A 55,930-nucleotide genomic window follows, 5' to 3' on the forward strand; every position below is an offset into this window, starting at 1 on the left:
TCCATCGGGCGGAGCTTCTCGGGCTCCACGCGGTTGGGGTTCCACGGGAAGGAGTTCGGGACGATGACCTCGAGCGCCTGCGGCTGCACCGAGACCTCGAAGCGCCGGCCGGTCATCTTCTCGCCGTCGATCTGCACCGGCGGCTCCTCGTCGAAGGTCACATTGAGGTGCTTGAAGGTCTCGATTTTGACCGTCGGGGAGCTGCAGTGGAGGCCGAGGCGCGTCCGCGCGAACAGCGCGAGCGCGGCCGGCTTGCTCGGCATCCTGGTGTTGTAGCAGAGGTCGAGCTTCCCATCCACCGGGCTCGCCTCCGGACAGATCTTGAACCCGCCGCCGTAGGTGGGGCCCACCTGGCACGCGAAGGCGATCTCCTCGCCCGAGAAGCGCTTGCCGCCGTCGAGGGACGCCGTGTACTTCCAGCCGTGGGTGTAGGAGCGGAAGATGTCGTAGCCGCTCTCCGCGAAGAGGCGCGTGCCGTGGGCGCCTGTGCGCTTGCGGCGCTCCATCGTGTCGAGGGCGATCGCCGCGTCGAGGCCGAAGGAGAGCGTCTCGCAGAAGTAGACGCCGTTGCAGAGTCCCAGGTCGAGCATCATGCGCGTGCCGTTGAGCACTTGGCCGAGGCTCGCGGTGGGGTCGTTGAGCGCTAGGTGGAGCGTGCGCGCGTAGTCGTTGCCGCTGCCGATGGGGATGACGCCGAACGCCGGGCGGCTCCCGGCTTTGATCTTCATAAGGCCGTTGACCGTCTCGTGGATGATGCCGTCGCCGCCGATGGCGATCACCGTGTCGTAGCCCTGCGCCTTCGCCGCGATGCCCGTGGCGTCACCGGGGCCTGAGGTCATCACCATCTTGTAGGCGGTGGTGGCGTTGCTGAAGCTCTGGAGGAAGCGGTCGACGAACTCGGCGGCCTCCCTGCCCTTGCCGCTCTGGGACACGGGGTTGGCGATCACGAGCGTGCGCCCGAGCTTGGTCTTCTCGGCCATGGAGGCTCCTTCGGTATGGGGAACCCCTTCAAAGTAGGCGAACGCCGCGGTTGCTCGCTGTCCCCTCGGACGAAAAACAGCCGCAGTCCACGGAGGATGCGCGAGAGCCGTTTTCCCGCATCTGATCGGCCGGCGTTGCGGGGATGCGTTTCCGCGCATCCGAGGGTCCTGCGTTGTGGGGAACCGTTTCTCCGCAAGCCGCCAGTCCCGGCGTTTACGCCGTGCGGGGGAGCGGGGGCGCCGTTTCCCCGCAAGCGGTTGCGAAAGTTTGCGGGCAACCGTTTCCCCGCAAGCTGCGGTCGCAGTAGCCGCAGGGTGCGGCTGACTCGCCGCAAGAAAAAGGCAGCCCGCAGGCTGCCGAGAAGGATCTGGAGCGGGTGACGGGAATCGAACCCGCGTCTCCAGCTTGGAAGGCTGGGGCCCTAACCGTTGGACTACACCCGCGACTGGTCGGGGCGACTGGATTCGAACCAGCGACCCTCTGCTCCCAAAGCAGATGCGCTACCAAGCTGCGCCACGCCCCGTTCGCAGGGAGCCAGTATACCCCAAGCGCTCGCGGGCGGGACACATGCGTGCGGCACCTCTGTCCCGCCTCTGTCGCACCCGTGACGTGGTTGTTTCCCGACGCCGCCGAGAGGGCGCCCACCGGTTGCCTCGCATTAGACTGGCATCCCAGTTGCCTGTTCCCATCGAGAGGAGCCGCATGACCTATACAGAGCGAGTGGCCGCCGACCTCAAGGCGCGCTACGCCGACCAGCCGGAGTTCGTCCAGGCCGCCACCGAGGTGCTCGATTCCATCCAGCCCGCGCTCGACGCGCATCCCGAGTACGAGCAGGTCGCCCTGCTCGAGCGCCTCGTCGAGCCGGAGCGCGTGATCCAGTTCCGCGTGCCCTGGGTCGACGACAGCGGCACCGTGCAGGTCAACCGCGGCTACCGCGTGGAGTACAACAGCGCGATCGGCCCCTACAAGGGCGGCCTGCGCTTCCACCCGTCCGTGAACCTCGGCATCCTCAAGTTCCTCGGCTTCGAGCAGATCTTCAAGAACTCGCTCACCACGCTGCCCATCGGCGGCGGCAAGGGTGGCGCGGACTTCGACCCCAAGGGCAAGAGCGACCGTGAGGTCATGGCCTTCTGCCAGTCGTTCATGACCGAGCTGCAGCGCCACATCGGCGCCGACACCGACGTGCCCGCGGGCGACATCGGCGTGGGCGCGCGCGAGATCGGCTTCATGTACGGCCAGTACAAGCGCATCCGCGACGAGTTCACCGGCGTGCTCACCGGCAAGGGCCTCTCGTACGGCGGCTCCCTCTGCCGCACCCAGGCCACCGGCTACGGCCTCGTGTACTTTGTCGAGACCCTCCTCAACGACCGCTCCGACTCCTTCGACGGCAAGACCGTCGTCGTGTCGGGCGCCGGCAATGTGGCCATCTACGCCATCGAGAAGGCGCAGTTCCTCGGCGCTAAGGTCGTGACCTGCTCCGACTCGACCGGCTGGGTTTACGACCCCGACGGCATCGACGTCGCGCTGCTCAAGGACGTCAAGGAGGTGCGCCGCGAGCGCCTGACCGCCTACGCCGAGGCGCGTCCGTCCGCCGAGTACCACGAGGGGACCGGCGTCTGGTCCGTGCCCTGTGACATCGCGCTGCCCTGCGCGACCCAGAACGAGCTGGACCTCGACGACGCCAAGGCGCTCGTCGCGAACGGGTGCACGGTGGTCGGCGAGGGCGCCAACATGCCCACGACCCGCTCCGCCACCGCCTACCTGCAGGAGAACGGCGTCGCGTTCTGCCCGGGCAAGGCGTCCAACGCCGGAGGCGTCGCGGTGTCCGCGCTCGAGATGAGCCAGGACTCCGAGCGCCTGTCCTGGACCTTCGAGGAGGTCGACGACCGCCTCAAGAAGATCATGGCGGGCATCTACGCCAACGCCTCCAAGGCGGCCCTCGACGCCGGCAAGCCCGGCGACCTCGTGGTGGGCGCCAACATCGCCGGCTTCCTCAAGGTGGCCGATGCGATGTACGCCCAGGGCATCGTCTAGGCGCACGGATCAGTGTGAAACGAGGGGTCTCTCCGGCGACGGGGAGGCCCCTCGTTCTTTGTGGAGGCAATGTCAGGCATGAGTGGGTGCCGCTGCTCCCTTGACAGAGAAGAACGTGTGTTCTATACCAAGAGGCAGAGAAACGAGGGAGAGCAGCCCTTTGCTACACTGGCCGGACGCGGACATGGCGGAACTGGCAGACGCGCTGGATTTAGGTTCCAGTGGGGAGACCCGTGGAGGTTCGAGTCCTCTTGTCCGCACCAGAGCGAATGTGCAGGGGCCGTCGGCGTGGTGGGCGGCCCCGCTCGCGTTTTGACCAGCTGTGCCAAGTGGCGCACAATAGGCCGTTGGTACAGGTAAGGTGGGCGAGCAGTCGCCCTATCGGCCGCGAGGAGCGGCCCGTTTTCAGGAGGAACGTTGGACATCACCGTCACCGCGGAGGAGCCGAAGGACTCGAAGCTCGTCGCCACCCTGACCGTCCCGGCAGCCGACGTGGATCGCGCGATCAAGGCAGCCTACAAGGAGGTCGCGAACAAGTACAACTTCCAGGGCTTCCGCAAGGGCAAGGCCCCGCGCCCCGTCATTGACTCCATGGTGGGCAAGCAGAACATCCTGGCGGACGCCACGAACGACGTCCTGGCCCAGGCCGAGCCGCTGCTGCTCGACCAGCTCGATATCGTGCCCGTGGGCGATGTGGACTACGGCGAGAACCTCGAGCCGGTGGCCGAGCACAACGACTACGTGGTGACGGTGACCATCGACCTCATCCCCGAGGCCGAGCTCATCTCCTATGACCCGGTCTCCATCAACATGCCCCCTGCGGAGGTCACCGACGCCGAGATCGACCAGCAGCTCGAGGTGCTCATGGGCTACCAGGCGCACTACGACGAGGCCGAGGAGGGCGCCGAGGTGGCGACCGGCGACATCGTGAAGGTCACCGTCAAGGACATCGAGAACGGCGAGCGCTTCGCCGGCGACGACCGCATGCTGATGACCGGCTCCGGGATGCTGCCCGAGGCCCTCGAGGAGGCGCTCGTGGGCATGAAGGTCGGCGACTCTAAGGAGGTCGCCTTCGAGATGCCGGGCGCTCCCACCGAGGACGACCAGGAGCCGGAGCCCGTGCACGTCGTGATCGACGTGACGCTGAATGAGATTCAGGTCAAGCACGTGCCGGAGCTCACGGACGAGTTCGTCGACAGCGCCTTCGGGTTCGAGAACGTTCAGGCTCTCCGCGACGCCGTGGCGGCCGAGATCAAGGCCGACAAGGACCAGCACCTGCCCTCCCTCAAGGAGGAGCGCGTGATCGTCGAGCTCACCAAGCGCTCCGAGCTCGAGGAGGTGCCCGAGGACTACGTCAAGCAGGTGCACGACGAGATCGCCCGCCAGTTCCTGCAGGACCTTCAGGCTCAGGGGCAGACGGTGGACTCCTTCCTCCAGATGCGCCACATCACGATGGCCCAGCTGATGGCCGACATGCAGGAGCAGGCCGCCGAGCACGCGAGCCAGTCCATCGCGCTTGACGCCCTGGCCCGTCACCTGGACCTCCAGCTGACCGAGGACGAGGTCAAGACCGAGTTCGCCGACGTCTACGGCGTCAAGGACGTCGACAAGGTCATGGCCGACTTCAAGAAGAACGGGCAGATGCCCGCCGTCCGTCAGACCATCCGCCGCTCTCGCGCTGTCAAGTGGCTGCTCGACACCGCGGAGGTCACCGAGGTGGACGAGGTGGCGGAGAAGCGGGCCGCCGACAACCAGTAACCCCGCACCTCTACCGGGGCGCGTCTGCGCCCCGGGTCTTGTGGGAGAAAGGATGCGCAGTGGTCAACCCAGCCAAGAACATCCCGAACATTCCCTACGTTATCGAGCAAACGCCGCGCGGCGAGCGCTCCTATGACATTTACTCGCGCCTGCTCAACGACCGCATCGTCTTCCTCGGCGAGCAGGTGGACTCCAACTCCGCGAATCTGGTGATCGCGCAGCTGCTGCACCTGGAGAGCCAGGACCCGGACAAGGACATCTCGCTCTACATCAACTCGCCCGGCGGCGACATCTATTCCGGCATGGGCATCATCGACACGATGAACTACATCAAGCCGGACGTCTCGACCATCTGCGTCGGCATGGCCGCGTCGATGGGCGCCGTCATCCTCGCTGCGGGCACCGAGGGCAAGCGGTACTGCCTGCCCAACTCCATGGTCCTGATCCACCAGCCGTCGAGCGGCGTGCAGGGCCAGCAGACGGACATCAACATCGTCGCCCAGGAGACCTCCTACCTGCGCGACCACCTCAATCACATGCTGTCCGACTACACCGGCCAACCTGTCGAGCGGATTCAGCAGGACACCGAGCGCGACAACTATATGCGCGCCCAGGAGGCCATGGAGTACGGGCTCGTGGACAAGGTGATCGCCTCCCGCGTCGACCCGAATGAGGGGTAGCGATGTCGGATTTTGACCACGACCACGACCACGACGACAAGCAGCTCCACTGCTCGTTCTGCGGCCGCACTCGCGACCAGGTGCAGAAGCTCGTGCAGGGGCCTGCCGGCGTGTTCATCTGCGACGAGTGCATCAGCACCTGCAGCGAGATGATCAACGCCGACCTCCCGCCCGAGGAGGCCGCCACAGGGATGCTCATCGAGCACCTGCCCACGCCGCACGAGATCTACGACGAGCTGAGCGAGTACGTGATGGGTCAGGAGGCGGCCAAGCGCGCGATGAGCGTGGCCGTCTACAACCATTACCGCCGCATCATGAACGGGCCGTCCGGCGCCGCGCAGCCCGCAGCCTTCGATGAGGACCACGAGGAGGTCGAGCTCGCGAAGAGCAACATCCTGCTGCTCGGCCCCACCGGCACCGGCAAGACGCTTCTGGCCCAGACGCTCGCGCGCTTCCTCGAGGTGCCGTTCGCCATCGCGGACGCCACCACCCTCACCGAGGCGGGGTACGTGGGCGAGGACGTCGAGAACATCCTGCTCAAGCTCATCAACGCCGCCGACGGCGACGTCGAGCGCGCGCAGGTGGGCATCGTCTACGTGGACGAGATCGACAAGATCGCCCACAAGGCGGAGAACTTCTCGATCACGCGCGACGTGTCCGGCGAGGGCGTGCAGCAGGCCCTGCTCAAGATCCTCGAGGGCACGATGGCGAGCGTCCCGCCCCAGGGCGGTCGCAAGCACCCGCAGCAGGAGCTCATCTCGATCGACACCACCAACATCCTGTTCATCTGTGGCGGCGCGTTCGTCGGGCTCGACAAGATCGTGGCGGACCGCATCGGCAAGAAGGGCATCGGCTTCGGCACCGACCTTGGCGCCCGCGTGGAGGAGGCTGAGGACGAGCTGATGAGCCAGGTGGCGCCGGAGGACCTTCACAAGTTCGGCCTCATCCCCGAGTTCATCGGGCGTATCCCGGTGGTGACCAACACGCAGCAGCTCACCGAGGACGACCTCATGGACATCCTCACGACGCCCAAGAACGCGCTCGTCAAGCAGTACAAGCGCATGTTCGAGATCGAGGGCGTGGACCTCGAGTTCGAGGACGACGCGCTGCGCGAGATCGTCGCCAAGGCCATCGAGCGCAACACCGGCGCCCGCGGTCTCCGCGCCATCTGCGAGGAGGTGCTCCAGGACACGATGTTCGACATCCCGTCCGAGTTGGACGTGGTGCGCGTGGTCGTGACCAAGGAGTCCGTGGACGGCTTGGAGCAGCCACGGCGCATCACCGCCGAGGTCGCCCGGGAGCTTGCGTCCTAGGGGCGCCGCTTGTGACAGAGAGAACAGGAAACGGCGTCCCTCAGGGGCGCCGTTTCTCGTGGGGTTGTGTTTCTCGTTTTGGCGTGGACATGGTCCACGATCTCCCGGCGAGCGGTATAACCAGTCCGTTGGCGCAGGCGGCGCGGGAGCGCCCGAGACGACGGAGGGTCCATGGAGCGAGAGAACGCCTGGAAGCGCTTGTCCGAGGAGCAGCTGGCGGAGCTCGAGGAGCTGAACGACAACTACCGCACCTTCATCAGCGAGAACAAGACCGAGCGCGAGTGCGTCCAGGCCGCCGTCCGACTGGCGGAGGCCGCCGGCTACGTCCCGCTCGACGACCTGGTCCGTGCCGGCACTCCTGTGACGCCCGGTACGAAGGTCTACGTGAACACCCGCGGCAAGGCCCTGACGCTCTTCAACGTGGGCACCGAGCCGCTCGAGGGCGGCCTCAACATCCTCGGCGCGCACGTCGACAGCCCGCGCCTCGACATCAAGCAGAACCCGCTCTACGAGAAGTACGACCTGGCGCTGGCCGACACCCACTACTACGGGGGCCTCAAGCCCACGCTCTGGGTCGCCACCCCGCTCGCGATCCATGGCGTCATCGTCAAGAAGGACGGCACGACGATCCCGGTGCGCGTGGGCGAGGACCCGAACGACCCGGTGTTCTGCATCTCCGACCTGTTGATCCACCTGGCCTCCGAGCAGATGAAGAAGCCGCTCGCCGAAGCAGTGGACGCCGAGAACCTCGATGTGATCCTCGGGAGCCGCCCGCTCGTCGTCGAGGGCGACGAGCTGGAGCAGAAGAACCCGGTCAAGGGCCTCTTGCTCGACATCCTCGCCAAGCGGCTGGGCATCGAGGAGGAGGACCTGCTCTCCGCCGAGCTCGAGGTGGTGCCGGCGGGCCCGGCCCGCGACATGGGCCTCGACCGCTCGATGATCCTCGGCTACGGCCACGACGACCGCGTGTGCGCCGCCACGTCCCTCTACGCCCAGTTGGCCGAGGAGAACGTCGCGCGCACGAGCTGCTGCATCCTGGTGGACAAGGAGGAGATCGGCTCCGTCGGCGCCACCGGCATGCAGGCCCACTACTTCGAGAACGCCCTCGCCGAGCTCATGGAACTCGCGGGCGAGGGCGGCGGCCTCAAGCTGCGCCGCGCCCTGGCCAACTCGCGCATGCTGTCGAGCGACGTGTCGGCAGCCATCGACCCGGCCTACGCCGACCGCTTCGAGGAGAAGAACGCCGCCGTGCTCGGCCACGGCCTCTGCTTCAACAAGTTCACCGGGTCTCGCGGCAAGGGCGGCTCCAACGACGCCGACGCCGAGTACATGGCCTTCATCCGCTCGGTGATGGACGGCGCCGACGTCGCGTTCCAGACCTGCGAGCTCGGGCGCGTCAACGCCGGCGGCGGTGGCACGATCGCGTACATCATGGCGCTCTACGGCATGGAGGTCATCGACTCGGGCGTGGCCGTGCTGTCGATGCACTCGCTGTGGGAGGTCGTCTCGAAGGTCGACGTTTACGAGGCCTATCGCGGGTACCGCGCCTTCCTCCAGGCCTAAGTCTGGACGCTTCGGTCAAAGCTCAATGTCCACGCTCCAGGGGACTAAAGCGTGGACAAATGGCTCTGACCGAAGCGTCCAACCGTGGACAAATGGCTTTGACCGAAGCGTCCGCGGACCGTGGGTGCCGTTTGACCGTGAATGCCGTTCACATTGGGGCACGAACCATACTTCTCGGTGAAGCGTGAGACGGGCGCAGGGGAAGGCGGGGCTCCATGGACGGCACGGGTCTGCAGGCGTTCTATCGTGGCGACGAGTTCGACGCGTACGAGTACCTCGGCTGCCATTACGAGCCACAGGCCACGACGTTCCGGGTCTTCGCGCCGGCCGCTGCGGGCGTCGACCTGATCGGCGACTTCAACCAGTGGCAGCCCGTGGCCATGAGCCAGGTCTACGACGGCAACTTCTACGAGCTCGCCGTCCCTGGCGTGGAGCTCGGGCAGTTCTACAAGTACCGCGTCCATCAGCAGGACGGCCGCGTCGTGGATCACATGGACCCCTACGGCTACGGCATGGAGCTGCGCCCCAACACGGCGTCGGTCGTGCGGACGCTCGACTGCCACGAGTTCCACGACAAGGCCTGGATGGATTGCCGAAGCCGCTGCTACGACCGACCGCTCAACATCTACGAGGTCCACGCGGGCTCGTGGCGCACCCGCGAGGGGGCAGAGACCGTCGAGGAGGGCTGGCTCACCTACGACGAGCTCGCACAGCGGCTGCCTGCCTACGCCAAGCAGCATGGCTTCACGCACATCGAGCTCATGCCCCTCTGCGAGTATCCCTCCGACGAGTCCTGGGGCTATCAGGGCTACGGCTTCTTCGCGCCCACCGCGCGGTACGGGGACGTGGCCGGGCTCAAGGCGCTCGTCGATGCCTGTCACCAGGAGGGCGTCGGCGTGCTGCTCGACTTTGCGGCCGTGCACTTCGCGGTGAACGACTACGGCCTCGGCACTTTCGACGGCACGGCGCTCTACGAGTTCCCCTCGGCGGACGTGGGCTACAACGAGTGGGGGAGCAAGAACTTCAACCACTCGCACCCCATCGTTCGGAGCTTCCTGCAGTCCTCCGTGCACTACTGGCTCGCCGAGTACCACATGGACGGCGTGCGCGTGGACGCGGTCAGCAACCTCATCTACTGGCAGGGCGACCCCGGGCGCGGCGTCAACGCCGGCGCGGTGCAGTTCCTGCAGAACCTGAACGACGGCATCCACCGCCTGGAGCCCACGGCCATCATGGCCGCGGAGGACTCCACCAACTATCCCGGCGTCACGCATCCCACGCACAAGGGCGGCCTCGGTTTCGACTACAAGTGGGACATGGGCTGGATGAACGACACGCTCGACTACTTCCGGCTGCCGCCCATCGCACGCCAGGGCGCCTACCACAAGCTCACGTTCTCGATGATGTACTTCTACGACGAGCGCTACCTGCTGCCGTTCTCCCACGACGAGACCGTGCGCGGCAAGGCGACCATCGTGCAGAAGATGAACGGCCAGTACGAGGGCAAGTTCTCGCAGGCCAGGGCGCTCTATGCCTACATGTACGCGCACCCGGGCAAGAAGCTCGACTTCATGGGCAACGAGCTCGGCCAGATGCGCGAGTGGGACGAGAAACGCGAACAGGACTGGATGCTCCTGAGCTACCCGGTGCACGACGCGTTCCGCACGTTCCGGGACGAGCTGTCGAGGCTGTACGACGACGCGCCGGCGCTGAGCCAGCAGGACTACCAGCCGCACGGCTTCGAGTGGGTGGACTGCAGCGCCGAGACGCCCTGCTGCTACGCGTTCGAGCGACGCGCACAGGGCCAGCGAATCCTCTGCGCGTTCAACTTCGGCGACCTGCCCCGCGCCTACGAGCTCGCGCCCGAGGGCGTCGGGACGCTCGAGGAGCTGCTCGACACCGACTGGCAGAGGTTCGGCGGCGCGACGGCGTGCGCGCCGGTCGCGCTCGAGCCCGAAAAGGACCGCGTGACGCTCGAGCTGGCGCCCTTCTCGGCGCAGTTCTGGCTCGTGAACGAGAAGGCTCCCGAGGAGTAGCGGCCCCGCGCTACCCGCAGCAGACCGTCTCCACGAAGTCGGCTACATCGTCGAAGACCAGCCGGCGGTCCCTCTCATTGAGGATCTCATGGCGCATGCCCTCATAGAGCTTGCCGGTCACGTTCGCGTAGCCACGGTCGCGCAGGAACTGCTGCGACTCCCGCCACTTCTCGGCGCCGCCGATTACGGGGTCGTCCGCCCCGGCGATGAAGAGGATCGGTAGGTCGGGGTTCTCCCGGGTCCAGCCCTCCGCGTCGAACGCGTGCGTGATGAGGAGCATCAGGTTCTTGTAGCCGTTGAGCGTGAAGCCGAAGCCGTCGAGGGGGTTCGCGACGTAGGCGAGGACGTTCTCCTCGTTCGCAGAGAGCCACCGGAGCTCGTGGTCGCCAGGGAGCCCCTTGTTGTAGGGGCCGAACACCAGGCCCCGCACGAGGCCGGACTTGGCGCGGTCCCCCTTCACGGCCGTCACGGTCGCGACCGCGGCCAGCCCCAGGCCCGTGGCGGCGTTGTTGAACGGCGCGCCGCACAGCACGAGGCCCTGGATGTCCCTGTCGTGCTCCTTGAGGAACACGCGCGCCACGAGCGAGCCCATCGAGTGGCCGAAGAGCACGAGCGGCTCGTCGGGCCAGCGGCGCCTCAGCACGGCTTGCACGGCCACGACGTCGTCGACGATGGCCTGGGCGGAGTCGTCGTAGAAGTAGCCGAGGTCGTCGGGGCTCCGAACGCTCTGGCCGTGGCCGCGGTGGTCGTGGATCACGCTCGCGAAGCCGCGCTCGGCGAGGAACTCCATCAGCGGGAGGTAGCGCTCCTTGTGCTCCTCCATGCCGTGCGAGAACTGCACGAGCCCGCGCACGGGGCCCCGTGGCTCGACGACGATGCAGCTCAGCTCCAGCCCATCGAAGGGGGAGACGACGGAGAACTCCTCGGTGCGCATGGGGCTCCTCTCGGGTTCGTATCGGAATCGCTGAATACATCCTAGACAAAACGAGCCGGCGCCATGGGGACGCCGGCTCGAACAATCTATGACGTGCACCCTACAGCACGAAGTACATGGCCACGACCACCGCGCACACCAGGAGCAGCACGCCCCAAACGGCGTTGGCCATGCGGATCCCGTCCAACGATGACATCTTGTCGGCGACCTTCTTGACCGGGGGCGCCGGGTCGACGATCAGGGCCGGCATCGAGAACGCGATCTCGCCGGAGGCCGGCTCCTCAATGGGCAGCTCCCCGCCACACGTGGGGCAATAGCCGGTGTCGTTCGAGACTTCGCGGTGGCAATTTGGGCAGCGCATCGGGTCTCCTTCCGCTCGTCACTCTCGGGGCATCAGGTTGCTTATAGCTACCATACACGATGTCTTCACAATTGTGCGACGGATTGGGAAAAGGAGGGCGTCCTCTCGCGAACCCGTCTCTCACAATGGCCAAGGTGTTCCATGCACAACGCTGGGCTGTCGAGGGTTCTTCGCTGCATCGCGGTTGTGTGTCTTATACAGAGCTTTGCCCAGCAACGGCCGAACGATGCGGGGGGATCCGTGAGCGGTAGAACCGATCTGTCGATGAGAGAGCAACTGGGGCGGCTGGCCCGGTCCGCCGGGTTCTGCAAGGTCCTGCTCGTGTGTTGCGCGCTCATCTGGGGCTCCTCGTTCTTCCTGATGAAGGACGTGATGGACCTCGTGCCGCCGTTCTGGCTGCTCGCCATCCGCTTCACGATGGCCGTGGCCCTCATGCTCGTCGTGTTCTGGAAGCAGTTCAGCTCTCACCTGGACCGGCGGACCATCTCGGTGGGCCTCGTGATCGGGTTCCTCGAATGGGCGGGCTACGCGGTGCAGACGCTCGGGCTCACGCTGACCACTCCGGGCAAGAACGCGTTTCTCACCGGCACCTACTGCGTGATGGTGCCGTTCTGCGCGTGGCTCCTCGGGATGGGGCGCCCGAAGCGCTACGACGTCGTGGCGGCGTTCGTGTGTTTGGCCGGGCTTGGGCTCGTCGCGCTCGACAACGGGTTCCCGCTCAACGCCGGGGACCTGCTCACGTTGCTCGGCGCGGTGTTCTATGCGCTGCAGCTGGTGGTGGTGGCCAAGGAGGGCCAGGAGCTCGACGTCTGGGCGATAACCGCCTGGCAGTTCATCGTGATGGCGCTCGCGTCTTTGGTCTGCGGACTGGTCTGGGAGCAGCCGCCGGCGATCTCGACGCTCCTGGAGCCGAACGTGTTCTGGCCGTTCGTGTACTTCGGCGTGGTCTGCTCGTTCTTCTGCCTCACGGTGCTCAATTACGCGTTCACCAAGGTGGACCCCACCGAGGGCGGCATCCTCTCGTCCCTCGAGTCGCCGAGCGGCGTGCTCTTCAGCGTGCTGGCCGGCCGTGAGGTCCTGACCGGGCGTCTGGTGTCCGGGTTCGCGCTGATCTTCCTGGCGGTGCTCATCTCGAACGCCTACCCAGCGTGGCAGGAACGGTGGCAGGCGAGAAAGGCGCGAAGATGACGATGGCGAACCTGGCTGCCGCGCTGTTCGATTTCGACGGCGTGGTGGCGGACACCGAGCCCCTGGTCTCTGCTCAGGACCTCGAGGCGTTCCGAACCTTTGGCATCGAGCCCACCTGGGACGAGCTCTACTCGTTCGTGGGCACGGACGGCTACGGGCCGGCGCGCGCCGTGTTCGAGAGGTACGGCGTGGACGCGACGTTCGACGACCTGCGGAGCCCGGAGCGCCACGCGGACCGCATCGAGGTGTACCTGGACCCGTCGCTCGACGCAATGCCGGGGATCCGCGAGTTCATCGCCGGCCTACGGGAGCGCGGGCTGAAGACGGCGCTCGTGTCGACGTCGCCGGCGCGGCACCTGCTCGCCGGGCTCAACCGGCTGGGGATGACGAGCTGCTTCGACGCGATCGTCTCGGGCGACCTCACCGAGCGGCACAAGCCGGACCCGGAGCCGTACGCGCGGGCGTGCGAGCTGCTCGGCGTGGTGCCGGGGGAGTGCGTGGCCTTCGACGACTCGCCGTCGGGCATCGCGAGCGCCAAGGCGGCCGGCTGCTACGTGGTGGGGTTCACCGGGTCGGTGGTGCGCCAGGACACCTCCGAGGCCGACGAGACGCTCGCGTCCTTTGAGGGCCTCGTGCTGTAGCGCGCCGCTCGCCGGACCTGTGCCGCCGATCCCGGCCTCGAGTGCAGGATTCTGGTTCGACGGGTTATAAGGCATCGTGTTGCATATCTGTGCTCAGGAGGCGATGTCTTATGGCGAAGAAGATCATCCTGGACTGCGACCCCGGCCACGACGACGCCGTGGCGATGTTGCTCGCCCACGCGAACCCCGAGATCGAGCTGCTCGGCGTCACGACCATCGGCGGCAACCAGACCCTCGACAAGGTGACGCACAACGCGCAGTGCCTGGCCACGGAGTACGGCATGGAGGGCGTGCCCATTCACGCGGGCTGCGACCGACCGCTGCTGCGCCCGGTGAACCCTGCGGCGAAGGAGCACGGCGAGAGCGGCCTGGACGGCGTGGTGCTGCCCGAGCCGGCCCCGCTCTCGGAGGGCCACGCGGTGGACTTCATCATCGACACCATCATGGAGAACGAGCCGGGCACCGTCACGCTCGTGCCGACCGGGCCCCTCACCAACATCGCGATGGCCGTGCGCAAGGAGCCGCGCATCGTGGACCGGGTGAAGGAGGTCGTGCTCATGGGCGGCGGCGTGCACGTGGGCAACCGCGGCCCGGTGGCCGAGTTCAACATCTGGACGGACCCAGAGGCGGCGAAGATCGTCTTCAACGAGCCGTGGCCGATCACGATGGTGGGGCTCGACCTGACGCACCAGGCGCTCGCGACCGATGAGGTGGCGAAGAAGATCGCCGATCTGGGCGGCCCTGTGGCCGACTTCGTGCTCGGGCTCTTCACGTTCTTCCGCAAGGCGTACCAGGACTCGCAGGGCTTCGAGTTCCCGCCGGTGCATGACCCGTGCACGGTGGCGTACCTGATCGACCCCGACATCGTGAAGTGCGTGAAAGTGCCCATCGACGTCGAGACGGCGCCCGGCATCACGAACGGCATGACGGTGGCGGACTTCAACGCGCCCATCGACGAGACGGTGCACACGCAGGCCGCGATGGAGCTGGACTTCGACGGCTTCTGGAGCCTCGTGGTCGACGCTATCGACCGCGTGCAGAAGAGCGGCAAGGGCGCGCCGGCGCCGCAGCGCTAGGGCACGCGGTCAGTGGGGCCGTTTCCCCGCAAGGTTATGCGGGGAAACGGCCCCTTGCAGATGGGTGTCACGACAAAACCCCATGTCATCGTCCTGCCGACCCCCGGGGCGTCGTCGTTTCCGCGCAAAGAGGCCACCAATCTTGCGGGGAAACGGCTCCCCACAGGAGCGATGGCCCCGCTGGGCCCACGTTCAACACCCGTCGCGCCTGAGCGTGCGCGCCAGGGCGAGCAGCTCGCCGACGGACTCCGGGGTCGTCGCCCAGCTGCACACGAAACGGATCACGCGCCGTCCGTCCGGCATCTGTAGGAACGTCTCGCAGCCGCAGGCCTCCGCGAAGGCGTCGCCCACGGCGTCGGGCACGACGAAGAACTGCTGGTTGGACGGGCTCGCGAGGTATGGCTCGTAGCCCAGCTCCAACATGCCGTCGCGCAGGCGCAGCGCCTGCTCGTCCGCGTGACGCGCGAGCCGCCAATAGAGCCCGTCCTCGAAGGCGGCCGAGAACTGCACGCCGAGCAGGCGCCCTTTGGCCATCAGGCCGCCGCGCTCCTTTTGCAGGTACGGGAAGTCGCGGCGCAGCTCCGGGTCGCGGACCACAACGGCGTCGCCAAAGAGCATCCCGTTCTTGGTGCCCCCAATGGTGAAGGCGTCCGCGCGGCCGGCAAGGTGCTCGAGCGTCAGGTCGTTGGCCGGTGACTCGAGCGCCGCGCCGAGCCGCGCGCCGTCCACGTAGACCTTGCAGTCGTGCTCCGCTGCCCAGTCGCAGATGGCATCGAACCTCTCGGCGGTCCAGACGCCGCCGAACTCCGTCGAGTCCGTGATGTAGAGCAGCCGGGGGCGCGTCATGTGGCGACCGGTCCCCGTCTGGAACCGCCACACGCGCTCGCACTCCTCGGGCGACAGGAACCCGTCGGCGTCCCGCGTCGCCAGCGTCGTGCGCCCGCAGGCGCCGATGGCGCCCGTCTCGTGCGTGGCGATGTGCGCGTCCGGCGTGCAGATCACGCCCTCGTAGTCGCGCAGCATGCCCGCCACGCAGATGAGGTTCGCGCTCGTGCCGCCGATGCAGAACTCCACCATCGCGTCGGGCTGTCCGCACGCCTCGCGGATCAACTGTCGGGCGCGCTCGCAGTGAGGGTCGCCCTCGGTGTAGCCCACGGTCTGCTCGTCGTTGGTGGCGACGAGCGCGGCGAGGATCTCGGGCGCCGCGCCCTCGGAGTAGTCGTTCTGGAAGCTGCGCATCGAATGCCCTTCTCGAACCCGTGGGAGACAGTGCCTTCCTTTTTCTCACGCCGTCTTTTCGGGTTCGTGTCACAGGACACCCCGGAAACCGCAGCGATCCATTGCCGTCCTACAATCGCCGCCAACCTTGAAGACCGTCGAGGAGGCATTTATGGCGCAGGAGAAGAAGGACATCGACTGGGGCAGCCTGACGTTCGCGTACCAGCCCACGGACTACAGCTACGTCTGCAACTGGAAGGACGGCGAGTGGGACGAGGGCGGCCTCACCGCCGACCACACCGTCACGCTGTCCGAGTGCGCCGGCATCCTGCATTACTGCCAGGAGTGCTTCGAGGGCCTCAAGGCCTACACCACCGATGACGGCAGCATCGTGTGCTTCCGCCCAGACCTCAACGCCAAGCGCATGCACGATTCCGCCGAGCGCCTCGTGATGCCGCCGTTCCCCGAGGACAAGTTCGTGGACGCGGTCAAGCAGGTCGTGGCCGCCAATGCCGCGTGGGTGCCGCCGTACGGCTCCGGCGCCACGCTCTACGTGCGCCCGATGATGTTCGCGACGGGAGAGGTCATTGGCGTCGCGCCAGCTTCGGCCTATCAGTTCCGCATCCTCGTGACGCCGGTGGGCCCGTACTTCAAGGGCGGCGTGAAGCCGATCACGATCCGCGTCTCGCCGTACGACCGCGCCGCTCCCCATGGCACGGGCAACATCAAGGCCGGCCTCAACTACGCGATGAGCCTGTTCGCCGGCGAGGAGGCCCACGCGCTGGGGTATGCCGAGAACCTCTACTTGGACAGCCAGTCCCGCACCTACGTGGAGGAGACCGGCGGCGCGAACGTGCTCTTCGTCGACGAGAACGGGACCCTCGTGGTCCCGCAGAGCGCCACGGACTCGATCCTGCCCTCCATCACGCGCCGCTCGCTCGTGCAGGTGGCCGAGGGCCTTGGCATGACGGTGGAGGAGCGACCGGTCATGTGGGCCGAGGTGCTCGAGGGCCGCTTCACCGAGTGCGGCCTCTGCGGCACGGCGGCCGTGATCAGCCCGGTGGGCAAGATCGTGGACGGCGACGACACGGTGACGTTCCCGGCCGGCGAGACGGAGATCGGCCCTGTGATGTCCAAGCTCCGCAACACCCTCACCGACATGCAGGCGGGCACGATTCCCGCGCCCGAGGGCTGGGTCGTGACGGTGGTGCCGGCGGAGTAACGGGCGAGGCCGGACCGTTCCCACCACCCAACCCGGCTTCCGAGCGGCGCAAATGGTCGGCTCAGAGAGGGTTGAGGGGTGAGCTTTGGGAGCACCTCCACCCAACCCTCGATTCAGAGCCCTCAACGGGGGCTCCCAGGCAGGGTTGGGTGGAGGTGCTTTCGTCTTTCACCACCCAAACCCCGCCTTGGGTCGCTAAAACGGCTCCCGGGAGGCGGTTTGGGTGGCGGTGCTCGGGCTTCTCGGCGGCGCGGCTATACTGAAGCGACTGAAGCTCACGCAAGGAGGCGCCATGCAGGCCAAGAAACCCGAGGGAACCGAGGACCTTTTCGGCGCGCGGATGCGCGCGTGGCAGGCGATGCAGGCCACGGCCGCCGACGTCTTCGGGCGCTACGGGTTCTCGGCCATCGAGACGCCGGCAATGGAGCAGGTCGACGTCTTTGTGCACGGTATCGGCCAGTCCACCGACGTGGTGCGCAAGGAGATGTTCCGAGTGTTCTCGGGGCAGAACTTCGCCAACGTGCTCGAGGCCGGCACGGACGCCAAGCTCAAGCCGGGCAAGCGTCTGGCGCTGCGCCCGGAGGGCACGGCCGGCTTCGTGCGCGCCGCCGTGGAGAACACCTTCGTGCCGCAGGGCGGGGCGCCGGTGAAGATGTGGTACGCAGGCCCGATGTTCCGTGGCGAGCGAGTGCAGAAGGGGCGGCTGCGCCAGTTCCATCAGGTGGGCGCGGAGGTGCTCGGCGCGCCGGATCCGGCACTCGACGCCGAGGTCATCATCATGCTGATGGACTTCTACGAGGAGCTGGGTCTCGACCGCTCCAAGATGCGCCTGCTCATCAACTCGATGGGCGACCCGGCGTGCCGCCCGGCCTACCGCGATGCCGTTGCGACCTTTATCCGGGAGCACGCCGACGAGATGTGCGAGGAGTGCCTCGTGCGCGCGGACACCAACCCGCTGCGCGCCTTCGACTGCAAGAACGACGCCTGCCGCGCCGTGATGGCCGACGCGCCGCTCATCACCGACGCGCTCTGCGACGAGTGCGCCGAACACTACGCCAAGGTCAAGCAGTACCTGGACGAGGCGGGCATCGCCTACGAGGAGGACCCGACGCTCGTGCGCGGGCTCGACTACTACACGCGCACGGTGTTCGAGGTGCAGGTCACCGAGGGCATGGGTGCGCAGAGCGCCATCGGCGGCGGCGGCCGCTACGACGGCCTGATGGAGCTGGAGGGCGGCAAGCCCACGCCGGGCATCGGATTTGCGGTGGGCTTCGAGCGCATCATGCTGGCCCTCGAGGCGCAGGGCGTGAACCTGGCGGGGCCGGAGCCCACCTGTGTGTACGTGGTGTCGGCGGCGCCGGAGTGCCGCGACGCTGTGTTCCGGGCGTGCCTGGGCCTGCGCCGCGCGGGCGTGACGGCCGAGGCGGACTACCAGGGCCGCTCGATGAAGAGCCAGATGAAGCAGGCCGACAAGCACCACGCGCGCCTCTGCGTGATCATCGGGCCGGACGAGCTGGCGGCCGGGGAGGCCACGGTGCGCGACATGCGCACCCACGAGCAGCGCTCGGTGCCGCTGGAGAACCTGGCCTGTGACGTGCGCGACCTCGTGAACGACGACGCCTTCGCGCAAGCCGACTTCCCGGCCTGACCTGCAAAAGGGGACGGAGCACTTTCGCAGGTGGTTTGATAATCGATTTCCATAGAGCCGTCGGGTTCGCATCACGCATCGTATGACCTGCAAATAACGCTCTGTCCCCATTTTCACAATGACGGAGGGCGAGCCATGAGGTTCCACGCGGTGGGCAAGGACGGCGGCGCGCCGGTCGCGGGCGCCCCTTACGTCATGCTGCTGTCGCCCGAGCTCTGCGGCTGGTGGGCCATGGCGGCCTTCTCGGCACAGCTGGGCGCCCAGGGCTACAACACGGTGGTCTGCACCTGGGACGGCTTTGGCGAGGCGGCCGACGAGCCGTTCCCGGGCATCGGCGAGGAGGCCAAGCGGGTCTGCGAATGGGTCGAGAAGAATGTGCCAGATGGCCTGCGCGCGCTGGTCGGCTGCGGTATGGGCGGTCAGGTGGCCGTCGAGGCCCTCTGTGAGGACTCGCGCTGCGCGAGGGCGCTGATGGTCGGCGACGTCCTCTGCGAGAAGGTGCCGGGCACGGCCGGCTCGGCCAAGCTCACGGCGCTGGCGTTCATGATGATGGGGGCACCGGCGGCCATGGTCATCACCGCCGCCATGAACTATGACCAGATTCAAAACGTGATGCGCGAACGGCTGCCCAGGGTGAAGAAGCGCCGCCGCTACCTGGCATCGCAGATGGACGGCCTCGGCATCCCGCGCGCCCTCGCCCAGCAGTTCGCCGAGTCGGTCGCCGTGACCCCGCGCAAGACCGCCTCGGCCATGACGGACGCGGTGCAGGAGTGGCGCATCCCTCGGGACATCTCGGCCATCCGGTGCCCGGTGTTGGTGACCGCGAGCGGCCTCGAGACGCGTCCGTACCGCGATAGCGCCAAGGCCCTGCATGCCGCCATCAAGCAAAGCAAACTTCAGGTGGCGCGGGACCTTGGCCGCAACGAGCTGTACCTGCGGTACCCACAGCGCGGCGCCGAGGAGTTCCTGACGTTCCTCGGGGGCGCCGGGCTCCGCTAGCTAGAGCTGGACGCTTCAGAGAGAGCCATTTGTCCACGGTTGGACGCTTCGGTCAGAGGCATGTGTCCTTGCCACGAGAGCTGCCAGTCGCCCCACGGGAACGCATGGAGCCTTGGGGTTCGGAAATCGTGGGAAACCTGATGTGTGTCGGAGGGGGGACCGCAGATACCATTAGTGAGATCGAGCGGTCCGGGTTTGGAGGCGATGTCGGTGACGAACGTCTTTGCGCGTGCCTGGGCCTCCGGCCTGCGGAAGGTGCTCACGTGGGGCTGGGGGGTTGAGATGGCACTCCTTGTGCTGGCGCTGCTCAACTCTCTGGAGCCGTCCGAGTGGGTCGCCTACGGGTCCGATCCCTGGTGGGTGCTCTACTTCGTGCTTGTGGTGGTGACGATCTTTATTGCAACGGTGCCCGGGCTCGTGATTGTCCTTTGGTGTGTGGCCCGCTCGGTCAAGAGGCGCAGCGATTGGCACTCGTTGCGGGCTTGGACGTCTGTGGTCGGATGCGTCGCTCTGTGCGTTCTGACGTTGCTCGCATGCGCGCAGGTGGCGAAGTGTGGGGGAGCGTTGGCCGGCATAGACGGCGACAGCCTGGGCGCGTGGTTCAGATTTCTCGGCCCAGGGCTCGACATGGCGGTTCCTGACAAGACCGTGTTCTACGTCGTCCCGCTTACGGCGGCCTCTGTCCTCGTCACCGAGGGCGTGGGCTACGGGGGCGCCCTCTTGACGGCGTGCGCGGGCGGCGGTCGCCCGTAGCGTGAGTCGGCCTCCAAACCAGAGGGCCGCCCGTCCCCGTGGACCGGCGGCCCTCGCTGACACCCCTCTGAGGCGTCCGGTTTCAACGGTGCGCTACAGACCCTTGATGGCGTCCTTGAGGTTCAGCTTGTCGAGGGCGGCCACATCGGCATCCTCGATCGCAAAGCCCAGCTCCAGGTTCTGCTGCAGGTGCGCGGGCACCACGGTCTTGGGGATCACGGCGAAGCCCTTCTGCAGCAGGTAGCGCAGACACAGTTGCGCGGTGCTCACCTGGTACTTCGTGGCCATGGCCGCAAGGTCGTCGTTCTTGAGCACGTTGCCGTGCCCGAGCGGGCAGAACGCCTGCAGCTGGATGCCCTTGTCGGAGCAGTACTCCATCAGGTCCCAGGGCATGTTGCCGATGTAGGCGCAGGTCTGCAGCACCGCCGGAACGGTGGCGCCGTCGGCGAGCAGGTGCTCCATGTCGTCGACGCTGAACTGCGAGAGGCCGATGGACCGCGTCCAGCCGGTCTTCACGGCGTCCTCGAGAGCCAGCCACACGGCGCGGTTCTCGTCGTAGAAGTGGCCGCACGTGTCGGGGTCCTCGTCCATGTACTTCCAGGGGCGCGGCGCGTGGATCAGCACGAGGTCCGCGTAGGGCATCTGGAGCTTGTCGAGGGACAGGTGGATCGAGTTGTACGCCAGCACCTGCTGCTTGAAGTCCGCGTCCACCTTGGTGGTCACGAAGACGTCGCCGCGCTCCAGGCGCAGCTGGTCCAGCGCATGGCGCACGCCGTTGCCCACGCCGGCCTCGTTCTCGTAGACCTGCGCGGTGTCGAAGAGCCGGTAGCCGTCCTTGGCCGCCTGCTCCACGAGGGCCGGGCAATCGCCGTCGGGGGTGAGCCAGGTGCCGTAGCCGATGGCCGGCATCTCACGGCCGGAGTTGAGCGTGAAGGTCAGGCTGGACAGGTTGTCCGTCTGGGTGACGGGCTCGTTGCACTTCATGGATGCCTCCCGGAAGTTGGGGTCACAGAGCGGGACGCCGCTCGTGGCTCTTATATCCATGCTCGTTGCCGGGACTCGCGGAATGGTCGGCGCCCGGGTTGGCTACACTCTCGGCACACGGCGAGGAGGCGCAGATGGCGAGAAAACCGTACCGAGTGCTCGAGGCGGACGACGTGCACGTGGAGGTCGCAGTGCGGCCGCCGCAGACGGCCGGGCGCCTGTTGGCCGAGATGGGGCTCTCGCGGCCGGGGCGCGCTGCAGTGTTCGCCGGCCGACGGCTGAGCCGCGAAGGGCGCCCGCTGGCCCATGGCGACCGTCTGGCGAGCGGGGACGTGGTGACGCTTGAGCTGGAGGCCGCGGACGCCCCGTTCCCGGACTGCGAGGCCGCGACCGTGCTGTGGGAGGACCCGCTCGGGCTCGCGCTCGTGGCCGAGAAGCCGCAAGGGCTGCTCGTGCACGGCGACGGCTCGGGCGCCGAGACGCTCACGGACCGCGTGCAGGCGCACCTGGCCGACGAGGGCCGCGTGCGCGTGGCGCAGGCGGTTCAGCGGCTCGACGTGGGGACGAGCGGGTGCGTGCTGTTCTCGCTGGCGCCGGAGTTCCAGCCGTTGTGGGACGAGGCGGTGGCCGGCGCCGATGTCGAGAAGCGCTACCTGGCCGTGCTGGCCGGGACGCTGCCCGGTGACGTGACCGTGACGGAGCCCATCGGCCGCGACCGGCACGATGCCCACCGCATGCGGGTGTCCGCGACGGGCAAGCCGGCGGAGACCCGCTTCGCGGTGGTCGAGACGCGCACGGTGCCGGGGATCGGCCCGGTGACACTTGTCGAGGCCCAGATTCTCAGCGGGCGCCGGCATCAGATCCGCGTGCACGCGGCGCATCTGGGCACGCCGGTAGTGGGGGACGAGTGGTACGACGGGTCGATGTGGGACGACGGGCTCCTGCTCCATGCCTGGCGCGAGACGTTCGCGCACCCGCTGACGGGCGAGCGCGTCACGGTGGAGTCGCCGGTTCCGCCGCGCATCGCCGCTCTGTTCCCGGACGCTTGCGTCAAAGCCAATTGTCCACGCTCCAGTCCGCGATAGCGTGGGCAAACGGCTCTCTTCCAAGCGTCCAACCGTGGACAAACGGCTCTGACCGAAGCGTCCAACCGTGGACAAACGGCTCTGACCGAAGCGTCCAACCGTGGACAAATGGCTCTCTCCGAAGCGTCCACGGCGGGTTGGTGCCGGCTTGTCAGCGGCCGCTCGCCATCGTGCATGTCTAATTGCGCCGGCGTCTGCGGGACCGGTCCCTTCTTCGGCGCTGTCGCGGTGTCCGCTAGACTCTCCATGAACCAACGCGACCACGTCCTCAAGGAGCCCTCATGCCCAACACCATGCGCGGCGTGTACACCAACCTCACCGAGATCCGCCGCAAGGTCTTCCGCGAGGTGGCCCGCGTGGCCTACACGCACCAGGAGGACCTCGACACCAGCTGGGTTGAGGAGCTGCCGTACCAAATCATCCCGGGCGAGTCCGCCACGTACCGCGAGTCGATCTTCCTCGAGCGCGCCATCGTCGCCGCGCGCATCCGCCTCGCCATGGGCCTCAACCTGCTGCCGGTGGACCAGCCCAGCAGCGTGTCCGAGGGCATCCGGGAGGCCGAGCACCCCGAGCGCTACTACGAGCCGCCCCTGATCAACGTGATCAAGTTCGCCTGCCACGCGTGCCCCGAGGACTCCTACATCGTTACCGACCAGTGCCAGGGCTGCCTTGCGCACCCGTGCCGCGAGATCTGCCCCAAGGGCGCCATCACGTTCGTCAACCATCGGGCCCACATCGACCAGGACAAGTGCATCAAGTGCGGTCGCTGCAAGGACGTGTGCCCCTATACCGCGATCCTCCATCGCGCCCGTCCCTGCGCGGCGGCCTGTGGCATGCACTGCATCGGCTCGGACGAGTACGGCCACGCGGACATCGACTACAGCCGCTGCGTCTCCTGCGGCCAGTGCCTCGTGAACTGCCCCTTCGGCGCCATCGCCGACAAGAGCCAGATCTTCCAGGTGATCAAGGCCATCCAGAGCGGCGCCGAGGTCATCGCTGCCGTGGCTCCGGCGTTCGTCGGCCAGTACGGCGGCCGCGGCGACGTGGGCAAGCTGCGCGAGGCGTTCACGATGCTCGGCTTCGCGGGCGTCGAGGAGGTCGCCATCGGCGCGGACCTGTGCACGGTGCAGGAGTCCGAGGACTTCCTGGAGGAGGTGCCCGACAAGCTCCCGTTCATGGCCACGTCCTGCTGCCCCGCCTGGGCCATGATGGCCAAGAAGGACTTCCCGGACCACGCGAAGTGCATCAGCATGGCCCTCACGCCGATGACGCTCACGGCCCGCTACCTGCGGCAGCTGCACCCGGAGGCGAAGATCGTCTTCGTGGGGCCCTGCTCGGCCAAGAAGCTCGAGGCCATGCGCGAGTCCGTGCGCTCGGAGGTGGACTTCGTGCTCACCTTCGAGGAGGTCTACGCGATGATGGAGGCGCTCGAGATCGACTACACCAAGTTGCCGAAGCCCGCGGACAACGACTTCTCGCGCGCGAGCGCCGACGGGCGCGGGTTCGCCGTGGCGGGCGGCGTCGCGAACGCCGTGGTCAACGCCATCCACAAGACGCACCCGGACCGTGAGGTGAACGTCGCGAGCGCCGAGGGGCTCGACAACTGCCGCGCGCTGCTCCGCGACGCGACCAAGGGAAAGTACCCCGGCTACCTGCTCGAGGGCATGGCGTGCCCCGGCGGTTGCGTTGCCGGCCCGGGCACGCTCAAGGGCATCAAGCAGAGCCAGGCGCAGGTCAAGGCCTACATGAAGCGCTCGCCGCTCAAGAACGCCACGGAGGACGGCCTCTGTGCGATCATCCCCGAGCTGATGGCCATGGGCGACGACGAGCCGGGCCAGTCCGCGCAGGAGAGGATGCCGGCGCCGAAGCGCGCAGCGGCGCCGGAGGTGCTGACCGAGACGGACTCGATCGACGTCGTGGACGAGCCGGCCGAGTGACGGCGCACGGCGATGGAACTCCAAGACCCGCTCCGGGCCACGCAGTGTTGCGGCCCGGAGCGGGTTCTGTCATGCACGGCCGAGAAAGGGCCGCTTATGCCGTAGTCGGCGGAGGCCTCGACGAGGGTTTGTCGTGTGCGCGTGTAGACCGTGATGGATTGCGGTCTTGAGAGGCTGCAGCCCATCACTCGAGAGTGCCGAGTGGCGTGCCGGCCACTAGCCAAAGTGGATGGGGAAGAAACCGACGAGATTATCCTCTGCGTCGTAAACGGGGAGCTGCTTAGTGGTGGGGTTGTCGATGACTTCGAGAACCTCGTCATAGATGAAGAACGCTAGCAACGCTGCGGCCACGACGCGGTGCATTATCGTAAAGTGTTTCATGATTCGCTCCAATTCCAGCTGTGACGGTTCTGGATGACACCCACTTGGGTGTGGCCGTCGGATAGGAAAACCGGAATCTCCTCAAGGTCGCAGAACATGGCGTACTTGTAGAAGTAGCCGTCCTGACCGTCGATGTTTTGGCACCAGACCAGGTCGGGAATTGCTGCGTTGGCTTCCTCTGCGGACATTTGAACCCCCGCCAGCTCCTCGTTATTCAGGTGTCCGTAGGTCAGCCCCATTGCGTTGCGTGGATACTGGGCGAGGGGGTCGTCGAGCCTCTGTGGAATGACGGCCCACGTGACGGCGACGGCGAGTGACGCGCTCGCGAACGCGGTTCCCAAAACCGCAAGTAAGGTCTTCTTCATAAGCACCTCCCTTCTTCACGACTGATGGTAAACTGAAGTCCAAGAATTAAACCGTTCAAGTTACGCACAATGCAGCCGCTGCTGGGAGCCCCATATTCCGTGCGAGTATTGGACGGTTTGCACGGGAGTCCATGGTTGGCCTTGGCATACTCTGAAAGCACGTGTCGGTCGAGCCGCATCGACCAAGGGCATTCTTGGCAGGGACGTAAACGATGGCGTTGGCCTATTTCGCTGATGACGAGCTGTACACGCGCACCCTTTTGCAGCGGGTCCTCGTGCGCGCCGGTTACGATGTGCGAGGCTTTGCTTCGGGCGAGGCGCTGTTGTCTGCCATGACGGAATCGTCCTGTCAAATCGTGCTACTGGACGTCCTCATGCCGGGGCTGGACGGGTTGGCAACCCTTGAGCGCATTCGAGCGATATCGGACGTGCCGGTCATCCTGCTCACAGCTTGCAACGGCGACGACGCCTATTGTGAGGCGCTGGCGCAGGGCGCCGACGACTACGTGACCAAGCCCTTCAAACCGGCGCTGTTGCTGGCCAAGATGAGCGCTTTGCTGCGCCGGCCAGCCATGGACTCGCGGGGGTGCGGCGTTGACGCGCTCATTCTGGCCAATCTGTCCTATGACCCCAAGGTGCGTGAGCTGCGAGTCGACGGTCGCGTGGTGCCCCTTTCACCCCTAGAGCAGAATCTGATGGGCTTTTACGTGTCCCGCCCTTGGCAGGCCGTCTCCAAAGAGGAGCTGATGGCCAGCATTTGGGGCGCCCCGGGTATCCAGGACATGCGCGCTGTCGAAGAGGCCAACCGACGCCTGCGCCGGAAACTGGCTGCCGCTGGTTCTCGGGCTCTCAATGAGACGGTCTGGGGCTATGGGTACCGCTTCCGGGCTCAAGAGGGGTGAGCCGTGTTGCGCAGCAAGCGTCCTTTTGGGCAGAGGTCAGTGTGTGCCGCGCTCTTGATGGCAGGCACCACCTTTGTGCTGCTTCTTGTGGCTCAAGCTCTGTCGGCCGTACAGGCCAGAGGTCTCATTAGTCGAGCCGACGAGGCTATCTCGGAGCACCTCCAGCTTGATGGCTCGCAGGCCGGTGTGGACGACCGTGTTGGGGAGCTCCTGGTACGTGCGGACCCCGTGGAGGCCCTGTGGGTCGCTCCCGCCTCTCTCTCGGTTGCAGAGCGGGCGCTGCTCGGTTTTTGCGAGCGAGAGGGAGCGCCTCCCGTGGATTCGGGAGCTACGGTGATTTCAGAGGGCGGCGTCTCTCTTCTCGTGAGAGCTGTGAACGAGGGGGCTCTGTGCCGGGACGTGCCCGGCGATGCGACGGTCCTGGTCTTCGTGGACGTGACGCTCCCCCTCACAGCGAACGAGGCAGCCCGCCACCAACTGCTCACCGCCCTCTGCGTGGTCGGTCCCATGGCAGGGCTGGCCATCTGGCTGGGGGTACGGTCGGCATCGATAGCGCGTCAACGTTCTCGGGAGTTCTTCGCCAACGCGGCGCACGAGCTGAGGACGCCCCTCGTGGCGATTCAAGGCTATGCGGCCGGACTGCAGACCGGCACGTTTTCTCAGGGCGAGGCGGTGGCTGTGATCTCTGAGGAGTCGGAGCGAATGGGTGCGTTGGTGGACAACATCTTGTCTCTTTCGAAGGTGGAGGCGCATGAGGTCGTCGTCAGGGTCGCGCCCTGTGATGCGTGCGGAGAGGCTGCCGACGCGCTTGATACGCTGCGACCGGAGGCGCAGCGGCGGAGCGTGGACCTCCGTCTGACCGCTCGCAGCCGGCTCGTTTTTGAGACCGACTGCGAATTGATGAGGTCGATGCTTCTGAACATCGTCAGCAACGCCGTAAGGCACGCCGTGGGAAGAATCGAGATGACGGTCGGCGAGGAAGACGGCGGGGTTCTGTTCTGCGTTTGGAACGACGGGGAGCCCCCGTCCGATGAAGCCTTAGCACGAGCCTTCGACCGCTTCTACTCGAGTCGGGACGGTCACACCGGCATTGGCATGGCGCTGGTCAAAGAGTATGCGGAACTGCTCGGAGGCACGGTGGATTTCCGACGCGAGCGGGGGCTGACGGCCTGTCGCCTATGGTTGCCGAAGCGCTGATGGTCGCACCGAGCGTTTCTCAGCTATCCCTTGAATAGAAACCCGTGGATGTCCCGTCAAATCTCGACGGCGTCTCGGCGGCCCGTCCCTTCTCGGGTACCGACCCCTCAGCACATGCCAACCAACGGCGGACACCCGCCAGAGAGGGGTCACTATGGCAGACGCAACGACCACCGCGCCCGAGCCCGAGACCTGGGATCAGGTCCCCGAGAAGGCCACCCGTGCCTACACGTGGCACGGCCCCGACGGCCAGACCATCGATTTCGAGGGCACCGCCGAGATGGTCGACATCTATGACGACAAGGGCGAGCTGATGTGCCACCAGTTCTGCCTGTCCTACGTCTCGGACGACCAGGACAAGAGCGACCGCCCGGTCACGTTCCTCTGGAACGGCGGCCCCGGCGGCTCCAGCTCCATGGTCTGCATCGGCGGCCAGGGCCCCTTCCGCGTCCCGACCGAGGGCACCAAGCACCTCAAGAACACGTGCCCGGTGGAGGACAACCCCTACACGCTGCTGCAGGTGTCCGACCTCGTCTTCATCGACGCCCCCGGCACCGGCTACAGCCACGTGGCCAAGGGCTATGACCCCAAGAAGGTCTGGGGCGTCGACGGCGACGGCGACGCCATGAGCCGCACCGTCATCGCATGGCTCAACGAGCGCGACGCTTGGGACCGCCCGCACTACCTCTACGGCGAGTCCTATGGCACCACGCGCGCGGCCGTCGTCTATCGCCTGCTCGGCGAGCGCGGCGTGGGCGTCGACGGCGTGGTGGAGCAGTCCACGATCCTTGACTACGCCGTGATGCTGCCGGGCAACGACGACTACTACGCCGGCATGTTCCCGGTCATGGCCGCCACCGCCCAGACCTTTGGCATGGCCGGCCAGGGCGTGGACCCCGAGGCGTGGTTCGGTCAGGCCATGGACTTCGTCAACGACACCTACATCTCGGCCATCACCAAGGGCGCCAACCTGCCCGAGGAGGAGATGCGCGCCGTGGCCGAGCAGATGAGCCACTTCATCGGCATGCCGGTGGACTGGATCCTTGCCCGCAAGCTCCGCATCGACCTCTACGAGTGGCGCGCGCACAACCAGCAGGCCAAGGGCCTCACGAGCGGCCGCTACGACACCCGCTTCACCGAGCAGGCCTACCAGCCGATCCAGGGCGAGCTGGGCTTCTTCCAGGCGGAGGACCCGTCCTACGACGCGATCCAGGTGGTGTACAACGAGGTCTACCAGAAGCTCCTGCGCGAGATGGGCTTCAAGGGCTACCCCAACTACTACGGCCTCAACATCCAGGTGAACGAGGACTGGAACTGGAACCACGACATGCCCGGCATCGGCACCGCGCCCATGCCCAACGTGGCCTTCGACATCGCCACGGCCCTGCGCCGCAACCCGACGAGCAACATCATCTTCCTCGGCGGCCGCCACGACGGCGCCACGCCCTACTGGAACGTCATCCATGACATGGCCAAGATGTACCTGCCCGACGCCCTTGCCCAGCGCGTGCACTGGCACGAGTCGAGCAACGGCCACATGCTGTACGCCGACACCGCGGCCCTCGAGGACACCACCCCGGTGCTCAAGGCCTTCTACGACCTGCGCCACCAGGCCTAGCTGAGGCGTGACATAAACTGAGAAATGAGCCAGTGCCCGGCGGGTTCTGGCTCATTTCTCATTTGATAGAAGGGGACAGCCATGGTTCTGCGGTGGGCGCTGGTGGTCGTCGTCTCGTACCTCTTGGGGTCGATCCTGATGGGCGACATCGTGGCCCGATTCGTGGTGCATGCGGACGTGCGCCAGACGGGCACGGGCAATCCGGGAACGGCCAACATGACCTCGCAGTTCGGCATCGGCCCGGGCATCCTGACGCTCGCCGGGGACGTGCTCAAGACCTGTGCCGCCGTCTGGCTCGCCTGGCTGTGGCTGCCGGGCGTTGCCTTTCCCACCGTCGCCATGGTGGCGGGCACGGTGGCCACCGTCGGCCATATCTTCCCGGTCTGGGCCGGTTTCAAAGGCGGCAAGGGCGTCGCCTGCATGATCGCGACCATCGTGCTCGCGCGGCCGCTCGTGGCCCTCGTGGCACTCGTCGTGGGGCTCGTGTTTCTGTTGGCGACGCGCTACCTCTGCATTGCCGGCGTCGCGATTCCGCTCGCGTTCCTCTGCGGCGTGCTCGTCACGGGATGCGAGACGGCGGTGTGGGTCTTCGCGCTCGTCCAGCTGGGTCTCGCCGTGTACGCGCACGGGCCGTTCCTGGCGCACATCAAGGACGGCACGGTCCCTCGGACAGACCTCATCGGCAAGTTCACCAAGCGCCTGTAGGCCCAGTGGGGGATACTGGAGCCTCCGTCCCCGCCGAGAAGGAGCCCCTCATGGAAGTCCGCCCCGCCGTCGAATCGGACGTGCCCGCGCTGCTCGAGCTGCTCGACCAGGTCAACGCGCTCCATCACGAGGGCAGGCCGGACCTGTTCGCTCGGGGCGTCAAGTACCGCGCCTCCCAGCTCGCCGACCTGTTGGCGGACGGGTCGCGGCTGACCCTTGTGGCCGTGGACGACGAGGGCACGGTGCTCGGGCACGTGATGGCCGAGAAGCGCGAGGTGCCGGAGGGGGAGGGCTGTCTGGTGCCGCTCAGGACCCTGTACGTGGACGACCTCTGCGTGAGCGACGCGGCCCGTGGGCACGGTGCCGGCACGGCGCTGATGCGGGCCTGCGAGGACTGGGCGCGCGAGAACGGCTGCCACAACGTGACGCTCCACGCGTGGACACTCAACCCGGGCGCGATCGAGTTCTACGAGCGCCTGGGCTACCGCACGCGCTGCCTGGACATGGAAGTGGTTCTCTAGCCGATGTGCATTTGGGGACAGTCCCTAAATGCACACGACCTCAGGTGCTTCTCAGCCAGCCCTTCGTCGGCAGGTGCTTGCCGATGTGTCCCACGACCAGCTTGCGGCGCTCGGCGTCGAACAGGAAGTACACCCGGAGGGCCCCGTCCGCGTAGCGGCTCGGGTTGCCGATCTTCACGTGGTTGGTCATCAGCACGTCCTCGCCGTTGTACCGGAACGTGCGGGCTCGTCGGCACTCCTCGATGGCCAGCGTCTCCGGGCTCTCATTGGCCGCGTACTCGAAGCCGCTGCGCTCCTTGAAGTCGCGGCTGATCTGCACGTCCTCCTCGAGGAACTTGAGGGGCCACAGGTGGTCGTGCATCGCGAGCAGCCCCGCCCAGTAGCGGTCGAGGTCCGGGCCGTGGTACTTGTCGGCCGAGAGCAGCGCGCTCGGCAGGAACTCCACGCGGTCCTGGAGCATGGCGAACAGGTCCACTTCCTCGCGCAGCGACGTCGGGATCGTGCGGATCGCGTCCAGGGGCCCCTCCACAGGGCCGAGGTCAACGTCGCGCGGCTGGGACCGCACCGCGTCCAGCTCCGCTTGTAGGCGCCGAGCCCGGTTCTCGGCGTCGGACAACTGACGCGCCCAGGCGGCCTCCGTTAGCTCGCGGGCTCGACGCTCGCGCTCCAACGCGTCGTGTGGCGCCGACAGCTCCGCCACCCGCTGCTCGAGGACCCGGTTCGCCTCCTGCAGGTGGCGAACCTGCGCTCCCAGGTCGCGCTGCGCCGCTTCCGCCGCGCGGGCGGTGCCGAGCAGCGCGTTCCGTTCCTTGGTTCGGGCCCGTCTCACGGCGTCCTGGAGCTCCTCGAGGGACTCCTGCTGGTAGCGGCCGATCTCCTCGGCCACCCTGATGGCCACCTGCTGTTCGACGAGCCGGTCCGCCTGTGCCAGCCGCTCCTCGGCGTCCCTGCGGAGCAACCGCTCGCGCTCGATCGTCGCCTGGAGCTCGGCCACGGACGTGCGAAGGCGCCCCTCGCGGCTGTCGCGGTACCAGTCCTCGACGGCGCCCAGCAGCGGGTCCGGCTCGTCCGGTTCCTCGGGCGCCTCGTCGAGCGGCTTCACCGTGTCGGGGACCTCGACCTTCAGCAGCTCCCGAGCGGCGCGCGGCACCAGCGGCACGGCGCGCGGCAGCGACCAGCCGAGCGGCAGCGGCGCGACGAGCTCGACAGGCTCGTGGTCGACCGGCGGCTCCCGGTGGAGCGGCCGCCACTCGGGCTCGTGCATCGCGTCTCCTCTCGGGTCTCGGAACGGGGCCTTTCAGTGTAGGGGAAGAAAAACAGGGGAGCCGGACCCGGTCAACCGGCCACGCGGTAGTGCCCCACGATCGCGCCCCAGTTCCTCAGGATGTCCTCCTCATAGGACAGCTGGAACGGGTGCGCGTGATGGATCACGAGCGGCACGCCGTCCTGGTCGCGGACGTCGCTCACAACGCCCACATGGTCCTCCCACACCACGATGTCGCCGCCGTGCCACTGCGCGATGTCCGCAGGGTCCAAGGTCAGCGCTGCGGCATGCCGTTGCAGCCAGACGTGCTGGTTCGCGACCCGTCGGAAGTCGATCGCGGGGTCCGGCCGTGGGTTCCCGTACGCCTCGGGTGCGGCGGCCATGTCTTGCTCGATGAGGGCCTGGAGGTCGTACCCGGCGGCGAGCAGCGCTCGAGCGGTGACGTCCGTGCACACGCCTTGGCCGGCCGGGGGCCAGCCGCCCTCCACGTACGACCCGTCGTATGCGGGCCGGGCGGCCACTGCGGCGCGGGCGCCTGAGAGGATCTGCGCCTGGTCGTCGATGCCGTCACCGTTCTCGTCGTGCGCGCCTGCGAGCGCCTCGATGCCCCAGTCGGCGTCGGTCGTGCGCGCGAGCGGGATGCGGCGCCCGGAGACGGCCAACATGCCGACAAGCGCGGCGGCGCACACGCCTGCCACTGCCCAGCGACGGACACGCCCCATGGCGCACGCCTCCTCGGATGAGACACTCTCGTCTCTTTAGAGTGTCTCATTGTCCCGTGGGACACTTTCGTCTCTTTGGAGTGTCTCACGGCGCAGCAAAAGAGCCGCCCCCGAGGGGGCGGCTCCAGGTTCGTCAGGGTCTGACGGCACCGCTAGTTGATCGAGAGCGACACGTCCTTCAGTTGCGCGGCGCTGACCTCGCTCGGGGCGCCGAGCATCAGGTCCGAGCCGCTCGCCGTCTTCGGGAACGCCATGACGTCGCGGATGGACGGCGCGCCCACCAGGAGCATGCACACACGGTCGAGGCCGAGCGCGAACCCGCCCATCGGGGGCGCGCCAAAAGAGAGCGCCTCGAGCAGGAACCCGAACTGCTCGGCTGCCTTCTCCTCGCTGAAGCCCATGCGCTTGAGCACGCGCATCTGCAGGTCGGCGTTGTGGATACGCAGGCCGCCGCCGCCGGCCTCGAAGCCGTCCATCACGAAGTCGTAGGTGGCCGACCCGACCGCCAAGGGGTTAGTCTCGATGAGGCCCAGGTCGCCCGTCGGCAGCGTGAACGGGTGGTGCTCGGCGGCGTAGCGCTTGTGCTCCTGGTCGTACTTGAACATCGGGAAGTCGACGACCCACAGGAAGTCGTGCCCCTCGCGCGGGACGTCGAGGGCGTCGGCCATGTGGGTGCGCATGCCGCCGAGGATCTCGTCGGCCTCGAGGCGCGGGGCGGCGGCGAACATAACGAGGTCGCCCGGTTCGACGCCCGCGCGCTCCTTGAGGGCGTCCATCTCGGCGTCCGAGAAGAACTTCACGATGGGGCTGTTCACGGAGCCGTCCTCGCGGAACGCAATCCAGGCGAGGCCCTTGGCGCCGAGCTTCTTGGCCACGTCCTCGAGCTTGTCGATCTGGGCGCGCGGCCAGGCGCCGGCCCCCTTGGCGTTGATGCACTTGACGCAGCTGCCCTCGGTGCTGGCGGCGCTCGCGAACACCTTGAAGTTGCTCGCGCGGAAGATGTCGCTCACATCCATGAGCGTCATGCCGTAGCGGGTGTCGGGCTTGTCGGAGCCATAGGTGTCCATCGCGTCCCAGTAGTTGAGGCGGCGGAGCGGCGCCGGGAAGTCAACGCCCACGGCGGCGAAGGCCTTGCCCAGCACGTGCTCCATCATGCCGATGACGTCGTCCTCGGTCACGAAGGACATCTCGACGTCCACCTGGGTGAACTCCGGCTGGCGGTCGGCGCGCAGGTCCTCGTCGCGGAAGCACTTGGCCACCTGGTAGTAGCGCTCGACGCCGGCCACCATCAAAAGCTGCTTCAGGAGCTGCGGGGACTGCGGCAGCGCGTAGAAGTTGCCCGGCTGGGTGCGCGACGGGACGATGAAGTCGCGGGCGCCCTCGGGGGTGGACTTGCCCAGGGACGGGGTCTCCACCTCGAGGAAGCGCTCGGCGTGCATGGCCTCGCGCATCGCGAAGGTGAAGTCGTTGCGGACCTTGAGGTTGCGCTGGAGCTCCGGGCGACGGAGGTCCAGGTAGCGATAGCGCAGGCGGGTGTCCTCGGCCGTCTCGATGCCGTCCTCGATGGGGAAGGGCGGCGTCTTGGAGCTGTTGAGCACCACGATGTTCGAGACGATGACCTCGATCTCGCCGGTCTCGAGGTTGGGGTTCGCGGTGTCCTCGGGGCGGTGGCGGACGACGCCCGTGACCATGATCGGCCACTCGGGGCGGATCTGCTCGGCGGTGTGGAACGCCTCGCCGCCGGAGTGGTCCGGGTCGAAGGCGAGCTGCGTGACGCCGGTGCGGTCGCGGAGGTCCACAAAGATCAGGCCGCCGTGGTCGCGGCGACGCCAGACCCAACCGGTGAGGACCACCTCCTCGCCGATGTCGGACGCGCGGAGCTGGCCGCAGGTGTGCGTGTGCAGGGAGTAGGTGCGGGTGTCGCTCATGGGAACTGCTGGTTCCTTTCGTCTTTTCCGCCCTCTGCGGGATCGGGCGGGGTTGCCAAGACGGCGCGGGATGCGGAGACAGCGCGTCCCGGCGCGCGACCTTCCATAATAGCCACGCCAAGTTGGGGAGAATGAGCCGGGAGAGGGTCTCTTTCAAACGGAAAGGAAGCCGAAACCATGGCGCGAGCGGCTGTGTTCGATATGGACGGCACGATCCTGGACACCTTGGACGACCTGCAGTTGAGCTTGAACCGCACGCTGCAGGAGTTCGGGCGGGAGCCCTACTCGCTCGCCGAGGTGCGGGCCATGGTGGGCAACGGCGTGCCCCGCCTGATCGAGCTGGCGGTGGGGGAGACGTGCCCGGACGAGGAGCGCGCCCGCGTGCTGGCACGCTTCAAAGAGGTCTACGGCGATCACTGCAACGACCACACGCGGCCATACCCGGGGATCGTCGCGATGGTCGCCCGCCTGCGCGAGCAGGGCGTGCGCGTGGCCGTGGTGTCGAACAAGGTGGACTTCGCGGTGCGCGAGCTGGCCGATCTGCACTTTCCCGGCGTGTTCGACGCGGTGCTCGGCCAGCGCGACGACATCCCGAGAAAACCGGACCCGACCATGGTGTTCCGCGCGCTCGAGACGCTGGGAGTGGCGCCTGAGGACGCCTGCTATGTGGGCGACTCCGAGGTGGACGTGCTGACCGCCGCGAACTCCGGGCTCGAGCCTCTGATCGTGACCTGGGGCTTCCGGAGCCGGGAGTCCCTGATCGAGAACGGCGCGACGGTGCTGGTGGACACGCCGGAGGAGTTGGAGGCGCTCATCCTGGCGTGACGCCCGGGACCTGCACCGCGGTGCAAGGCCAGCGATAAAAGGCCGATTCGGGGCAAGCGGTGCAACGGTTGACCCCGTATCGGCCCCGTTCCGCCACGTGAGCCATCCTCGTGCCGAGAAGCTCCCGATTGTGGGGCAAAGAACTGAACAGTTTGCCCCGTTTCGGCGTGATTGCGCACGGGCATCGCTCGGGTCCGTCTCGTTGCACTGCCGAACGTGCACAGCCCCGGCGCTGGCCGGACCGTCGGTGCGCTCACGGAGAAACCGGTCCTTGTGGGTCTGGGCGATCATGAGTTGGGGTAGCCTTTCAGTCACGCTGCAGCCGTCCGATCGGCCCCAGGCGGTCCGACAACGGTTGCCACTATCCACTTGCGAGGGAAGGAACCGTCATGGGCGTTCGTGCAGAAGAGGCTCTCGATCTGAACGTGGACGGGCTTGCCGACTACCTGCGGTGCAACCACTCCGTGTACATGCAGGCGGGCGACAAGCTGTACTACCTCACCGATGTGAACGACCACTACTGGCGCGCGCAGGACACCTCCGTCCTGAACCACAAGAACCATTACACCGACTGCTCCGACCTCGTTCCCACCGTCTCCGAGTTCCTGGCCCTGCCGTTCGTTGACGGCAAGACCATCGCGGACGCCGGCGAGGTCGTGTTCTATGAGAGCACGAAGCCGCGCTCCGAGGTGGAGGCCGAGGCCGCGGCCGCGGGTGTCGAGCCCGAGGACTGATCGCGCGGGCGACCAATCATGTGAGCACGGAAAAGGGCGGTGCCAAGACTCGGCGCACCGCCCTTTGTTATGAAGATCGATGTGTAAAAAGGGACTGTCCCCAAATGCACGCCAAATGCACGTGCGTGTCAGCGCCTGGGCAGCACGAAGCAGTCGGGGAAGTCGCGTGCCAGCCGCTCGAGGTACTGCGTGTAGTCGGACAGCATCCCGTGGATTGCCGTCGTTACCTCGTGGCGGTTCTCTCCGCCGGACCGGAGGAAGCTCACGATCTGCCGGTGCATGTCGGTGTTGGGACGCGAGTAGCCGTACAGGAGCCCCATGTTGTAGGTGCGCTCGTAGGCGGTGCCAGTCTTCTGGAGGCTCTCCCAGATGTAGCCCTTGCCCGCCGCGTCGTAGAACCGCTTGTTGAACCGGGCGTTGAGGTCGATGAACTCCGCCTCGCGCCCTGGCTCGGAGCACACCTCGTCCATCTGCTTGAGGATCGCCCCCAGGTCGGCGACCGCATGCGGCGACACCGTGCGGGCCAGCTGCGTGACGATGAGCGGCTCCACGGCCACACGCATGAAGAACGACTGGCGCAGCTCGCTCACGCTGATGCGCGAGACGTGCGTCGCGCTCTGGGGCGCCACGTCGACGAGCGACCGGTCCCGCAGGAGCCCCATGGCCTCGTGCACCGGCGTGCGCGACACGTGCAGCGCCTCGGCGATGGACGACTCGCGAATCCACGCCCCGGGCGGCATGTAGAGCATCATGATGTTCCGCGAGAGCACGCGGTACGCATAGGCCGACCCGGACTCCTTCTCCCGTCGCGGCACGACGCGCATGCAATCGGCGGCGCTGACGCCGCCGCGTCCTTCCAGGCGTGTGCGGGGCTCGGCCATGTGCGTCCTCTCCTAGGGGCTCCGCGTCTTTCCATCGTCCTAGAATATCAGTCTCTGGATTTGTTGTGTGGGACAGGGAATTAAGGGTTGTCAGAATGATGAGCCTCTCGACAAAAACCGCGCAGACGGTGCCCGGCTCATGAGCCGCGCCTTCGAGAGGCGCCAGCTGCCGTTGCTCGTCGTGATCGTGCTCTGCGCCCTCATCACCCAGTTCGGAGCGGTCGGGTCCGTGCTCACGGCGGACGTCGCTGCCGCTTTCCCCGGTGCCGGCGACGCGGCGGTGCAGGCCATGCTCCAATGCTCCGTGGTGGGGTCGTTCGCCGGCTCGCTGGCCGTGTCGGCGCTGGCCGGGCGCGTCGCGGCAAAGGCTCGCGTGCTCGGCGGCCTCGCCGGCGAGCTGCTCGGCGGCCTCATGCCGCTCGTGGGCACGGTCTCGCTGCCCCAGCTGTGGGTCGCCGCCTTGCTTGTGGGACTTGGGCAGTCGACGGTGGTCGCCACGCTCGGTGAGCTTTGTCTCGACGGTTTCACGGGCCGCGCCCGGGCCCGGGCCCTCGGCCTCAACTCTGCGGCCAACAACGGTGGCGCGGCCGCGGTGCTCTTTGTGGCGGGCCGGCTCGCCCTCGCTGTGGGCTGGCGCGGGGTCTTCTGGCTCTATCTCCTCGTGGTGCCGGTCCTCGTGACTGCGGCGCTCGTGCTCAAAGCGCCCGTGCCCGAGAAGGCCCCCGAGAGCGCCCCCTTGCCGAAAGGGGACGCCGTCGGCGCTCGCGGCCGCGCGCTCTGCGCGCTCGCTGCGGTTTCGCTGCTCGCGTACGCTGTCGTGCCGTTCAACTTGGCCTTGTACGTGGTCCGTGACGCGGCGATCGGCACCACCGCCGACGCCGGTGCGGCCATGGGCCTCGTGACGCTGGCCGCTGCGCTCTCCTCGCTGGCGCTGCCGTGGCTCACGCGCCGGCTCGGGCTCTTCGTGGCCGTGGTGCCGCCCGTGGCCGGGCTCGTCGGGTGTTTGGTTCTGCTCGGCGCGACCAACATGGGCGCCGTCTTTGCGGCGACCGTCTGCGAGGGCGTCTTCCTCGGTGTGACGCAGGCATCGATGGGTTACCTGATCGGCCGCGTGTGCCCCGGTGCCGCGTACGGGCGTGCCTACGGGCTCGGCAACGCGATGATCTCGCTGGGGCAGATCCTGTGCCTGCCGGTGATCGACGGGCTCGGGGCGCTCGCTGGCGTCGCGGGGTCGCTCGCACGGTTCGGTTTCTGGGTCAGCGCGGGCCTGTTCGGGTGCCTCGTGCTCGCCCAGACGCTATGGGCCTTGTGGGCTCGACGGGACGCACCGAGGACGACGGGGTAGTCCGAGCCCGCAGGTCGGGAAGCGGCGCTCCGGCCGCCCCGCTCGTGCGCGCCGTGGGCGCCGACCGTCGGCGCGGGCCTCCGGCACAGGGAGCCTACAATGGCGCCGTCGTCCACGGCCGAACGGAAGGGAGGCAGCCATGGCCCACATCGTTCTCGCACCGGATTGTGCCGGGAAGGCCCAGATGGCCGACCGGTTCCCCGACGCCGTGGTGAGCGTCGCCCCCGAGGGTTACGAGTGGGAGATGTCGCTGAACCCGGCAGGTGCCCTCACTCGGGGCGAGCGGGACCCCTTCTGGCCGTCCAATTACGTGGGCGTCCTCGTGGAGGCGTGGCGGTCCGGCACCTGGCAGTACGTGCTCGGGGACGCCCGGATGGAAGTGGCACGGGAGTTGGAGCAGTGCGGCGTGCCCTACCTGTGGGTGGACGCCCCGGGCTGCGCGATGGAGGACGGCCTGTCGCCCGCCGTGCGCTACGAGCTGGCCGTCGGTCAAGGGTTGAAGGAGCTGCTGCCGGTCGTGGCGTCGGCGGTGTCCATGAGCCTGTCCCGGCTCACCTACGAGCGGGGCGACGCCCCCGAGACGGACGCGCTCCTCGACCTCTTCGGCGCCGAGCCCGACCAGGGGCTCGTTGTCGCGCTGTCCGTGGTGATGGGGTCGCTGCCTGGCACCTGCGACGTGCAGGCCGTGGGCCTTGCGAACGTGGGCCAGTGGCGCGAGCGCGTCGACGGCATGCGGCAGGCGCGGGAGGCGCTCGAGTCGTTGCTCGGCGCCTCGGGCGACGCCGAGACGAACGGTGCGGCAGAGGGCGACGACGCCGACACCGAGCAGGACGCGCTCGACGAGGCGCTCGACGAGCTGTCCGAGCTTCCCGGCGGGGTGGACGTGAACGCGCTGATCGAGTCACTGATCCGCACCTTCGCAGTGCAGGGCGCCGCCGACCTCTCACTGTCCATGCGACGCTGGAGCGACGTCGAGGAGCCGCTGCGGACGCAGGCCACCGAGCGGTTCTTCCGCGACTACCTGGCGCTCGGTGACGAGCAGGACGCGCTCGCCCAGAGCCTTGACCAGATGGTGCAACCGGTGGGGGAGCTGGCGTCCGCGACCGTGGGGCTCGTCGTCTCCTGGAACGAGGACCCCGGCCTCGACTCGCTGCTCGCGCACTTCTCGGTGCCCAAGGACGGGGAGGCCCACGTGCTGGTGGAGACCGAGCGCTTCGGGGACGCGTGGGTCTTGAACCCCGCCACCGTGCGCGTGTTCACCGAACAGGGCGAGCAGCCGTGGGCGGCGTGGGACGTCGCGGACCGCATGGGCGCGGAGGACGCCCTGGAAGCGACGCTGCGGCGGGTGGTGCCCCGTCTGGAGCAACAGCCGCTGCATTCCAGCTACGAAGGGGCATCGCTCCAGGGCGGCAAGCCGGCGGACGAGTGAGCCAGACACGGTGATGTGAAGCGGGTGCGTGGCTCGGCTCAAGCGCCGGTGTGGGGGCACGTTTTGACAACGGCGGGTACGTCCCTTGAAACGACGAGAGGAGCTGTGCCATGGCCGCCGACCCCACGTACACCGAGAAGACGAACCGAGAGCTGGAGGATCTGCCCGAGGAGGTCGAGGCCGAGAAGAAGGCCAACGAGATGCCCGAGGGCGAGAAGCACGTGGACCGGTCCGTCATGAAGGTGTGTCTGCTGATTGCGGCGGCGGCGATTGTTGTTTTGATGTGCGCCGCCGTCTTCGCGTGAGGCAAGAAGGCGCCCTCGCACGGCGCCGTGCGAGGGCCGCGCACCTCTATGCGCGTGACGCTTCCACTGCCGCGAAGCCTCGCTCGAGGTCGGCGATGATGTCGTCGACGTGCTCCGTGCCGATGGAGAGCCGCACGGTCTGCGGCCGGATGCCGGCGGCGAGCAGCTCGTCCTCCGACAGCTGGCTGTGGGTGGTGCTCGCTGGGTGAATCACGAGGCTCTTGACGTCCGCCACGTTCGCGAGCAGCGAGAACAGCTCGAGGCTCTCGGTGAACAGCCGCGCCTCGTCGGCCGAGCCGTCGATGTCGAACGTGAAGATGCTGGCCCCGCCGTTGGGATAGAACCGCCGGTACAGCTCGCCCTCGCGACCTTCGGCCAGGGACGGATGGTCGACGCGGCCCACGAGCGGGTGCCGGCTCAGGAAGCCCACCACCGCGAGCGCGTTCTCCACCTGGCGCTCCACGCGCAGGGACAGCGTCTCGGTGCCGAGCAGCAGGAGGAACGCGTCGAACGGCGAGAGGCACGCGCCCTGGTCGCGCAGAAGCGTCGCGCGGGCCTTGAGCGCGTAGGCCGCGTTCCCGCCCGCGTCCGAGAAGACCAGCCCGTGATAGCTGGGGTTGGGCTGTGAGAGGCCGGGGAACGCGTCGGACGCGGCTCAGTCGAACGTGCCGCCGTCCACGAGCACGCCGCCCATGGCCGCCCCATGGCCGCCAAGGAACTTCGTGGCGGAGTGCACCACGACGTCCGCGCCGTGCTCGAGAGGCCGGAAGAGCGCCGGTGTGGAGAACGTCGCGTCCACAATCAGCGGCAGGCCGTGACGGTGTGCGATGGCGGACCAGGACTCGATGTCGAGCACCTCGGATCCGGGGTTGCCGAGGGTCTCGGCGTACAGCAGCTTGGTCTCGGGACGGATGGCCGCCTCCACCGCCTCGAGGTCGGTCTGGTCCACGAAGGTGGTCTCGATGCCGAGGTCGCGCAGCGTGTGCGAGAAGAGGTTCGCGGTCCCGCCGTAGAGGTTGGTGGAGGCCACGACGTGGTCGCCGGCGCCCGCGACGTTCTCGATGGCCGCCGTGATCGCGGCGGAGCCGGACGAGAAGGCCACGGCCGCGGTGCCCCCTTCCAGCGCCGCGACGCGGTTCTCGAACGCGGCCACCGTCGGGTTGGTCAGGCGCGAGTAGATGTTGCCGGCCTCGGCGAGCCCGAAACGCGCGGCGGCAGACTCGCTGGTGGGGAAGACGTAGCTGGTGGTGGCGTAGATGGGCACGGCGCGGGCGCCCGTGGACAGGTCCGGGTGCTCCTGGCCGGCGTGGACCTGAATGGTCTCGATGTGCGTGCTCTGGCTCATGGGGTGCTCCTTCTTGGTTTGACGCGTTCAAACAAACGGGGAGTCCCGGGAGCCTCAGGAGGTGCGGCTACGCGCAGGAGCGCCGCGACCGAGGGTCCCGGGAGCAGGGCATTCGCATCGACATCGCGTTCGTCGTGGCGGCCATGGCTGCTCCTCTCGGTCTCGTGCGCGGGCGGGGTGCCATAAGGGATACCCCCGCCGGTAAACACCTAGCAGTGCGGTAGGAATTATCGAAACCGAGAAGAAACGCGCGCCCTCCTCTAAAACCGACGTAGATGAATCGCCGCGCGCGGAGGAGCCATGGCCGAGTCCCACCGCCGGGTGGCAAGCGGGGCGGGCACGCAGCACTGCGGACGTGGCGCGGGGCACATGCGGGCCCGGACTGAAGGGCCTCAGGCATGTCGCAGGATTGCAGGTCTGAGTGACGCTCAGATTGCGGATCTGGATTCGTGCGAGGCAGAAACTGCGATGCGGACGTTCAGATGGCGGTTTTCCCTGCTGCCGAATCGAGAAATGCGATCTGGCTCGGATGTGCAATGTGAGGCCGACCGGGGGCGCACGGTCCTCACGGGTGCCCATCGGTTCACCTTGTCCGCCCACAGCTGGTCATCTTTGCCAGCTCTAGCTGCACAAACGACCGCCCACGCGCTTTTCCCTGTGGATTTGTCTTCCCGCCCCCGGCGTCCCCATAACAAAGGCGATAATCGCTCGTAGGTATGGAAACGGGCGCCGGCGCCGTGCCGCCGTCCGCAGGAGAGGCGAACTAACGGAGGTTCCAGCATGCTCGTCAACGCCAAGCAGATGCTCGACCTGGCCGAGGCCGGCCACTACGCGGTGGGCGCGTTCAACACCAACGACCTCGAGTGGTGCCACGCGATCATGAACGCCGCCGAGGAGACCCAGTCCCCGGTCATCATCCAGTGCTCCATGAGCGCGGCCAAGTACCAGACCGGCTACAAGACCGTCTCCAAGCTCGTGCACGCGATGTACGACGCCCTCGACCTCACGGTGCCCGTCGCCCTGCACCTGGACCACGGCACCTATGACGCCTGCCTCGAGTGCATCGACGCCGGCTTCACCTCCGTGATGTACGACGGCTCCCACGAGGAGTCCTTCGACGTCAACATGAAGAACACCGCCGAGCTCGTGAAGATCTGCCACGCCAAGGGCATCTCCATCGAGGCCGAGGTGGGCGGCATCGGCGGCGTCGAGGACGGCGTCGTGGGCAAGGGCGAGCTGGCCGACCCGGACCAGTGCGCCGCCATCGCCGACCTGGGCGTCGACATGCTCGCCTGCGGCATCGGCAACATCCACGGCCTCTATCCGGACAACTGGGAGGGCCTGGATTTCGGCGTCCTCGCCGCCATCAAGGCCAAGACCGGCGCCATGCCGCTCGTCCTCCACGGCGGCACCGGCATCCCGGCGGACCAGATCGCCAAGGCCATCCAGAACGGCATCGCGAAAATCAACGTGAACACCGAGCTCCAGGTGGCCTTCTCGGACGCCACCTGCGAGTACGTCGAGTCCGGCGCCGCCAAGAAGGGCAAGGGCTACGACCCGCGCAAGTTCCTGGCCCCGGGCGCTGCGGCCATCCAGGCGAAGACCGAGGAGAAGATCCGCGAGTTCGGGAGCGCCGGCCGCGGCTGGAACTAACGGCTCAACCGTTCGCATGGCGGACGATCGGGGGCTTGGGCCGGCTGGCCCGGGCTCCCTTTTTTGAGGATTGTGGAGAACCTCTCATTGAAGGGACAGCAGCTGCGCAGCGGGTTCTGCCGGTATGTGAAGGAGGGAGTTGCCTGAAACGCTGCTGGGGGCACGTTGCTACCATTCTCAGGGGCTTCGGCGCGCGTCGAAGCCGGACCGTGCACCCAACCACGAGAGGTCCTATGAGTAAGCGATTCAAGGCCCCTGCGGCGCTCGCGCTGGTCGGGGCGTTCCTGTGCGCTGTCGCCTTCGGTGCGCCGACGCCGGCCGTCGCGGACACGGCGGCACAGCTGCAGGCCAAGCTCGACACGGCGCAGAACAAGCTCGACTCCCTCTACGAGCAGGCCGAGCAGATCTCCGAGCAGCTCAACGGCACGAAGGTGCAGCTGCAGGAGACCAACGCGAAGATCGACCAGGCGAACTCCGACATCGCCCAGACCGAGAAGGACATCGAGGCCAAGAAGGCGGAGCTGGCCGAGCGCCAGTCGCACCTCTCGGCCAAGGTGGCCCAGGACTACAAGAACGGCACGGTGTCGTTCCTCTCGATCGTCCTCAACGCCACCTCCTTTGACGACTTCGTGAGTCGCATCCACTATGCGGACAAGGTGTCCGAGAAGCAGGCGTCCGACATCGACGCCACCAAGCAGCTGCAGGCGGAGCTCAACGACAAGAGCATCGAGCTCACGGCTCAGAAACAGCAGTTGGAGCAGCAGAAGGCGCAGCAGGAGCAGCTCCAGGCGGACCAGGAGTCGCAGCAGGCGCAGCTCGACGCCCAGGTCTCCGAGACACAGTCCTACGTGAACGGCCTCGACCAGGAGGTCAAGGACAAGCTCGCCGAGGAGCAGGAGGCCGCCCGGGCGCAGCAGGAGGCCGAGGCCAACGCCGCCCGCGAGGCAGCGAACGCCGCGCTGGCGAGCAGCTCGTCGGGCTCCAGCGGCGGTTCTTCCGGCTCCTCCAGCTCGGGGAACGGCTCTTCGACCGCGCCCTCCGGCTCGACTGGCTCCCGTCCTGCCGCAGGCTCCACGCCTTCGGGCTCCAACCCTGGCTCCGGGTTGAGGCCTTCCGGTTCGGGCGGGTCGTCGTCGAGCGTGGCCGGCAGCACGGCCCAGCGTCAGGCGGTCATCGACGCCGCCTGGTCCATGGTCGGCGGCTCCTATATCTACGGCGCCTACGACCCGGCCAACCGCACCTTCGACTGCTCGGGCCTCACGATGTACTGCTTCTCGAAGGCGGGCATCTCGCTCCCGCACCAGTCCGAGGCGCAGAAGGGCTACATCAGGAACTTCGTGCCCCTGTCGCAGCTCCAGCCTGGCGACCTCGTGTGGAAGAGCGGCCACGTGGGCATCTACGTGGGCAACGGCCAGATGATCCACGCGTCCAACCCCACCAGGGGCATCATCGTCGGCCCGATGACGTGGGGCATGGTCGGCGGCGGCTGGCCGGCGTAACCGGCTGCGGTCACGCGCTACAGAACGTCTGCGAGGGCGGTCGCTTCGGCGGCCGCCCTCTTTTGTCGACCGTTGCGCGTCCGACGAAAAGCGAGGGACTTCCGGCGCCTACGTGGGCACAGGTGGTTACCATGGTGCCTATCCGGACTCAAAGGCACGTGAACATCGGGGGTACTCAGTGAAGAAGCCTCTCCGCACGCTGTTCCTGGCGGTCGTCGCCATCCTTCTGGGAGGCGCCCTTCTTGGCGCGCCTCGAATCGCCCTGGCCGACACCTCCACCGAGCTCCAGGGCAAGCTTGCCAGCGCCCGGGCACAGCTCGACGAGCTGTACGGCCAGGCGGAGCAGATCTCCGAGCAGCTCAACGGCACCAAGGTGCAGCTGGACGAGACCACCGGGCTCGTCGAGCAGGCGGAGGCGTCCATCGCGCAGACCGAGCGCCAGATTGCCGAGAAGCAGGCGGAGCTGGCCGAGCGCCAGCAAAGCCTCGCCGCCATGGCCCGGGTGGACTACAAGAACGGCAGCGTGTCGGTGCTGTCGGTCCTGCTCAACGCCAACAGCTTCGAGGACCTGTGGGAGCGCGTGTACTACGCCGACAAGGTCTCGGAGCAGCGTGCCGGCCAGATCGCCGCGACCAAGCAGCTCAAGGCGGAGCTCAACGATAAGAACATCGAACTCACCGGGCAGAAGCAGCAGCTCGAGACCCAGCGTGCGCACCAGGAGTCCCTGCTTGCCGAGCAAGAGGCGCAGCAGGCCTCGCTCGATGCGCAGGTGGCGGAGGCCGAGTCCTACGTGAACGGCTTGGACCAAGAGGTCCAGCAGAAGCTCGCCGAGGAGGCGGCCGCCGAGAAGGCAGCGCAGGAAAAGGCCGCACAGGAAGAGGCGGCGCGCCAGGCTGCCGAGGAACGGGCCGCTGAGAGCGCGACGACGCAAGGCGGCCAGTCCGCAGGGTCGGCGACCAACCCTGCGGGCGCTTCAGAGTCGCGCCCGAGCTCCGGCTCGAACCCCACGAACGAGAGCGCGGGCGGGAGCGCGAACACGACCCCGAAGCCGAACCCGAGCACGCCCGCCACGCCGACGGGCACCACCAAGCCGAGCGGTGGCTCCTCACAGGGAACGACAACGCCCACCTCGGGCGGTACGAGCGCCCAGCGGTCCGCTGTCGTGGCCGCAGCGTACGACATGCTCGGCGGATCCTACGTGTACGGGGCTTACAACCCGGCGAGCCGCACCTTCGACTGCTCGGGCCTCACGATGTACTGCTTCGCGCGAGCGGGCGTCTCGCTGAGCCACTACAGCGAGAGCCAGAGGGGCGCCATCGCGAACTTCAAGCCCGTCTCCCAGCTGCAGAGGGGCGACCTCGTGTGGAAGAGCGGCCACGTGGGGGTCTATGTGGGCGGCATGATGATCCACGCCTCGACGCCGAGCAAGGGCATCGTCCTCAGTAGCTGCGGCTACATGTCGGGCGGCGGCTGGCCTGCCTGACGCGGAGGCAGAATAGGGCGGCACAGGGACGCGACCCCGTGCCGCCAGCGCAGTCAGACGCCGCAGCCCCCGTCGATGTCCGCGGCGGTCGTGCCGTCCAAGAGGTCGGCCAGCGTCTTCGAGTCCAGGTAGTTCGCCGTCACCTGCCCCAGCTCCTGCCACATCGGCAGCGTCGGGCAGCTCTCGGCGCGCGGGCAGAGCGCCCCGGTCGAGCAGTCCAGGCACGCGACCGGGGCCAGCGAGCCGTTCTCGGCCGCGCGCAGGATCGCGCCCACGGTGTAGTCGGCCGGGTCGTGCGCCAGTTGGTAGCCGCCGCCCTTGCCCCGCTGGCTCGTCACGAGCCGCGCTTTGAGCAGCGAGCTCATCACCTGCTCCAGGTACTTGCGGCTGATGCCCTGGCGCTTGGCCACGTCCCCGAGCGACACCCAGCCCTCGTGGCACCCGAGGTCGATCATCACCCGCAGCGCGTAGCGGCCCTTGGTGGAAATCGTGCCGGACATCGCGCCTCAGCCCTCTTCCGTGGTGGTGGGGTCGCTCGCGCCGTTGAGCATCTCCTCCATCGTGCGCCAGGCCAGCTCGGCGCACTTCACGCGGGCCGGCATGTGGGAGATGGAGGAGAGGCACGCGGCCTCGTCGAGGTCCTCCAGCTGCTCGGCCGTGAGCTCCTCGCCGCGCACGAGCTTGCCGAAGCTCTCGGCCAGCTCTCTCGCCTCGTCCGCTGTGGCACCGATGAGCAGGTCGCTCATCATGTCCGCGCTCGCCTTGGACACGGCACAGCCGGCCCCCGTCCAGGACGCGTCCGCGATGGTGCCGTCGTCGGCCAGCTTGAGGTGGAGCGTCAGGTCGTCGCCGCAGCTCGGGTTGATGCCCTCGTGGACGTGCGTCGCGTCCTCCATCTCGTAGTTGTAGTCGGGATGGTTGCAGTGCTCGAGCAGCGCGGGCGTGTACAGGTCAGCAGCTCCCATGGAAGATCCCTCTCACGAACTCGATGCCGTCCACCAGCTGGTCGATGTCGGAACGGTCGTTGTAGAACGCGACGGACGCCCGGTTGGTGCTGTCGCAGCCCAGGTAGGTGAGCAGCGGCTGCGCGCAGTGGTGGCCGGCGCGAATGCAGACGTCCTTGGAGTCCAGGAGGCTCGCGACGTCGTGCGGGTGCACGCCCTCCAGGTTGAACGCGACCACGCCGTGGCGCTTCGTGGCGTCGGTGGGGCCGTACACCGTGACGCCGGGAATCGCGCGGAGGCGGGCGTCCAGCTCCGCGACGAGCGCGTCCTCGCGGGCCTCGATCGCGTCGAGGCCCACCTCGTCGACGTAGTCCAGCGCCACGGCCGTCGCGGCGATGCCGGCGGCGTCCTGGGTGCCGGCCTCGAACTTCTCGGGCACCGGCGCCCAGACGGCCTCGGTCTCGGTGACGGAGTCGATCATCTCGCCGCCGGTCAGGAACGGCGGCATCTTCTCGAGCAGGGCCATCTTGCCCCAGAGCACACCGATGCCGAGGGGCCCGAAGACCTTGTGCGCCGAGAAGGCGAGGAGGTCGCAGCCCAGCTCCTTGACGTCGATCTTGATGTGCGGGGCGGACTGCGCGGCGTCCACGACGCACACGGCGCCCATCTCGTGGGCACGGTCCGCGATGGCGTGCACCGGGTTCTCGACGCCGAGCACGTTGGACACATGGGCGATGGAGACGATCCTCGTCTTCGGGCCGATCTTGGCCTCGATCTCCTCCGGGGTCAGCAGCCCCTCGTCGTTGGGATAGAGGTAGACGAGCTCCGCGCCCTTCTCGGCGCAGACCTGCTGCCAGGGAATCAGGTTCGAGTGGTGCTCCATCACGGAGATGACCACCTGGTCGCCGGGCTTCAACAGCAGGTCGCCGAGCGATCGTGCGGCCAGGTTGAGCGACTCGCTCGTGTTGCGCGTGAAGATGACCTCGCGGGGGTCGTCGGCGCCGATGAACCGCGCCACTGTCGCGCGGGCCTCGTTGATCTCCTCGGTGGCCTCGATCGAGAGGCCGTAGAGACCACGGAGCGGGTTCGCGTTCATCGTCTCGTAGAACACCTTCTGCGCCTCGAGCACGCACTCGGGACGCTGCGCCGTGGCGGCGGAGTCGAGGAACGCGAGGCCCGGGCTGTTGGCCAAAAGCGGGAAGTCCGCCCGGTAGGGGTTCTCGTCGATGTTCGCGGCGACCGCGGGGTCGAGCCCCGGCGCCACGGTCAGAGGGCCGTCGAATAGCTTGCTCACGCAGGGACCTCCTCAAGGTCGTGGCCGGCCAGTTCGGCAGCGGTGGCGGCGCTCTCGGCGGCGTCCGGGCCGAGCGACCATCTCGCCCACTCAACGACCGCGGCGGCGGCCTCGGCGGGCAGCGACGCCGCCGCGTCGTCGACGATGGCCGTGGTCATAAGGCCGGTGGCGTCCTCCTCGGTGAGGCCGCGGCAGGCCAGGTAGAACAGCTGCTCCTCGCTGAGCGAGCCGATCGTGGCGCCATGGTTGCCCGCGACGTCGTCCTCGGAGCAGAGGATCACTGGCAGGGTCTTGTTGACCACCTGGTCGCCGGCGAGCACGACGGTCTCGGCCTCCGAGCCCTCGGCGCCCTTGCAGCCGTGGGCGAGGTCGATGGTGGCGCGGAGCACCTTGGAGCCGTCGCCCGTGATCACGCCGGCGGCGACGATGTCGGTGCGCGTCTTGCGGCCCTCGTGGATGGACTGGTAGCTGACGTCCGTGGCCTCGGCCGCGCGGGTGACGTAGCGGAGGTTGGCATCAAGGGCGGCGTTCCGGCCGAGCAGCTCCACGGCGACGCCCACGGCCGCTTGCTCGCTCCCGAGCACGTACTGGCGCAGGGTGAGCCGGGCGTCCTCGCCGAGGGCGGCGCCGAGGTCGTCCACGTGGCGCTGCCCGGGGCCCTGGGCGACGAGGAGGTCCACCTCGGCCTCGGCGCCATCGGCGAGCACAAGGCGCAGGGCCGAGCCGGTGGTGCCGGCGTCCGTCTCGCGGCCGAGCGCGCACACGAGCACCTGCGCGGAGGCGTCCTCCTCGAGCACGACAGTGGTCTGCGCAACGGTGCCCTGGGCCGCGTCGAGGAACACCAGGACGGGCTCCTCGGCGTAGGACGCGGCGGGGACCGTGACGGTGGCGCGCTGCGTGGCACAGGCGTCGATCCATCCGGTGGCCTGGGTGCCGGCGCCCATGAGGACGCCCTGCGCCTGCTCGGGCACATCGGTGTTCACGAGGGGCTGCCAGCCGTCGGCGTCGACCTGGGCGGCCACATCCGCCGGCACGGGCACGCCCACGGCCGTCTCGTTGATCTTGAGCCAGTTCCAGGTCTGGGCAGGGGCAGCGTTGACGTGCTGCAGCGTTCTCAGGTCGCTCACTAGCCGATCGCCCCTTCCATCTCGAGTGCGGTCATCGTCACTGAGAGATTGTCTCTTTTGGGCGCCGTGGCGGGCACCTCGGCTGGCGCCGAGCTGGCCGCGACGGCTTCGCTCCGCAGGGCGATCGTTCGCTTATCGCTCACTAGCCAATCGCCCCTTCCATCTCGAGCTTGATCAGGTTGTTCATCTCGACCGCGTACTCCAGCGGCAGCTCCTTGCTGATGGGCTCCGCGAAGCCGTTCACGATCATCGCGCGGGCCTCCTGCTCGGGGACGCCGCGGCTCATCAGGTAGAGGATCGTGTCGTCGGAGATGCGGCCGATGGTGGCCTCGTGGCCCACCTGCGCGGTGCGGTTGCGGATGTCCATGGCCGGGATGGTGTCCGAGACGCTCCGGTCGTCGAGCATGAGGCTCTGGCAGCTGACGGTGGCACGGGCGCGGTCGGCGCGCGGGGTCACGGTCACGGAGCTGCGGAACGTGGAGATGCCGCCGCCCTTGGAGATGGACTTGGTGGAGACGCTCGCGCGGGTGTCCGGCGCGGACATGTGCACCTTGCAGCCGGTGTCGAGGTTCTGCGTGGCGCCGGCGAACGTGATGCCGGTGAACTCGCAGGCCGCGCGCTTGCCCACCAGGAGGCTCGACGGGTAGAGGTAGCTCACGTGGCTGCCGAACGAGCCGGAGACCCACTCGATGGTGCCGTCCTCCTCCACGCGGGCGCGCTTGGTGTTGAGGTTGTACATGTTCTTGGACCAGTTCTCGATCGTGGAGTAGCGCAGGCGCGCGCCCTTGCCCACGAAGAGCTCCACGCACCCGGCGTGGAGGTTGGCCACGTTGTACTTGGGTGCCGAACAGCCCTCGATGAAGTGCAGGTCGGCGCCCGGCTCCACGATGATGAGGGTGTGCTCGAACTGGCCCGCTCCCGCCGCGTTGAGGCGGAAGTAGCTCTGCAGCGGGAACGGCACGGTGACGCCGGCCGGCACGTACACAAAGGAGCCGCCGGACCACACCGCGCCATGGAGCGCCGCGAACTTGTGGTCCGTCGGCGGCACGAGCTTCATGAAGTGCTCGCGGATCAGCTCCTCAAAGGGGCCGTGGAGGGCCTCCTCGATGCCGGAGTAGACCACGCCCAGCTCGGCCACTTCCTCGCGCATGTTGTGGTAGACGAGTTCGGAGTCGTACTGGGCGCCGACGCCGGCGAGGCTCGTGCGCTCCGCCTCGGGGATGCCGAGGCGCTCGAAGGTGTCCTTGATGTCCTCGGGCACCTCGTCCCAGGAGTCCACCTGCTCGTGGCCGGAGGTCACGTAGGTGGAGATGTTGGCCATGTCGAGGCCCTCGATGGAGGGGCCCCAGTTGGCGGGCATCGGGGTGTTCTCGTAGATCTGGAGGGAGCGGAGGCGCAGGTCGAGCATCCACTGGGGCTCATCCTTCTTGCGGCTGATCTCCTCGACGATCTGGGGCGACAGCCCGTCCTCGAAGCGCTCGTAGCCCTCCTCGGACTTCACGAAGTCATAGAGCGAGCGGTCGACGTCGGCCACGTTCGTGCGAACGCGCTCGCCACCGGAGGCCTCTGCGGAGGTGAGCTCGCTTTGGTAGGTGGTATCGGACACGGCTACTCCTGACACGCGTTCTCGGCCATGACCGTGGCGTCGGCGGCTTCCGCGACGGCCACGGCCTCCTCGAACTGCTCGAAGCCGTTTGCATCGATGTTCGGGATAAGCGCGGCGTCGCCGTTGGCCACGATGCGGCCGTTCACCATCACATGGGTCTCGTCCACGTCGAGGCGCTCGAGGATGCGCGTGTTGTGCGTGATGACGAGCAGCGCGCCGCCGGTGCGCTCGCGATAGGCGGCGATGCCGCGGGACACGACGCCGAGCGCGTCGACGTCGAGGCCGGAGTCGGTCTCGTCGAGGATGGCGAGCTTGGGCTCGAGGAGGAGCAGCTGGAGCATCTCCACCTTCTTCTTCTCGCCACCGGAGAACCCCACGCCGAGGTCGCGCGTGAGGTAGGCCGGGTCCATCTCCAGCTCCTCGGCGAGCGCGGTCACGTGCTTGCGGAACTGGCGCGCGGTCATCTTGAGGTCCGGGCGCTTCTGGCAGATGGTGCGCAGGAAGCTGTACAGCGGCACGCCGGGAATCTCCACCGGGGCCTGGAACGAGAGGAACATGCCGGCGAGCGAGCGCTTGTCGGCCGAGAGGTCCGTGACGTCCTCGCCGGCGAACTCGATGGTGCCGGAGCCCACGGTGTAGACCGGGTCGCCCATCAGCACATGGCCGAGGGTCGACTTGCCGGCGCCGTTCGGGCCCATGAGCACGTGACAGGTCCCCGGGTCGATCGCGAGGTCGATACCGTGCAGGATGGTCTTGTCGTCCGCGCTTGCCGTGAGGTCGCGGACCGAGAGCAGAGGTTCTGCCATGGGTGGTTCCTTAGCGTCGATGAGATGTGACCTGAACAAAATACCCCTTACGTGAGGGGAAATAGCCGAGACACGAATGTCTGGACAAATCCCCGATCGGCGCTGGCACCGTCCCCCGTTTTCCGCTAGGGTGGCACGCAGTCTCTGAAGTCGGACAGGAGCGTGAGGAGGGCAGACTATGGCAGCCACCGGATTGTTGGTCTTCACCAGCGGGTTCGTGGTCGCGTCATAGCTCGTTCCCTCCTTTGTCTTGCTCGTTGCTGATCCGATAAGGAGCCTTTTTCATGGCTTATGCGGTTTCGTCCGCCCTCCCGCGCGGCGGTGAGGCGCGGCTCTTCTTCTCACGGCTGTTCCAACGTTTGGGCGTGCACTGCAGCTACTTCGTGGGGCTGCTCGGCATTGCCACCTACGAGCTGGGGATGGACGCCTTTGGCATCTCGGCGCTGATGCTGCTGGGGAACCTGTCCATCGTCGTGGGCAATGCGGTCGCAGGCCCAGTGGTGGACCGCTTCGGCCCCAAGGCCACGCTCGTGCGGTCCCTGCTGGTCATGGTGGCGGTGTTCCTGGTGAACGCGCTCGTGCTGTCCACGTTCGCCGTGCTGTGCGTGGTGATGGCGGCCTGGTCGCTGCTGACGGGCGTGCTCAACACGGCGTACAAGACGCTGCCGCCCTACCTGGTGGTTCCGGATCGCTATCAGAGCGCGAACGGCCTCTTGGCATTGGCGGACAACATCGCGCTGGTGGCAGGCCCGCTTCTCGGCGGCGCGGTGACGTTGGTGTTCCCGGTGCGCGCCGTGTTCTTTGTGGCCACGGCGTTCACGCTGGTGGCGTGGGGCGTCGTGCTGAGGATGACGTTGAGCGCGGCGGGGACGGACGTGGGGCCTGGCAAGGCCGACGCGTCCGAGCGGCACGGCCTCGGCTACGTGCTCGAGGGGTTCTCGGTGACGTTCCGCACGCCCGCGCTGCTCGTGATGTTCTGCATGTGCTTCTTCGGCTTCTTCTGCTACGGCGCGTTCGACTCGCTGGAGTCGCTGTTCTACCGCGACGTGCTCAACGTGTCCGTGGACTGGCTCGGGTGGCTGGTCGCGGCGCTTGGCGTGGGGTCCGTGGTGGGGTCCGTCGGCATGATGGCCGCGAAAGGGCGCGCGCAGAGGCTGGTCAGCCTGCACGGCGCGGCGCTGATGCTGCTCGTGACGGGGCTGGGATCGTGGCTCTACGTGGGCACGTCCAACGTGTGGTGCGCCGCGGCCGGCCAGGTGGTGACGGGCTTCGGGTTCGCGTTCCTCGACCCCACCATCACGATGCTCGCGCAGGAGCGCACGGACCTCTCGGTGACCGGTCGCGTGATCTCCACGATCAGCATCGGCGGTCAGTGCGCGGGGATCCTGCCTCTGTTCGTGGCGCCGTTCTTGGCGGAGGCCTTTGGCGTGCAGCCGGTGCTCGTGGGCGCGTCCATCATCAGCACGCTGGTGGGCCTCGGCTTCCTCGTGTGCCTGCCCCGCGGCTTTGGTCACGAGAAGGTCAGCGAATAAGCGGCGTGGACGCTTGAGAGAGAGCCGGTTGTCCACGGTTGGACATTTAGCTCTCTCTCAAGCATCCGTCCCGCCATTGTGCGATGCGAATTAGCGTATGATAAAAACGACGCTAAATGAAGTAGCCAGTCAGAAAGCAGACGCGAAGCTATGTCCAAGCGCCTTTCCTTCAGAGTCCAGCGTACGGCTCAAGAGCTGGGGACGAGCATCGCTACATGGCGCAAGCTGCTCGGCATCCAGTCTGGCGAGCTCGCGGAGCGCGCGGGCGTGAGCCGCTCGACGATTTCTCGTCTGGAGCACGGCGACCCGTCAGTGTCGCTCGGCACGTTCCTCTCGGTGTGCGACGTACTGGACTCGCTGGAAGCGGTTGAGCAGGCCCTCGATCCTATGGAGACCACGCTCGGGCGCGTGCGGGCCGAGCAGGAGCTGCCGCAGCGAGTGAGGAGGTGAGCGATGGTTCCAACGCTGACCATTTGGCTTGATGGCACCGAGGCGCCTCGGCGTGTGGGGCTGTTACGCTCCTCGGTCCGTCGTGGCGAGCTGACCACGACGTTTTCCTATGACGAGTCGTTCCTGGCATGGCCCGGTGCGTTCGCCATCTCGCCGGAACTGTCGCTGCGCACAGGGTCCTGGCATGGCTCCGGGCTTCCCGGGGCACTCTCTGATGCTTCTCCCGACCGTTGGGGTCGGTTGCTTATCAAGCGCGACGCTGCGGATTTGGGCCTGGGCGGTCGCATGCTGGACGACGTGGACTATCTGATGGGAGTGCTGGACGTGAGTCGGCAGGGTGCGCTTCGGCTGGCCTTGCCGGAAGGTCCGGACTTTCTTTCGGCTGGCTCCGGCATTCCGCCGATGGTTGAGCTGACCCGACTCGCAGATGCTGCTCGGCAGGTTTCGGCTGGCGAAGCGAGCCAGGAAGCGGTCAAGGAGCTGCTCGACGCGGGCTCTGGTTCTCTCGGAGGGGCGCGCCCCAAGGCGTCTGTGGTGGACAGTGGCCGGCTCTGGTTGGCCAAGTTCCCGCACGAGGCCGATGAGTGGGACGTGCTGGCCTGGGAAGCGGCGACTTTGGAGTGCGCTCGCGCTGCTGGTATTGGGGTTCCGGCTTCGCGCACGGTGAGGCTGGGTGCCGCGCACGGGCTGTTGACCCTGCGTTTTGACCGACGGGATGGTCTTCTTGACGGTCGGCGCGTACCTTATCTGAGCGGGCTGTCCTTGGTGGGCGGCAAGCCGGGCGACCTTTATGACTATGCAGACGTCGCGGATCGAGTGCGGGCAACCTGCCGAGAGCCGAGCCGGGCTCTGGAGGAACTGTTCCGCCGCGTGTGCTTCTCGGTGGCGGCGAACAACACGGACGACCACCTGCGGAACCTTGGCTTATTGAGAGGAGCAGGGGGCTGGCGGCTGTCGCCGCTCTTTGATGTGAACCCGGACCCGTCGCTTGCCACACGACGGGTGACGGGGGTGTTAGGGGAGACCGAAGCCATGGCATGCGCTCGGGCCCTGCCGGAGTTCGCGGAATACGTCGGGGTGCTCGGGGAACGCGCGGCGGCCATTGCGCAGCAGACCGGTCGCGCGGTCGCCGGGCTGGTTGGGCAGGCCCGACAGCTGGGCGTCCCGCAAAGCGAGCAGGGCCGTTTCGCTTCTGCGCTGGCTAAAACAAGCGGCGCGGTGTCGGAGGCGTTCGAGTGAGACAAAACCCGTCGGGTTTCGTCGCATCATCGGTACGCCACCGCCACGCGGTCGCGGTGCTCGTGCAGGGACCAGTACTGCTCGGCGATGGCGTCCGGCTTGTAGCGCTCGTTCTCCGGGTCCACCACGCCCGAGACCAGCACCGTGCCCACAAAGATGCCGCGCTGCGCGAGCCGGTCGTGCAAACATTCCGCCGCGCCTCGCAGTGCCGCCTTGTCCAGACAGAGGGCCGTCAACGGCTCAATGGCCTGCCAGTTCTCGGCGAACCCGCCGCCCGTGTAGATCACGCAGCCGTGCTTGGCGGCAAACTCGTCCGTCGCCACGGCCAGCGTCGCCTCGACAGCGCTCGCGACGTCCACCTGGAAGTGCCGGAGGAGATACGGATGCCCGAGGCCGCCCCTGGGAGGCAGGGGCGGCCTGGCCGGGAAGGAAGCGGGGAACTAGAGGGCCATCAGCAAGTCGCCGTGGCTCATGGAGCCGAGTTGCTTCACGGCGTCCGGGTAGTCCGCGTAGTTGGTGACGACCACCGGCGTTGCGAGCGGCAGGTTCTGGAAGCGGATGTAGTCCATGTCGAATTCCATCAGCAGCTGGCCTGCGGTGATGCGCTCGCCGGCCTGAACGTGCGGGGTGAAGCCCTTGCCGCCGAGGTTGACGGTGTCCATGCCCACGTGGATCATGAGCTCGGCGCCGTTGTCGGCCTTGATGCCCATCGCGTGCAGGGTGTCGAAGAGCATCGTGAGCTCACCGTCGCAGGGGGCATAGAGCTTGCCGTCCGTGGGCTCGATCATGACGCCGTCGTCGAGCATGCCGCTGGAGAAGACGTCGTCGGGGCACTCGGAGAGCGGCTTGACCTCGCCGGTGATGGGGGCGATCAGCTGGGCGCTGGCGGTCTGGGAGGCGGGCTCAGCGGCGGCCCTCTCGGCGGAGGCTTCCGCGACCCTCTCGACCTGCTCGTTCTTAGCGACGCGCGGATAGACCACGAAGGCGGAGGCGAAGCCCACGACAATGGCGGTAGCGGCGCTCAGGAGGGCGGGCAGGCAGTTTCGATTCTCCCCAGGAACCTCACTGGTTGTCCGTGTGATGGACGATCCCGGTGGCTGCGCAGCTCTTGGGGTTCGTTGTGGCTTTGAGTATGGGGGCGGCGCCGCGCCTTGCGAAGGACTGAAAAGGACACACTCGCGTTGACCAGCGGTAAATGCTTCTGGCCTGTGGACGCTTGGGAGAGAGCCGTTTGTCCACGCCCAGCGCCGGTGATATGACACTGATGTGTGAAACGGTTGTCTCCCGTAAACCGTGTCCTCGGAGGGGTACATGTCCCCTAGAACGGTTTCACACGTATCGATTTAAGGGAGTGTGCGTCATGGCTGACTTCAAGGAGAAGGTCGAGGAGAAGCTCGACGAGATTCGCGAGCATCACGA

General features: G+C 67.4%; 52 protein-coding genes, 3 tRNA genes and 1 pseudogene (2 of these 56 cut by a window edge). 33 read left to right on the plus strand and 23 right to left on the minus strand.

Features of this window, described 5'->3' with window-relative positions; translation table 11 throughout:
- The 3 genes from QJ043_RS00250 to QJ043_RS00260 all read right to left on the minus strand — a co-directional run.
- Positions 1-980 carry the 5' portion of a diacylglycerol/lipid kinase family protein gene (locus QJ043_RS00250; protein ID WP_283712165.1) on the minus strand. Its footprint begins 46 nt before the window's first position, so only the first 980 of its 1,026 coding nucleotides appear in the window; the start codon lies at positions 978-980; its stop codon lies beyond the left edge, outside the window.
- A 369-nt stretch (positions 981-1,349) separates the two neighbouring features.
- Positions 1,350-1,424: transfer RNA gene (locus tag QJ043_RS00255), tRNA-Gly, on the minus strand.
- 3 nt (positions 1,425-1,427) lie between these two features.
- Positions 1,428-1,504 (minus strand) — tRNA-Pro (locus tag QJ043_RS00260).
- A gap of 179 nt (positions 1,505-1,683) precedes the next feature.
- Between QJ043_RS00260 and gdhA the strand changes: the two genes are divergently transcribed.
- From gdhA to glgB, 7 genes are all read left to right on the plus strand, one after another.
- The gene (gene gdhA, locus QJ043_RS00265; RefSeq protein ID WP_283712166.1) at positions 1,684-3,015 is read left to right on the plus strand and encodes an NADP-specific glutamate dehydrogenase; all 1,332 of its coding nucleotides are present in this window, start codon (positions 1,684-1,686) and stop codon (positions 3,013-3,015) included.
- A gap of 178 nt (positions 3,016-3,193) precedes the next feature.
- A tRNA-Leu gene (locus QJ043_RS00270) sits at positions 3,194-3,278 on the plus strand.
- Positions 3,279-3,432: 154 nt separating this feature from the next.
- Positions 3,433-4,773: a trigger factor gene (gene tig, locus QJ043_RS00275; RefSeq protein WP_283712167.1), complete on the plus strand. Its 1,341-nt coding sequence runs from the start codon at positions 3,433-3,435 to the stop codon at positions 4,771-4,773.
- 59 nt (positions 4,774-4,832) lie between these two features.
- A complete protein-coding gene (locus QJ043_RS00280) occupies positions 4,833-5,453 on the plus strand; it encodes an ATP-dependent Clp protease proteolytic subunit (protein WP_283712168.1) in 621 nt (206 codons plus the stop codon).
- A gap of 2 nt (positions 5,454-5,455) precedes the next feature.
- Positions 5,456-6,766 carry an ATP-dependent Clp protease ATP-binding subunit ClpX gene (clpX, locus tag QJ043_RS00285; protein WP_283712169.1) on the plus strand — a complete coding sequence of 437 codons (1,311 nt, stop codon included), beginning with the start codon at positions 5,456-5,458 and terminating at the stop codon, positions 6,764-6,766.
- 171 nt (positions 6,767-6,937) lie between these two features.
- Positions 6,938-8,329, plus strand: coding sequence for an aminopeptidase (locus tag QJ043_RS00290; RefSeq protein WP_283712170.1), 1,392 nt, complete (start codon positions 6,938-6,940; stop codon positions 8,327-8,329).
- Positions 8,330-8,544: 215 nt separating this feature from the next.
- A complete protein-coding gene (gene glgB / locus QJ043_RS00295) occupies positions 8,545-10,365 on the plus strand; it encodes a 1,4-alpha-glucan branching protein GlgB (RefSeq protein WP_283712171.1) in 1,821 nt (606 codons plus the stop codon).
- A 10-nt stretch (positions 10,366-10,375) separates the two neighbouring features.
- Here the strand turns inward: glgB and QJ043_RS00300 are convergent, their stop codons facing one another.
- Both QJ043_RS00300 and QJ043_RS00305 read right to left on the minus strand, forming a co-directional pair.
- Positions 10,376-11,299 (minus strand): alpha/beta fold hydrolase, encoded by a 924-nt coding sequence (locus QJ043_RS00300; protein ID WP_283712172.1) that lies wholly within the window; start codon positions 11,297-11,299, stop codon positions 10,376-10,378.
- Positions 11,300-11,399: 100 nt separating this feature from the next.
- Complete coding sequence (locus QJ043_RS00305; protein ID WP_283712173.1) at positions 11,400-11,660, minus strand: hypothetical protein; 261 nt, start codon at positions 11,658-11,660, stop codon at positions 11,400-11,402.
- Positions 11,661-11,924: 264 nt separating this feature from the next.
- Between QJ043_RS00305 and QJ043_RS00310 the strand changes: the two genes are divergently transcribed.
- From QJ043_RS00310 to uriH, 3 genes are all read left to right on the plus strand, one after another.
- Positions 11,925-12,848: a DMT family transporter gene (locus QJ043_RS00310; RefSeq protein ID WP_283722687.1), complete on the plus strand. Its 924-nt coding sequence runs from the start codon at positions 11,925-11,927 to the stop codon at positions 12,846-12,848.
- Positions 12,845-13,489, plus strand: coding sequence for an HAD family hydrolase (locus QJ043_RS00315; RefSeq protein WP_283712175.1), 645 nt, complete (start codon positions 12,845-12,847; stop codon positions 13,487-13,489). The genes QJ043_RS00310 and QJ043_RS00315 overlap by 4 nt, the downstream gene beginning before the upstream one ends.
- A 110-nt stretch (positions 13,490-13,599) precedes the next feature.
- On the plus strand, positions 13,600-14,565 hold the full coding sequence (gene uriH / locus QJ043_RS00320; protein WP_283712176.1) for a uridine-preferring nucleoside hydrolase UriH: 966 nt from the start codon (positions 13,600-13,602) through the stop codon (positions 14,563-14,565).
- A gap of 192 nt (positions 14,566-14,757) precedes the next feature.
- Here uriH and QJ043_RS00325 read toward each other — a convergent pair whose 3' ends face one another.
- On the minus strand, positions 14,758-15,804 hold the full coding sequence (locus QJ043_RS00325) for a threonine aldolase family protein (protein ID WP_283712177.1): 1,047 nt from the start codon (positions 15,802-15,804) through the stop codon (positions 14,758-14,760).
- A 151-nt stretch (positions 15,805-15,955) separates the two neighbouring features.
- On the opposite strand from QJ043_RS00325, the gene QJ043_RS00330 reads away from it, so the two are divergent.
- The 4 genes from QJ043_RS00330 (at position 15,956) to QJ043_RS00345 (ending at position 20,405) form a co-directional block, all read left to right on the plus strand.
- Positions 15,956-17,005, plus strand: a complete 1,050-nt coding sequence (locus QJ043_RS00330) for a branched-chain amino acid aminotransferase (RefSeq protein ID WP_283712178.1) — start codon at positions 15,956-15,958, stop codon at positions 17,003-17,005.
- Between the two features lie 292 nt (positions 17,006-17,297).
- Positions 17,298-18,653 carry a histidine--tRNA ligase gene (gene hisS / locus QJ043_RS00335; protein WP_283712179.1) on the plus strand — a complete coding sequence of 452 codons (1,356 nt, stop codon included), beginning with the start codon at positions 17,298-17,300 and terminating at the stop codon, positions 18,651-18,653.
- 135 nt (positions 18,654-18,788) lie between these two features.
- Positions 18,789-19,652, plus strand: a complete 864-nt coding sequence (locus tag QJ043_RS00340; RefSeq protein WP_283712180.1) for an alpha/beta fold hydrolase — start codon at positions 18,789-18,791, stop codon at positions 19,650-19,652.
- Positions 19,653-19,934: 282 nt separating this feature from the next.
- A complete protein-coding gene (locus QJ043_RS00345; RefSeq protein ID WP_283712181.1) occupies positions 19,935-20,405 on the plus strand; it encodes a hypothetical protein in 471 nt (156 codons plus the stop codon).
- Positions 20,406-20,498: 93 nt separating this feature from the next.
- On the opposite strand, the gene QJ043_RS00350 is transcribed toward QJ043_RS00345, so the two are convergent.
- On the minus strand, positions 20,499-21,449 hold the full coding sequence (locus tag QJ043_RS00350) for an aldo/keto reductase family protein (protein ID WP_283722688.1): 951 nt from the start codon (positions 21,447-21,449) through the stop codon (positions 20,499-20,501).
- Positions 21,450-21,523: 74 nt separating this feature from the next.
- On the opposite strand from QJ043_RS00350, the gene QJ043_RS00355 reads away from it, so the two are divergent.
- Together QJ043_RS00355 and QJ043_RS00360 are read left to right on the plus strand one after the other, a co-directional pair.
- Positions 21,524-22,474 carry an RluA family pseudouridine synthase gene (locus QJ043_RS00355; RefSeq protein ID WP_283712183.1) on the plus strand — a complete coding sequence of 317 codons (951 nt, stop codon included), beginning with the start codon at positions 21,524-21,526 and terminating at the stop codon, positions 22,472-22,474.
- Between the two features lie 281 nt (positions 22,475-22,755).
- Positions 22,756-24,411, plus strand: coding sequence for a 4Fe-4S dicluster domain-containing protein (locus tag QJ043_RS00360; RefSeq protein WP_283712184.1), 1,656 nt, complete (start codon positions 22,756-22,758; stop codon positions 24,409-24,411).
- 216 nt (positions 24,412-24,627) lie between these two features.
- Here QJ043_RS00360 and QJ043_RS00365 read toward each other — a convergent pair whose 3' ends face one another.
- Positions 24,628-24,762, minus strand: a complete 135-nt coding sequence (locus QJ043_RS00365) for a hypothetical protein (RefSeq protein WP_283722690.1) — start codon at positions 24,760-24,762, stop codon at positions 24,628-24,630.
- A gap of 26 nt (positions 24,763-24,788) precedes the next feature.
- Positions 24,789-25,157 (minus strand): hypothetical protein, encoded by a 369-nt coding sequence (locus QJ043_RS00370; protein WP_283712186.1) that lies wholly within the window; start codon positions 25,155-25,157, stop codon positions 24,789-24,791.
- A 212-nt stretch (positions 25,158-25,369) separates the two neighbouring features.
- On the opposite strand from QJ043_RS00370, the gene QJ043_RS00375 reads away from it, so the two are divergent.
- The 5 genes from QJ043_RS00375 (at position 25,370) to QJ043_RS00395 (ending at position 30,100) form a co-directional block, all read left to right on the plus strand.
- A complete protein-coding gene (locus QJ043_RS00375; RefSeq protein WP_283712187.1) occupies positions 25,370-26,059 on the plus strand; it encodes a response regulator transcription factor in 690 nt (229 codons plus the stop codon).
- Positions 26,060-26,116: 57 nt separating this feature from the next.
- Entirely contained in the window at positions 26,117-27,256 is a 1,140-nt protein-coding gene (locus QJ043_RS00380; protein WP_283712188.1) for a sensor histidine kinase, read from the plus strand.
- A 154-nt stretch (positions 27,257-27,410) separates the two neighbouring features.
- Positions 27,411-28,874 (plus strand): S10 family serine carboxypeptidase-like protein, encoded by a 1,464-nt coding sequence (locus QJ043_RS00385; RefSeq protein ID WP_283712189.1) that lies wholly within the window; start codon positions 27,411-27,413, stop codon positions 28,872-28,874.
- Between the two features lie 81 nt (positions 28,875-28,955).
- A complete protein-coding gene (locus QJ043_RS00390) occupies positions 28,956-29,579 on the plus strand; it encodes a glycerol-3-phosphate acyltransferase (protein ID WP_283712190.1) in 624 nt (207 codons plus the stop codon).
- A gap of 50 nt (positions 29,580-29,629) precedes the next feature.
- Entirely contained in the window at positions 29,630-30,100 is a 471-nt protein-coding gene (locus QJ043_RS00395; RefSeq protein WP_283712191.1) for a GNAT family N-acetyltransferase, read from the plus strand.
- A gap of 40 nt (positions 30,101-30,140) precedes the next feature.
- Here QJ043_RS00395 and QJ043_RS00400 read toward each other — a convergent pair whose 3' ends face one another.
- The 3 genes from QJ043_RS00400 to aspS form a co-directional block, all read right to left on the minus strand.
- Positions 30,141-31,364, minus strand: a complete 1,224-nt coding sequence (locus QJ043_RS00400) for a hypothetical protein (RefSeq protein WP_283712192.1) — start codon at positions 31,362-31,364, stop codon at positions 30,141-30,143.
- A gap of 71 nt (positions 31,365-31,435) precedes the next feature.
- Entirely contained in the window at positions 31,436-32,086 is a 651-nt protein-coding gene (locus QJ043_RS00405) for a DUF1287 domain-containing protein (RefSeq protein WP_283712193.1), read from the minus strand.
- Between the two features lie 152 nt (positions 32,087-32,238).
- Positions 32,239-34,014, minus strand: coding sequence for an aspartate--tRNA ligase (gene aspS, locus QJ043_RS00410; RefSeq protein ID WP_283712194.1), 1,776 nt, complete (start codon positions 34,012-34,014; stop codon positions 32,239-32,241).
- A gap of 177 nt (positions 34,015-34,191) precedes the next feature.
- Here aspS and QJ043_RS00415 point away from each other — a divergent pair, with 177 nt between their 5' ends.
- On the plus strand, positions 34,192-34,839 hold the full coding sequence (locus QJ043_RS00415) for an HAD family hydrolase (RefSeq protein WP_283712195.1): 648 nt from the start codon (positions 34,192-34,194) through the stop codon (positions 34,837-34,839).
- Positions 34,840-35,228: 389 nt separating this feature from the next.
- The gene (locus QJ043_RS00420; RefSeq protein WP_283712196.1) at positions 35,229-35,573 is read left to right on the plus strand and encodes a CDP-alcohol phosphatidyltransferase; all 345 of its coding nucleotides are present in this window, start codon (positions 35,229-35,231) and stop codon (positions 35,571-35,573) included.
- 128 nt (positions 35,574-35,701) lie between these two features.
- Here QJ043_RS00420 and QJ043_RS00425 read toward each other — a convergent pair whose 3' ends face one another.
- Entirely contained in the window at positions 35,702-36,454 is a 753-nt protein-coding gene (locus QJ043_RS00425; RefSeq protein WP_283712197.1) for a GntR family transcriptional regulator, read from the minus strand.
- 139 nt (positions 36,455-36,593) lie between these two features.
- Here QJ043_RS00425 and QJ043_RS00430 point away from each other — a divergent pair, with 139 nt between their 5' ends.
- The 3 genes from QJ043_RS00430 to QJ043_RS00440 all read left to right on the plus strand — a co-directional run bounded on the left by QJ043_RS00430 (position 36,594) and on the right by QJ043_RS00440 (position 39,533).
- Positions 36,594-37,799 carry an MFS transporter gene (locus tag QJ043_RS00430; RefSeq protein WP_283712198.1) on the plus strand — a complete coding sequence of 402 codons (1,206 nt, stop codon included), beginning with the start codon at positions 36,594-36,596 and terminating at the stop codon, positions 37,797-37,799.
- 139 nt (positions 37,800-37,938) lie between these two features.
- Positions 37,939-39,228: a hypothetical protein gene (locus QJ043_RS00435; protein WP_283712199.1), complete on the plus strand. Its 1,290-nt coding sequence runs from the start codon at positions 37,939-37,941 to the stop codon at positions 39,226-39,228.
- A gap of 110 nt (positions 39,229-39,338) precedes the next feature.
- Complete coding sequence (locus QJ043_RS00440; RefSeq protein ID WP_283712200.1) at positions 39,339-39,533, plus strand: hypothetical protein; 195 nt, start codon at positions 39,339-39,341, stop codon at positions 39,531-39,533.
- Positions 39,534-39,579: 46 nt separating this feature from the next.
- Here QJ043_RS00440 and QJ043_RS00445 read toward each other — a convergent pair.
- A pseudogene (locus tag QJ043_RS00445) lies at positions 39,580-40,878 on the minus strand (O-acetylhomoserine aminocarboxypropyltransferase/cysteine synthase family protein).
- Positions 40,879-41,658: 780 nt separating this feature from the next.
- On the opposite strand from QJ043_RS00445, the gene fba reads away from it, so the two are divergent.
- From fba to QJ043_RS00460, 3 genes are all read left to right on the plus strand, one after another.
- Positions 41,659-42,531, plus strand: a complete 873-nt coding sequence (gene fba, locus QJ043_RS00450; protein ID WP_283712201.1) for a class II fructose-1,6-bisphosphate aldolase — start codon at positions 41,659-41,661, stop codon at positions 42,529-42,531.
- Between the two features lie 233 nt (positions 42,532-42,764).
- Positions 42,765-44,030, plus strand: a complete 1,266-nt coding sequence (locus QJ043_RS00455; RefSeq protein WP_283712202.1) for a C40 family peptidase — start codon at positions 42,765-42,767, stop codon at positions 44,028-44,030.
- 178 nt (positions 44,031-44,208) lie between these two features.
- Entirely contained in the window at positions 44,209-45,513 is a 1,305-nt protein-coding gene (locus QJ043_RS00460; RefSeq protein ID WP_283712203.1) for a C40 family peptidase, read from the plus strand.
- A 53-nt stretch (positions 45,514-45,566) separates the two neighbouring features.
- On the opposite strand, the gene QJ043_RS00465 is transcribed toward QJ043_RS00460, so the two are convergent.
- The 7 genes from QJ043_RS00465 to sufC all read right to left on the minus strand — a co-directional run bounded on the left by QJ043_RS00465 (position 45,567) and on the right by sufC (position 51,290).
- Positions 45,567-46,013: an RrF2 family transcriptional regulator gene (locus tag QJ043_RS00465; protein ID WP_283712204.1), complete on the minus strand. Its 447-nt coding sequence runs from the start codon at positions 46,011-46,013 to the stop codon at positions 45,567-45,569.
- Positions 46,014-46,019: 6 nt separating this feature from the next.
- Positions 46,020-46,478, minus strand: a complete 459-nt coding sequence (sufU, locus tag QJ043_RS00470; protein ID WP_283712205.1) for a Fe-S cluster assembly sulfur transfer protein SufU — start codon at positions 46,476-46,478, stop codon at positions 46,020-46,022.
- Positions 46,465-47,751, minus strand: coding sequence for an aminotransferase class V-fold PLP-dependent enzyme (locus QJ043_RS00475; RefSeq protein ID WP_283712206.1), 1,287 nt, complete (start codon positions 47,749-47,751; stop codon positions 46,465-46,467). The genes sufU and QJ043_RS00475 overlap by 14 nt, the downstream gene beginning before the upstream one ends.
- The gene (locus tag QJ043_RS00480) at positions 47,748-48,878 is read right to left on the minus strand and encodes a SufB/SufD family protein (protein WP_283712207.1); all 1,131 of its coding nucleotides are present in this window, start codon (positions 48,876-48,878) and stop codon (positions 47,748-47,750) included. Before QJ043_RS00480 ends, QJ043_RS00475 begins: the two co-directional genes overlap by 4 nt.
- Positions 48,878-49,021: a hypothetical protein gene (locus tag QJ043_RS00485; RefSeq protein WP_283712208.1), complete on the minus strand. Its 144-nt coding sequence runs from the start codon at positions 49,019-49,021 to the stop codon at positions 48,878-48,880. The genes QJ043_RS00480 and QJ043_RS00485 overlap by 1 nt, the downstream gene beginning before the upstream one ends.
- Positions 49,021-50,412, minus strand: a complete 1,392-nt coding sequence (gene sufB / locus QJ043_RS00490) for a Fe-S cluster assembly protein SufB (RefSeq protein WP_430538463.1) — start codon at positions 50,410-50,412, stop codon at positions 49,021-49,023. The genes QJ043_RS00485 and sufB overlap by 1 nt, the downstream gene beginning before the upstream one ends.
- Positions 50,413-50,486: 74 nt before the next feature.
- The gene (gene sufC / locus QJ043_RS00495) at positions 50,487-51,290 is read right to left on the minus strand and encodes a Fe-S cluster assembly ATPase SufC (RefSeq protein WP_283712210.1); all 804 of its coding nucleotides are present in this window, start codon (positions 51,288-51,290) and stop codon (positions 50,487-50,489) included.
- Between the two features lie 284 nt (positions 51,291-51,574).
- On the opposite strand from sufC, the gene QJ043_RS00500 reads away from it, so the two are divergent.
- The 3 genes from QJ043_RS00500 (at position 51,575) to QJ043_RS00510 (ending at position 54,511) form a co-directional block, all read left to right on the plus strand.
- Positions 51,575-52,822 (plus strand): MFS transporter, encoded by a 1,248-nt coding sequence (locus tag QJ043_RS00500; RefSeq protein ID WP_283712211.1) that lies wholly within the window; start codon positions 51,575-51,577, stop codon positions 52,820-52,822.
- Between the two features lie 150 nt (positions 52,823-52,972).
- Complete coding sequence (locus QJ043_RS00505; RefSeq protein WP_283712212.1) at positions 52,973-53,272, plus strand: helix-turn-helix domain-containing protein; 300 nt, start codon at positions 52,973-52,975, stop codon at positions 53,270-53,272.
- Between the two features lie 3 nt (positions 53,273-53,275).
- Positions 53,276-54,511, plus strand: a complete 1,236-nt coding sequence (locus QJ043_RS00510) for a type II toxin-antitoxin system HipA family toxin (RefSeq protein WP_283712213.1) — start codon at positions 53,276-53,278, stop codon at positions 54,509-54,511.
- 26 nt (positions 54,512-54,537) lie between these two features.
- On the opposite strand, the gene QJ043_RS00515 is transcribed toward QJ043_RS00510, so the two are convergent.
- Complete coding sequence (locus QJ043_RS00515; RefSeq protein WP_283722691.1) at positions 54,538-54,870, minus strand: Rossmann-fold NAD(P)-binding domain-containing protein; 333 nt, start codon at positions 54,868-54,870, stop codon at positions 54,538-54,540.
- A gap of 81 nt (positions 54,871-54,951) precedes the next feature.
- A complete protein-coding gene (locus QJ043_RS00520) occupies positions 54,952-55,512 on the minus strand; it encodes a PTS sugar transporter subunit IIA (protein ID WP_283712215.1) in 561 nt (186 codons plus the stop codon).
- Between the two features lie 359 nt (positions 55,513-55,871).
- On the opposite strand from QJ043_RS00520, the gene QJ043_RS00525 reads away from it, so the two are divergent.
- Positions 55,872-55,930, plus strand: the start of a protein-coding gene (locus QJ043_RS00525; RefSeq protein ID WP_283712216.1) for a hypothetical protein. 151 nt of this gene lie beyond the right edge of the window; the window shows 59 of its 210 coding nt (coding positions 1-59); its start codon is at positions 55,872-55,874; the stop codon falls past the right edge of the window.

The organism is Kribbibacterium absianum (genome assembly GCF_030067705.1).
Classification (GTDB): Bacteria; Actinomycetota; Coriobacteriia; order Coriobacteriales; family Atopobiaceae; genus Kribbibacterium; species Kribbibacterium absianum.

Bases quoted from the DNA above. Each gene is read 5' to 3' on its own strand.
- gdhA (WP_283712166.1), top strand. From the start codon at position 1,684: ATGACCTATACAGAGCGAGTGGCCGCCGACCTCAAGGCGCGCTACGCC.
- clpX (WP_283712169.1), top strand. From the start codon at position 5,456: ATGTCGGATTTTGACCACGACCACGACCACGACGACAAGCAGCTCCAC.
- QJ043_RS00290 (WP_283712170.1), top strand. From the start codon at position 6,938: ATGGAGCGAGAGAACGCCTGGAAGCGCTTGTCCGAGGAGCAGCTGGCG.
- glgB (WP_283712171.1), top strand. From the start codon at position 8,545: ATGGACGGCACGGGTCTGCAGGCGTTCTATCGTGGCGACGAGTTCGAC.
- QJ043_RS00300 (WP_283712172.1), bottom strand. From the start codon at position 11,299: ATGCGCACCGAGGAGTTCTCCGTCGTCTCCCCCTTCGATGGGCTGGAG.
- QJ043_RS00305 (WP_283712173.1), bottom strand. From the start codon at position 11,660: ATGCGCTGCCCAAATTGCCACCGCGAAGTCTCGAACGACACCGGCTAT.
- QJ043_RS00310 (WP_283722687.1), top strand. From the start codon at position 11,925: ATGAGAGAGCAACTGGGGCGGCTGGCCCGGTCCGCCGGGTTCTGCAAG.
- QJ043_RS00315 (WP_283712175.1), top strand. From the start codon at position 12,845: ATGACGATGGCGAACCTGGCTGCCGCGCTGTTCGATTTCGACGGCGTG.
- uriH (WP_283712176.1), top strand. From the start codon at position 13,600: ATGGCGAAGAAGATCATCCTGGACTGCGACCCCGGCCACGACGACGCC.
- QJ043_RS00325 (WP_283712177.1), bottom strand. From the start codon at position 15,804: ATGCGCAGCTTCCAGAACGACTACTCCGAGGGCGCGGCGCCCGAGATC.
- QJ043_RS00330 (WP_283712178.1), top strand. From the start codon at position 15,956: ATGGCGCAGGAGAAGAAGGACATCGACTGGGGCAGCCTGACGTTCGCG.
- hisS (WP_283712179.1), top strand. From the start codon at position 17,298: ATGCAGGCCAAGAAACCCGAGGGAACCGAGGACCTTTTCGGCGCGCGG.
- QJ043_RS00340 (WP_283712180.1), top strand. From the start codon at position 18,789: ATGAGGTTCCACGCGGTGGGCAAGGACGGCGGCGCGCCGGTCGCGGGC.
- QJ043_RS00345 (WP_283712181.1), top strand. From the start codon at position 19,935: ATGGCACTCCTTGTGCTGGCGCTGCTCAACTCTCTGGAGCCGTCCGAG.
- QJ043_RS00350 (WP_283722688.1), bottom strand. From the start codon at position 21,449: ATGGATATAAGAGCCACGAGCGGCGTCCCGCTCTGTGACCCCAACTTC.
- QJ043_RS00355 (WP_283712183.1), top strand. From the start codon at position 21,524: ATGGCGAGAAAACCGTACCGAGTGCTCGAGGCGGACGACGTGCACGTG.
- QJ043_RS00360 (WP_283712184.1), top strand. From the start codon at position 22,756: ATGCCCAACACCATGCGCGGCGTGTACACCAACCTCACCGAGATCCGC.
- QJ043_RS00370 (WP_283712186.1), bottom strand. From the start codon at position 25,157: ATGAAGAAGACCTTACTTGCGGTTTTGGGAACCGCGTTCGCGAGCGCG.
- QJ043_RS00375 (WP_283712187.1), top strand. From the start codon at position 25,370: ATGGCGTTGGCCTATTTCGCTGATGACGAGCTGTACACGCGCACCCTT.
- QJ043_RS00380 (WP_283712188.1), top strand. From the start codon at position 26,117: ATGGCAGGCACCACCTTTGTGCTGCTTCTTGTGGCTCAAGCTCTGTCG.
- QJ043_RS00385 (WP_283712189.1), top strand. From the start codon at position 27,411: ATGGCAGACGCAACGACCACCGCGCCCGAGCCCGAGACCTGGGATCAG.
- QJ043_RS00390 (WP_283712190.1), top strand. From the start codon at position 28,956: ATGGTTCTGCGGTGGGCGCTGGTGGTCGTCGTCTCGTACCTCTTGGGG.
- QJ043_RS00395 (WP_283712191.1), top strand. From the start codon at position 29,630: ATGGAAGTCCGCCCCGCCGTCGAATCGGACGTGCCCGCGCTGCTCGAG.
- QJ043_RS00400 (WP_283712192.1), bottom strand. From the start codon at position 31,364: ATGCACGAGCCCGAGTGGCGGCCGCTCCACCGGGAGCCGCCGGTCGAC.
- QJ043_RS00405 (WP_283712193.1), bottom strand. From the start codon at position 32,086: ATGGGGCGTGTCCGTCGCTGGGCAGTGGCAGGCGTGTGCGCCGCCGCG.
- aspS (WP_283712194.1), bottom strand. From the start codon at position 34,014: ATGAGCGACACCCGCACCTACTCCCTGCACACGCACACCTGCGGCCAG.
- QJ043_RS00415 (WP_283712195.1), top strand. From the start codon at position 34,192: ATGGCGCGAGCGGCTGTGTTCGATATGGACGGCACGATCCTGGACACC.
- QJ043_RS00420 (WP_283712196.1), top strand. From the start codon at position 35,229: ATGGGCGTTCGTGCAGAAGAGGCTCTCGATCTGAACGTGGACGGGCTT.
- QJ043_RS00425 (WP_283712197.1), bottom strand. From the start codon at position 36,454: ATGGCCGAGCCCCGCACACGCCTGGAAGGACGCGGCGGCGTCAGCGCC.
- QJ043_RS00430 (WP_283712198.1), top strand. From the start codon at position 36,594: ATGAGCCGCGCCTTCGAGAGGCGCCAGCTGCCGTTGCTCGTCGTGATC.
- QJ043_RS00435 (WP_283712199.1), top strand. From the start codon at position 37,939: ATGGCCCACATCGTTCTCGCACCGGATTGTGCCGGGAAGGCCCAGATG.
- QJ043_RS00440 (WP_283712200.1), top strand. From the start codon at position 39,339: ATGGCCGCCGACCCCACGTACACCGAGAAGACGAACCGAGAGCTGGAG.
- fba (WP_283712201.1), top strand. From the start codon at position 41,659: ATGCTCGTCAACGCCAAGCAGATGCTCGACCTGGCCGAGGCCGGCCAC.
- QJ043_RS00455 (WP_283712202.1), top strand. From the start codon at position 42,765: ATGAGTAAGCGATTCAAGGCCCCTGCGGCGCTCGCGCTGGTCGGGGCG.
- QJ043_RS00465 (WP_283712204.1), bottom strand. From the start codon at position 46,013: ATGTCCGGCACGATTTCCACCAAGGGCCGCTACGCGCTGCGGGTGATG.
- sufU (WP_283712205.1), bottom strand. From the start codon at position 46,478: ATGGGAGCTGCTGACCTGTACACGCCCGCGCTGCTCGAGCACTGCAAC.
- sufC (WP_283712210.1), bottom strand. From the start codon at position 51,290: ATGGCAGAACCTCTGCTCTCGGTCCGCGACCTCACGGCAAGCGCGGAC.
- QJ043_RS00500 (WP_283712211.1), top strand. From the start codon at position 51,575: ATGGCTTATGCGGTTTCGTCCGCCCTCCCGCGCGGCGGTGAGGCGCGG.
- QJ043_RS00505 (WP_283712212.1), top strand. From the start codon at position 52,973: ATGTCCAAGCGCCTTTCCTTCAGAGTCCAGCGTACGGCTCAAGAGCTG.
- QJ043_RS00510 (WP_283712213.1), top strand. From the start codon at position 53,276: ATGGTTCCAACGCTGACCATTTGGCTTGATGGCACCGAGGCGCCTCGG.